A 54926-nucleotide genomic window follows, 5' to 3' on the forward strand; every position below is an offset into this window, starting at 1 on the left:
CGTGCCATCACGTACGTTCGCCCCAGTGGGTCGGACATCCGCCAGCCCCGGCGAACGCGCGATCTGCGCAGTGAGTTCTGTGGCGTTAGCCGTCAGACCCGTGATACGTATCTCGCTACCATTGACCTCAATGCGATCAAGCCAGGTATCGGAAGGGATAGCCACCGACAGCGCCTCAATCACGCTGGCCAGCGGTATATCTGAGTTGACGTTCTTGCGCAGTTCATCGGCGAGCTGCGCTTGTCGGCGCAGTTCGTCCATTTTCTGACGCAGTGGAGCCGCGTGCGGCTCAAGCGCACTGACATGTGACACGGCGCGCACTACCGCCTGTCGCTTGAGCACCAGCGGCATCAGGGCGGGCAAAGCGAATGCTGCCAATAAAATCACGAGCAATAACACGCCGCCACCATCCATCCATTGCTGGCGCTTGTCCTGCTTGCGCCAAGCTTCGCCCCGGACAGGAAAAGCAACGCCCTTGCGCATCAAGTAGACAGGAGCCTTCTCAGTGAGCCCACGCTGCTCCAGATGCTGCAACAGCGTGGCACGCCGACACATGCCCCACTGCACGCTCCAGCCGCCCTGTGCGAGAGGCTCAGCCTGCCAGGCTGCCACGATCTGATCAGGCGGCATGGGGGAGACACGCCACAAGGCTTCTTCGACACCGTTGGGCAAAGAGCGGCGGGGCATATCGGGCAGCTGCACAGTTCCCCACAGACATTCAGACTCAGGGACCAACAGGGCAACGGCTTTACTGTTGTTCTTACGGGCACGCGCGCGGGTCCCAGTAATAGACCAGCCACCACCGTCGGAAGAGACTGCAGCGCAGGACGTCGCCGGCCATGCACCATGCTCCATCAGAATCCGTTTCAAATCGCCCAAACCCCAAGCCAACCGGTCCAGCGCAGTCTGCGCGCGAAGAGATAACTGCCTCCAACCTGTCATGGTTTGAATTCCTGTTCCTGCGTGTTGAGACGGCGAGTAGGCTCTAAGGAGAGCATGGTCCAAGGCGTCAGGTTTCCCGGTCGTTCACTCAGATCGACCCACGCCTCCCGCTGCCACCAGCGCTCCCCTTCCAGTTTCATTGCGGCTTTGAGTCGCACCGTCGTTCCGCCGCCGCGCGCAGGCGAAAAGAAATCCGCCGCAGGCCCTGTCATCAGAGCACCGCCCCGAGTTTCTGGTGGAGAGTTATGAATGCGAGCCCCCAAACCCTTCTGTCCCGTCAGCGCGTCGATCAGTGCAGGAGGGGCCGAATCGATCTCGATGCGTTGCTGCCCATTGATACCCAAATGGGGCGCGATTATCTCATAGAGGCCTGAGGTCATTCCCAGGACTGAACGGAGTTCGGACAGGTCGTCCAAAGCGCCGTTGCGCGGCATGGAAGGCCACCCGGCGGCGCGGTACTGCGGTGCCTCGGCCCCTCCTACACCGCTAGGCGAATCATCGGGATCCAGGTAGTCACGCACCCGGGAAGTCAATATGACGGCTTCGCCCGCGGACAGACCTGCAGCTCTTTGAAACAAGGTTTGGAGCAACGCATCGCTGGCAACATTCACATCCACCAATCCCCCGGACGGCGTGATTTCCACCCAGACATCTCTGCCATCCAGAGGAAGTCGCTGGAGGCTATAAACATTCGCGACATTCCTGTCTGTCAACAAGCGCTGAGCGGCCAGTTCGATGGCAGCGTCCAACATGGTTTCGACGCGCATGCGCTCAAGATCCGTCGCCACCCGCTGCGATTGCTGGCGAACGCTGCGTGCGCTGGCCATGACCACCAGCGACAGCGAGGCCACTAGCCACAACACCAGAATCAAAGCGGCACCCCGGCCACGGCGCATGGACCGGACCATCATTTCACCCTCACCAAAGGAAACACAATGGATGGCCAATCTCCGAGCGCATCCCCGATCTCCAGCCGAATCCGCGCGGGGTATTGCCCCTTCGACGCATCCCAGTCCTGCGTCCACTGACCGGTTCGACCGTCCTGGTAATGCCACTGCAGAGTGCGCACGTCCGACATCAGCGTCTCGCGCAAGGCACGGCTCCAGTCCATGGACATCAAGGCGCCGTCATAAGGGATCGCCTCCACAGAAAGATCCACCCGGCCATCGGCATGGCGCAACGGCGTGGTACGAAACACGTACAGCCCCCCTGCGTCACCACGTTCTGGCAAAGGCGCCACCCAGATCGCCCCCGCACTATTGCCACTGAAAAAATTGACGAAAGTGCCCCCCTCGCGCCGACTCAAAAGACGCAGGGTGTCGAACTTGCGACCCAACCACTGGCTCACAACCAGCATGCGCTCGGCCCGTTCACCCACGCGCTGATTGCGCTCCTCTGTGCGCCCAATCAGCCCCACGGCGGCAAAGATCAGTGCCACGACAGCGGCCGTCACAGCCAGACCGATTAGCAACTCCAGCAAGGTGAAGCCCTGAGCGAATGGTCGCGATACCCGCCTCATGACGCAGACCTGTATGGTTTCCAGGTGGTCCATGTCGCGGCAGCGGCTCCCTCCTTGCTGACCTGCACTGTCACCTTGGCTGCACGCAGTGGCCCCGCCTGAGAAGGTCTGCCCGCCTCATCCAACATGAGAATCTGCTCTGGCGCTATATCGATTCGCCAACTCCATGCGCCTGCCTGACCAGAATCCTGCCGCATCAGATCTTCGGCAAAAGTGCCAGAAGCCAGCACCGATTTGGCCACCAAGGCGGCCTCGACACGTGATTGGACGCTCATGACACTGTGAGAGCCCTGCCCCACGCTGCGGTAAAGGCTTGCTAACGCAATCGAAGCGATGGCCATGGCGACCAGCGCTTCCAGCAAACTGAAGCCAGCCACCCGCCTTGAACGGAGCCGCATGGAAAGATAACCCGCGCGGGTGACGGTTGGCCGCCCCATCGATAGGCTCATGATGGAGCGGTGACCACGGACTGCTCTACAGTCCCCAGTAGCCAATTGACGCGGAAGGCCACGCCACTGCCACCCCGAAGCACAGCGATACGCCCTCCCCGAGCGCCGCCGTCCGGATTGAAGACAAAAATCAGGTCCCCCACCGGCACGGCAGCCTTGCCCGCGCGCGCGTCGCCTTGCATCGATTCCCACTGGATATTCACGGACTCGTGCACGTCCATGAATAGCTTGCCATCCACCGTCAACCTGCGGACTTCTGGCTGGTAGGTAACCGCCACAGGGCGCCCCTCCTCCACACTGAGCGCACGAGCCTTGTTGAGCTGACTGGAGATGTCGCGCACCGTTTGGGTGTATCGCGAGCGCTCCAAAAACGCTTGCCCGCCCGCACCGACGACTGCCGTGGTGATGCCGGCAAGCACCAGGACGACCAACAGCTCTAGCAAGGTAAACCCGCGCGCGCGCCATCGCACCGACACAGTAGGGTCACTCACACACGCTGCACCACCAAAAAGCACAAGGAGATTCAGGACGCGACCCCAACGTCAGTTGTATACGTCCGCGTTTTCGCCGTCTCCCCCGGGCTTTCCGTCTGCGCCGAGGGTGAATACGTCAGGACCACCATGGCGGCCTGGGACCTTGTAGAGATATGCAGCCCCCCACGGATCCGCTGGCAACCCTTTTTTCAGGTAAGGCCCGTTCCAGCCTTGCGCTGTCGCAGGGCGCTCCGCCAAGGCGCGCAGGCCTTCAGCTTCGTTCGGATATCGCCCCACATCCAGCTTGAACAAATCCAGACTCTGCTCGATTTCGGAAATTTGAATACGTGCCGTCTTGGATTTCGCACCACCCAGCTGGTCCAGAACCTTGGGTCCCACCAGCCCTGCCAGCAAGGTCAGGATCACCAAAACCACCAGCAATTCGATCAGCGTAAAACCAGCGGCACGGCGCGCTCGGGCCAACAAAGTGATTTTCATTTCTTTTGCGCTCATCTCAATATGTCTTTCTACCAACTCAAAATCAGATAGTGTCGTTAATCGACAAAACGCCGCCCAAAATCGCAATAATGATAAATGCGACCAAAGCGCCCAAAATAATGATAATTAAAGGCTCCATGGCGGCCAAAACACGGCCCATGGTACGCCGGCCTTCATCCTCGTAGCGATCCGCCAGACCCAGCAACGTGGCGTCCAGCTGCCCCGTTTCCTCCGCCACTCGGATGAGCTGAGACGTGCTGGATTTTCCCAGATAGGGCGACACAAACCCGGATGACAGTCGTTTACCAGCCTTCACGATCCCGACCAAAGGCTCAATGTCCTTGCGCAGCGCCGTGTTGGTCAGCGTGTCGACAGCGATACGTAACGCATCGACCATGGGCACCCCCCGCTGCAGCAGGATGCCAAAAGTCCTGAAATAGATGGCGAACTGCAGGTTGCGAAGGACTTTTCCGAACAATGGCAGATCCAGCAGCATGCTGTCCAGCCGCAATCGTCCTGAGGGTGTCCCACTCCAACGCGAACCCAAAAACAAAACGATGGACAGACCCAGCAAGATGGCCATCCAGTGCAAGCGGATCATGTCACTGAGGTCAACGACCAACCGGGTGGAGTATGGCAGCTTGTCACCCATGGAGTCGAAGATTTCTCGGAATTGCGGTACCACAAACGCCAGCAACAGTGCGACCGAAAGCACCGCAACCACCAGCAGGATGACCGGATACGTCATGGATGAGATGACATAGTTGCGCAGCTTGTCTTCCGCCTCAAGCTGTACGGTGAGCTCCTTGAGTACAACATGCAAAGAACCGGATGTCTCGCCCGCCCGGATCAGGACAAGGTACTGCTTGCCCAGATCGCGCTCAAAAGGCAGTAGCGATTGGTACAGCGATTTGCCGCCCCGCACGCCCTCTTCAACCTTGGTGATGAACGCCTTGAGCCTCTCAGTGTCTGCTGTTTCCTTGAGCATGGCGAGTGCCTTGTCCAAGGGCATGTTGGCCTGTTTGAGATGGGCCATCTCGCGGCTGAACAGCAGGATCTCGTTGCGCCGGAGCTTGCTGCCGCGGGCTTGCGGATCGACCTGGGCAGTCGCGGTTGAACCATCAGCGATACGCACTGGCGTCACACCCTGGCCAATCAAGCGCAAACGCGCGGCTTCCACATTCTGGGCACGCACCGTGCCTTGGCAGGGTTTTCCGTCTGACGCAATGCCGTCGTACTGAAATTCAATCATTTTGGCGTGCAACACGTAGGACTTCTTCAGCGGTCGTCAACCCCTGGACCACCTTGGTGGCCCCATCCTGCAACAAGTTCCCGCCTGCATATGAACCATCGCTTCCGCCCAGTGAAGATCCCCGCTCCAAAATGCCCTTCTTGACACCCTCCGTCATCAGCAGCAACTCGTGCACCGCAAGACGTCCTCGATAGCCCGTACCCCGACAGACGGAGCATCCCACGTGCCGGTAGATCACCTGCCCGGGCGGCAAGGTCGCCCCCAGGGAGCTTGCCGCAGCCTGCGCCTGGTCTGCGGGAAGCGCCTGCTTACACTCCTCGCACAGCTTGCGCACAAGGCGTTGCGCAAGCACCCCAATCACCGAAGCAGTGATCAAATAGGGCTCCACCCCCATGTTGATCAACCGCACGATGGCCCCCAGGGCACTATTGGTGTGCAGGGTGGACATCACCAGGTGCCCGGTCAGCGCGGCCTGAACAGCGATCTCCGCCGTTTCACCGTCGCGCATTTCACCGATCATGATGACGTCAGGATCCTGCCGCAGAAACGAGCGCAGCACCTTGGCAAAAGTCAGTCCAATCTGCGGCTGCACCTGCACCTGGTTGAGCCATTGCAGACGGTATTCGACAGGATCCTCCACGGTGAGGATCTTGAGGTTCTCGCCCTCGAGCTCCTGCATGGATGCGTACAGCGTGGTGGACTTGCCCGACCCAGTAGGACCTGTGACCAGAAAAATACCGTGCGGCACGCTCAGCAGTTGGCGCATCGCCTTCAACGTCGGGGGCGTGAAGTGCAGGCTTTCGAGCGAAAGCAGATCAAAGTTCTTCTCCAACAAACGCATGACCACGGACTCACCAAACATGGTGGGAATGGTGGATACGCGAGAGTCCATTTCCTTGCCATGCACCCGCAGCTTGGTCCGCCCGTCTTGGGGCATGCGGCGCTCGGCGATGTCGAGCTGGGACAAAATCTTGATGCGCGAAACAACGGCGGGCGCATCCTTGTTGTCGATCTCGTCAATCGGGTAGAGCTCGCCATCGACGCGGATGCGCACGACCGACTTCTCTTCGTACGTCTCGATGTGAATGTCCGATGCCTGTGCGGCCACCGCTTGCGAAAGGATTTGGCTCACCCGCTGGATGATGGGCGCCTCCGACGCCATATCCCTCAGGTGTTCAATGAATTCGGATGCCTCGAACTGGTCGGCGACTGTGTCGTCCTGGGCCTCTGGGTCTTGCACATACCAAGCGTTGAGCTGGGCAGCAATTTCGGACTCCAGCCCAAACGAAATCCGGGGAACTTCGCCGAACACCAAGCGCAGCGCATCTCGCAATGCCGTGCTTTGTGGATCCACGGAGACAAATTCCGGCACGGACTCCGTATCTTCGGCGCCTCGCATGGGCAACAGATTGTTGACCAGCAAAAAACTGGTGTTCATCTGCGAAGTGACCGGTTTTTCCTTGGGAAACGCGTCTTGACGCACCAAAGGCAGACCCGCCTGCCGCGCCAGAGCAGCGTACACATCGACCTCAGAAACCAACCCCAGGCTGATCAACAAACGCCCCAGCCTGCCGCCCATGGAACGCTGAACTTCCAGGGCTCGCTCGAGGTCGTTGCGCGACAGTTTCTGCTCGGCAAGGAGCATTTCTCCCAGCCTGGGCGTAGCGATGTCAACGCTTTGCACTTCACCTACTTCCGCCGAGAGCTTCATGACCTACGCCTTTGAACAATTTCCCACCTATCCGCGCCGGGGCGCACCCTGCGTCCACCGACACCACCATCACCTGCACCACATCAGGCATCGGCTCAATCGATCCAACTCGGGACCCACGTAATAACGGCGGTATTCCAGAAGCCTGCGCCACCATGGCCTGCTCCGCCAAGCGAGGTATTCTGACACGTAGCCCCCCGCATGGCCCCACCGTTCCAGGCGGGTTTGCAGGGCCTGGGCCTGAGATTTGGTGGCCCGTCCCAGGCTGAGTACACGCTGGAGCACGCCACGCCCGTTCGTGACAAGGCGTAAAAGACGCATCCTCAAGCTGCGATCCTTGGCACCCAGCTGGTTGGAGCCGTGCTGCCGGTACAGAATCAACGCCTCGGCAATGAAAACACGGCGCCCGCTGCTGCTCACCACGGCACACCACCAATCGTGCATGATGGTCTGCTCAGGCAGGGGCAGAGCGAGTTCCAGCAGCGCACGGTTGACCATCATCGTGCAGCCCGTCACTTGGTTGATGCTCAAAAGCGCGAGTGCCGAGCAGGCCGCCGGGTCCATGCGCTGGTGCTGAACAAACGAAGGGGCGAGCACCTGCAAGGCCTCGCCCACCACGGTCAGGTCAGAATGCACCAGGCATGGCGTCGCCGCACCCGCGCTGTGCTCCGCGGCCTGCAACACCTGGAGGCAACGTTCGATTTTGTGCGGCAACCACACGTCGTCCTGGTCGCAAAAAGCCACACTGTGCGCGAGCCCGTCTTGTAGGCTGGTGCGCATCAGATTTTCGAAGTTCTTAACAACTCCCTGGCCTCGGTGGGGATGGGGTACGACCACCATACGCCCTCCAAAGCGGAAGCGGTAAGTCTCCAGCAGCGCCAGGGTGTTGTCGGTCGAGCCATCGTCGCTCACCAGAAGCCGGAAGTTCTGATGGGTCTGCGCCAGCAGGGAGTCCAACTGCTGCGACAGGTATTTGGTGCCGTTGTAGGTCGCCATCAGAATATCAACCAAGGGCTGTGCTTCGTGACGCAGCGCACCATCACTTGGCCGCGCTGTTTTGTGCATGGCTGCCATGGTATTCACCGCCCATCCGCCGGTCGATGCGGAGCCACTGGCGGACGGCATTGCGCATACATCAGTGCTTCGTAGGCATCTGTGATGCCGTCCCAGGTGTAGTGGGTTGCCACAATGTCACGGGCTCGCTGACTGCGCTGGGTGTGCCATTGATGCCACTGCCCGGCCACTTGGTCCAGACGGTTCGCCAGCTCCTGCGGCGTGCCAAAGTAGTCTGCCGCATCGCGCGCCACTTCGCGGTTGAATGGGTTGTCGTGGGCCACCACCCAATTGCCACAGGCCATGGCCTCCAGCAACGAAGGGTTGGTACCCCCGACTGAATGCCCATGCAGGTAACAGGCTGCAAACGAGCGGATGCAAGCCAGTTGCTCGGGGTCGTAAATCCCACCAACAAAACGCACCCGGTCACTGGCGTGCCGAAGCAAGCGCTGCTGGTAAGGAGTCGCGCCAGAAACATCCCCCACGATCACGAGGGGCCATACCCCGCCATGCAGCCTGTAGCCTTCGATGATCTCCAACAGGTGATTCTCTGGCTCTGGGCGCGCCACCACGACCATGTACTGGTAAGCCTGCAAGCCCCAGGTTGCCAAGCCCGACGAATCCAACACCTCTTCGGTCATGGGCTCGGCACCGTAGGCGATGAAGCTGGATGGCGCCCCCCCTGGATAAACACGCCGTAGCCTCTGGGCAATGGCCTCTGCATCGGCAATGAGGCGCGTGGCAGTGAAGGTAGCCACCCATTCCATGCAGCGCAGATAAGCCCGCGCCAATCGACCCCATTTGCTGCGGGCCCATTCGAGACCGTCCATGTTGATCCACACGGGTGTACCCCGCACACGAGGCCACCAGCAGGCCCATGCAGCACCATAGCCCAGCATGTACACCAAGTCGTATCCTTGGCGGGCGTCCCAAAGGCAGGCGCAATCGTAGGCCAGCACAGAGGCCGGGCCCCAAGACGGACGGCGGCGGTAACGCACACGCACACCTTGGTAGACAGTATCTGGTACGGCGGCCTGGTCAGATTCGGCGTATACGGTGACTGCGTGTCCGCGCTGCGCCAGACGAATGGAAAGCTTCTCGGCAAAAGTCTCGAACCCCCCGTAGCTCGCCGGGATTCCTTTGGCCCCCAGCACGGCAATGCGCAAAGGGGTGGGGCGGGGTGCTAGAGTGATCTCGGACACCCGCCTCAAAGGTCGGCCTCGGCGAACCAACGGCCCGACTGGTCCTTGGCCGACAATTGGATCGCCACCTCGAGTGTGGGCCAGGAGATCGCGAGCTGGGGATCATCCCAACGGATACAGCGTTCGTGCTCGGGGCTGTAGTAATCCGTGGTTTTGTAAAGAAAGTCCGCGGACTCGGAAAGCACCAGGAAGCCGTGGGCCAATCCTGGCGGCACCCAGAGCTGTCGATGATTGTCCTCGGTGAGCGTAGCGCCCACCCACTGGCCATAGGTGGGAGAGTCTTTGCGAATGTCCACCGCCACATCAAACACCGCGCCCCGCACAACACGCACCAGTTTGCCTTGCGCGCGGGGCGGCAATTGGTAGTGCAGACCACGCAGCACACCCTTGCTGCTGCGACTATGGTTGTCCTGCACAAAAGCAGACTGCACGCCCGTGGCCTCCCGGAAGATCTTCTCGTTAAAACTCTCGTAAAAAAAGCCGCGACTGTCACCGAACACCTTGGGTTCGATCAACACGACGTCTGGAATGCTTTGCCGTACTGCTTGCATGGCGAATCAATAAACTTTGTCGTTCAGCAGACGCTGCAGGTATTGCCCGTATCCGTTCTTGGACAAAGGCGTTGCCAGGCGCTCCAACTGGGCGCTGTCGATCCACTGGGAGCGCCAGGCAATCTCTTCCGGGCAGGCGATCTTCAGGCCTTGGCGATGTTCCAGCGTGGCGATGAACTGGCTGGCTTCGAGCAGGCTTTCGTGGGTCCCCGTGTCCAGCCATGCATAGCCGCGGCCCATGATCTCAACATTCAACTGCCCCTGCTCCAGGTACAACCGGTTCAGGTCGGTGATTTCCAACTCGCCCCTCAGAGAGGGCTTGAGGCTCTTGGCCATCTGCGTCACCTGGCTGTCGTAGAAGTACAGGCCGGTGACGGCATAGCTGCTCTTGGGCTGTGCGGGTTTTTCCTCCAGCGACAGCACCTTGCCTTGGGCATCAAACTCCGCCACGCCGTAACGCTCAGGGTCCTGCACATGGTAGGCAAACACGCTGGCGCCTTCCGTGCGCTGCTGCGCGTTGCCCAGCAGTTCGTGGAAGTCGTGGCCGTAGAAGATGTTGTCGCCCAGCACCAGCGCACTGGGCGCACCGGCCAGGAAGGACTCTCCGATGATGAACGCCTGCGCCAGGCCATCCGGGCTGGGCTGCACCGAGTACTGCAGGTTCAAACCCCACTGGCTGCCATCGCCCAGCAACTGCGCAAACCGCGGCGTGTCCTGCGGCGTGCTGATGACCAGGATGTCACGGATGCCCGCAAGCATCAGTGTGCTCAGCGGGTAATAGATCATGGGCTTGTCGTACACCGGCAGCAGTTGCTTGCTGATGGCCAGGGTGGCGGGGTGCAGCCGGGTGCCGGAGCCTCCAGCCAGGATGATGCCTTTGCGTTGCGTCATATGGGGGTGCCGTTCAAAGAATTTCAGCCAGCATGCGCGCCACACCCGTCTGCCAATGGGGTAGCTGGAGATGAAAGGTGGTCTGCAGCTTGTCGGTGTTCAGGCGCGAGTTGTGCGGACGCACGGCCGGGGTCGGGAAGGCGCTCGTCGGAACGGGCGCAATCTCATTTGCTTTTATTTTTATATCAGGCTGCGTAATCTGAGCCTGCGCAATCACGAATTTTGCGTACTCGTTCCAGTTCGTTTCACCGGCTGCGACGCAGTGGTACAGGCCTGCGTCCTGCGGACGCTGCTGCAGGTGGCGCAGTGCATGCACCGTCACGTCGGCCAGCAGGTCGGCCCCCGTGGGCGCCCCCCACTGGTCGTCGATCACGGTCAGGCGATCGCGCTCCTGCGCCAGGCGCAGCATGGTCTTGGCGAAGTTGCCGCCGCGCGCGGCGTAAACCCAGCTGGTGCGCAGGATCAAGTGCTTGGCGCCGGATTGCGCGATCAGCTGCTCGCCTTCGAGCTTGGTGCGGCCATACACGCTCAGCGGCCCGGGCGTGTCGGTCTCCACCCAAGGGCGGCTGCCGCTGCCGTCGAAGACATAGTCGGTGCTGTAGTGCACCAGCCAGGCGCCCAGCTTCGCCGCCTCTTGGGCAATGGCGCCCGGTGTGGTGGCATTCAGCGTGCGGGCCAAGTCCGCCTCGCTCTCGGCCTTGTCCACCGCGGTGTGGGCCGCGGCATTGACGATCACGTCAGGGCGCAGCGCGCGCACCGTCTCGGCCACGCCAGCGGGGTTCGAAAAATCGCCGCAATGCCCGGTACTGTCGAAGTCCAGCGCCGTGACCGTGCCCAGCACGGACAGGCTGCGCTGCAGCTCCCAGCCGACCTGGCCGCCCTTGCCGAAGAGCAGAATGTTCATGCGCGGGCGCCCGCGGGCGCAGCGGCCGCTTCATGGGCGTACTGGGTCTGCACCCAGTCGCGGTAGGCGCCGGTCTGCACGCCAGCCACCCAGTCGGCGTTTTCCAGATACCACTGCACGGTCTTGCGGATGCCGGTATCGAAGGTCTCGGCGGGCTTCCAGCCCAGCTCGCGCTCGATCTTGCGGGCGTCGATGGCGTAGCGGCGGTCGTGGCCGGGGCGGTCCTTCACATAGGTGATCTGGGCCTTGTAGCTCTGACCGTCGGCGCGGGGGCGCAGTTCGTCGAGCAGGCTGCAGACCGTGTTCACGATCTCGATGTTGGGCTTCTCGTTCCAGCCGCCTACGTTGTAGGTCTCGCCGGGCGCTCCCGCTTCGAGCACGCGGCGGATGGCGCTGCAGTGATCCTTCACGTACAGCCAGTCGCGCACCTGCATGCCGTCGCCGTACACGGGCAGGTTCTTGCCGGCCAGGGCGTTCACGATCATCAGCGGAATGAGCTTTTCGGGGAAGTGGTAGGGCCCGTAGTTGTTGCTGCAGTTGGTGGTGAGCACCGGCAGGCCATAGGTGTGGTGCCAGGCGCGCACCAAGTGGTCGCTGGCGGCCTTGCTGGCGCTGTAGGGGCTGTTGGGTTCGAAGCCGCGCGTTTCGGTGAAGGCCGGGTCCGTTGGGGCGAGCGAACCGTACACCTCGTCGGTGGACACGTGCAGGAAGCGGAACGCCCCGCGCTCGCCCTCGGGCAGCGCGCTCCAGTACGCGCGCACGGCTTCGAGCAGGCGGAACGAACCCACGATGTTGGTCTGGATGAAGTCCTCGGGGCCGTGGATGGATCGGTCCACATGCGATTCGGCCGCGAAGTTGACCACCGCGCGCGGCTTGTGTTCGGCCAGCAGGCGGGTCAGCAGCGCGGTGTCGCCGATGTCGCCCTGCACGAAGATGTGCCGGGGGTCGCCCTGGACGCTGTCCAGGTTGTGCAGGTTGCCCGCGTAGGTGAGCTTGTCGAGGTTGACCACAGGCTCGCCGGAGGCCGCGAGCCAGTCAAGAACGAAGTTGGCGCCGATGAAACCCGCGCCGCCAGTAACCAGAATCATAGGGAGGGCTGTGTGAAGTGCCTGCTCGGCAGAGCCCGCGATTATCCCACCCTGCCCGGCACCCCGGTAACAGAGTTCTACGGGGACGGAATCGCACGGGCAGGCGTGGGCTCGGTCAGAAGTGGATGCCGCGCATCATTTGCTGCAGCGCCACGGCCTCGGCGGACAGTTGCGGTTTGGCGTCCTTGCCGCCGCCCTTGGCGGCCGTCGAGTCCGGGAACATGCGAAAGCTCGTGTTCATGGTGATCTGCGCCACGCGCGGCACGAGGGCGTGCAGGATCTGCCCGGTGATGCCCAGGCGCGTGGCGATTCGCACGGGCTTGAAGATGCAGGCCTGGGCAATCATGTCGGCCGCCTCTTCCGGCGCCAAGGTGGGCACGTTGTTGTAGATCTTGGTGGGCGCGATCATGGGCGTGCGCACCAGCGGCATGTTGATGGTGGTGAAGGTGATGCCCTGGTCGGCAAACTCGCTGGAGGCGCAGCGCGTCCAGGCATCCAGCGCCGCCTTGCTGGCCACGTAGGCCGAGAAGCGCGGCGCATTGGTCAGCACCCCGATGGAGCTGATGTTGACCACGTGGCCCTTGCGCTTTTCCACCATGCCGGGCAGCAGGCCCATGGTTACCCGCAGGCACCCGAAGTAGTTCAGCTGCATGGTGCGCTCGTAGTCGTGGAAGCGGTCGTAGCTCGACTCGATGGCACGGCGGATGGAGCGGCCCGCGTTGTTGATCAAGAAGTCCACGCCGCCGTGGTTGTCGATGAGCAACTGCACGAAGCGGTCGCAGTCGGCCATGTCGGCAATGTCAGCCGAATAGGCGATGAACTGGTAACCTTTGGCTTTGGCCTCGGCACAGGCCTCATCGAGCTTGTCCTGATCCCGGCCGCAGATGATGGTGGTGGCGCCCGCTTCGGCAAACTTGTGCGCAGCAGCCAGACCGATGCCCGATGAGCCACCCGTGATCAGCACCACCTTGCCCGCCACCGTACCCTTGAGCGTGCGGTCGATGAACAGCTCGGGGTCCAGATGACGTTCCCAGTAATCCCACAGGCGCCAGGCGTAGTCCTTGAGGTTGGGGCACGAAACGCCTGAGCCCTTGAGCGCCGCCAGCGTCTCGCGGCAGTCAAAGCGCGTGGGGTAATTCACGAAGGTGAGCATGTCCTCGGGCAGGCCCAGGTCCTTCATGACCGCGTTGCGCACCCGGCGCACGGGCGCCAGCGCCATCAGGCTCTTCTTCACGCCCTTGGGGATGAAGCCCAGCAGCGCGGCGTTGACGAACAGGTTCATGCGCGGCGCATGGGCTGCGCGACTGAAGATGTCGAGCACATCGCCCACGCGGTAGCCCACCGGGTCCACCAGGTGGAAGCACTTCTTGCCGATGTCTTTCTGGTGGCTGATAACGTTGAGCGCGTTCACCACAAAATCCACGGGCACGATGTTCACGCGCCCGCCCTCCAGCCCCACGGTGGGCATCCAGGGCGGCAGCAGCTGGCGCAGGCGCTGTATGAGTTTGAAAAAGTAGTAGGGACCGTCGATCTTGTCCATTTCGCCGGTCTGGCTGTCGCCCACCACCATGGCGGGTCGGTACACGGTCCACGGCACCTTGCAATCATGGCGCACGATTTTTTCGCTCTCGTGCTTGGTCTGGAAGTACGGGTGGTCCAGGCCCTCGGCCTCGTCGAACATGTCTTCGCGGAACACGCCTTCGTACAGGCCAGCAGCCGCAATCGACGAAACATGGTGGAAGTGCCCCGCATCGATGGCCTTGGCCAGGTCCACCGTGTTGCGCGTGCCCTCGATGTTCACGGCCACCTGGGTTTCCTCATCGGCAGCCAGGTCGTAGACCGCAGCCAGGTGGTAGAAATGGTCGATCTGCCCCTTGAGCTTCTTCACATCGTCGGCCGCCACGCCCAGCTTCTTGGCAGTGAGGTCACCAAACACGGGGACGGCGCGTGCTGGGCCCACGCCCCAGAAGCTGCGCAGGTCAGCCACCTTGTCGGCACTCTCCTTGCGGATCAGGAAGTGGACCACCGCCCCCTTGCGCTCCAGCAGCTTCTTGACCAGCCGCTTGCCAATGAACCCCGTTGCCCCCGTCACGAAATACTGCATGGATAACTCCTCTGAGATAACTTCATTCTTGCCCAAGGCCTGCGCACCCCGATTCAGCAGAAACCCGCGCCGATGCTAGGCGGCCAGCGCCCTCCCCCGCTAGGTGGCACGCTCTACATTTTTAGGAGCGCGTGCCTACACCTTGCGCACCGTGCGGCGTACAGTGCGGCCATGCGTCGAAGGCACAATCGCCCCGGCAACCCCAACCAACCGCACCACGGAGGCCTCATGGTCAAGAAACTGCAGAAACTCAGCGCTGACAAGAAGAAAAGCAACGCCCAACTGTCCAGCACCGTCAAGGACTCCGCCCAGCAGATCTGGCTGGCCGGTTTGGGTGCCTTCTCCAAGGCGCAGGAAGAAGGTGGCAAGGTGTTTGAAGCCCTGGTCAAGGAAGGCCTGACCATCCAGCGCAAGACCCAGGCCGTGGCCGAAGAAAAGATCACCGAAGCCACCAGCCGCGTGACCACCATGGCCAGCGACATCGGCTCCAAGGCCCAGGGCCAGTGGGACAAGCTCGAAAACATCTTTGAAGACCGCGTGGCCAAGGCCCTGGCCAAGCTGGGCGTGCCCTCGGCCCGCGACCTGGAAGCCCTGAGCGCCCGTGTGGACGCCCTGGCCAAGGGCAGCAAGGCTGCTCCCGCCAAAGCTGCTGCCAAGGCAGCCGCCAAGCCTGTTGCCAAGGCCCCTGCCAAGAAGGCGGCTGCAAAGAAGGCCGCGCCTGCCAAGGCAGCGGCAAAGCCTGCAGCCAAGGCCCCCGCAAAGAAGGCTGTGGCCAAGAAGACCGCAACACGTGCCGCTGCCGACGCAGCGCCCAGCACGCCGTCGGCCAGCTGATCACGGCTTGCCAGCGGCAAGCACCCAGCCCGCACCAAGCGGTCCGCGCGCCACGGCGCCTGGACCGCTTTTCTTTTTTTGGTGAAACCCGTGAAGTGCGCTAAAAGCGATCTGGGAGCGACACGCGCGCCCTCTTCTCATGTCGCACTGCAGCATGACTGCGTGGGTTAGAGTAGCCATCAGAGACAACGCAACAACGACACACAACGACGCGAAGGGGCCCACACACATGGTGAAGAAAGCGCCACGCCGCACCGCAGAACGCATTCTGGAAGTGACGCTGGACCTGTTCAACCGGTTCGGTGAACCCAACGTCTCCACCACCCTGATCTCGGCCGAGTTGCGCATCAGCCCTGGCAATCTCTACTACCACTACCCCGCCAAGGACGAGCTGATCAACGCGCTGTTTGATCGCTACGAAGGCTCGCTCACCGAGCTGCTGGCCGCAGCAGATGGTGTGCGCAATGTGGAGGACGCCTGGTTCTTCATGCACTCGCTGTTCGAGCTGATCTGGCAGTACCGCTTTCTGTACCGCGATCTCAACGACCTGCTGTCCAAGAACCGGCGCCTGGAGACGCACTTCCAGGCCATCCTCAAAAACAAGACCCGCGCCGTGCGCGCCATGCTCGATGGCATGGGACGCGCAGACGCGCTGCACATCGACTCGCGCGAGCTGGAGGCCACCGCCACCAGCATGGTCGTGGTGCTCACCTACTGGCTCAGTTTTGAATACGTGCGCGACCCGCGCCGTGCGCTGGAACCCGAAAGCGCCCAGGCCGCGCTGCTGCGCGGCGCCCACCATGTGCTGAACCTGCTCATGCCGTACCTGGAAAGCGGCCAGCGCGCCCACTTGCTGGAGCTGGTCGGCGCCTACGCCGCAATGCCAGGCTGATGCAGAGACAGCCCACCACAGACACCCCACCACAAGAACTTCCGGAGACACACACCATGGCCAAATGGACCCCCTTCCCCCACGCCGGCGACTACCAGTTCGACGCTGCGAGCGTCAAGAAGCACTGGGCACGACTGCATGGCGGTGATGCAGAACCCTGCCCCAAGGACGCAGCCGTGCTGGAAGCGTGGGCGCTGTTCCACAACGGAGACTTCGAGAAGGCTGCAGCAGCAGGCCTGGCCGCCGGTGGCGCAGGCATCACTGCGGCCAACAAAGCCACTTCCATCTACGCCAACTACCTGGAGCCCAAGGAAAAGACGCGCCTGGACCTGTTCATGCAAGTGGCCGAAAGGGCCGAGGCCCAGGCCGCCGCAGAACCGAACAATGCCAACGCCTGGTACTGGCATGCGTATGCTCTGGGCCGCTACAGCCAGGGCATCAGCGTGGCCAAGGCGCTGGCGCAAGGCCTGGGCGGCAAGGTGAAGGAGTCGCTGGAAAAGGCGATTGCCCTGTCACCCAAACATGCCGATGCACGCATCGCTCTGGGCGCCTTTCATGCCGAGGTGATCGACAAGGTGGGCTCGCTGATTGGTGGCATGACCTACGGCGCCAAGAAGGACACGGGCCTCAAGCTGTTTCAGGAAGCGCTCAAGCTCAACCCGGGCTCGGCCATTGCGATGATCGAGTACGCCAACGCACTGGTCATGCTGGAAGGCGACAAGAAGATGAAGGAAGCCACCGCGCTGTACGAAAAAGCCGCCACCGCCGAGCCCCTGGATGCCATGGAGCGGCTGGATGTGGAAATGGCGCGGAGCGAACTCGAAGAAGAATAAGTTCGGAACATCCCCCTGAGGCGCTTCGCGCCTTCGCCCTTCTCTCGACTGGCTACGCCATTCGGGAAGTAGGACGACACCTTCGCTGCGGGGCGGCCCTTGCTCGGTGTCCCTGGCGTGGGCAGCGCCAGTTTTGCAGGTCGATGATCCTAGAAAACCGCTTCGCACTGGTGCAGCGACGGCGTTACAAGGCCCTCAGCCCCCAAACCGCCGCGCAGCAATCTCCAGCAGTCCATCAAAAATCAGGTTGTCCACCAGTTCGAACGGCCGTGTCATGCTGGGTGCCATCTTCCAGCCCGCGCCGCCAGTCATGATGCAGGCGGGCTCCTGGCCGCAGTGCTGCAGCAGGTGCTGGTACATGCGCTCCACGGCCCCTGCGATGGCATAGGTGCCGCCACTGGTCAGGGCATCGCTGGTGTTGGTGGGAAAGGGGCGCACTTCACCGGTGGGCACATGCAGCCCGGCCGTGCCCGATTCGAGTGCGCGCAGCATGATGCCGTGGCCGGGCAAGATCAGGCCGCCCATGAAGCGGCCTTCGGTGTCGATGCATTCCACCGTCACGGCCGTGCCCACCATCACCACCACCAGCGGCCGTGCGGGGCCGCGTGCCAGCACATGGTGGCGCGCGCCGATCATGGCCACCCAGCGGTCGGAGCCCAGGCGCGAGGGGTGGTCATAGCCGTTGGTCAGCCCCGCCTCTTGCGCTGATGACACCACCCACGAGGGGGTGACGTCCCACAGCTCCATTTGCTCCTGAACGCGGCGTTTGACGGCATCTCCTGCCACCACGCAGCCCAACATGCGCTCCGGGTGCGGCAGCGAAGCCCAACTGCCTTCGGCCAGGCGGTCGATGTGGTCGAGGAATTCGGCGCCATGCGCGATCAGCGCAGCCCCGGGGCGGGGAGCGTCGTACAACGCCCATTTGAGACGGGTGTTACCGACGTCGATGGCCAGAAAAGTCATGCGGCGGATTATCCCGAGTTTTGGCATCGGGGCTGATCCCGCCGAGACAGCCCCACAGCGGCCCGCGCGGGAATGTGAAAAATCGTTTCACACCCTTCGTCTGACACGGGCGCGCCCTCAATTGCCGCTACAGTGGCCTCTCCTTTTTCTTTCTGCAACCTCAGGAGGTACGACATGGGTCTTTTCAGTTTCATCAAGGAAGCCGGTGAAAAGCTGTTTGGTGGTAAGGACGCGCAAGCTGCCACCGCCGCCGCTCCCACGCAGGATGAACTCAACGCCAAGGCGAGCAAGGCCATCGAGACCTACATCGCCGCGCAAAACCTAGGCGCTAGCAATGTGCAGGTGGCCTTTCAGGGCCCCGAAGGCAAGGTCACGGTGAAGGGCACCGCCCCCACCCAGGCCGCCAAAGAGAAGATCACCCTGTGCTGCGGCAACGTGGCCAGCGTGACCAGCGTCGAGAACCTGATGGAGGTGACCAACCCCGAGCCCGAAGCCCAGTACCACGACGTGGTGCGCGGCGACACGCTCAGCGCCATTGCCAAGAAGTTCTACGGCGACGCCAACAAGTACCCCGTGATCTTCGAAGCCAACAAGCCCATGCTGAGCCACCCCGACAAGATCTACCCCGGCCAGAAGCTGCGCATCCCGCCCCTGGCCAAGTAAGCCTTCTCGGCCTCAAGACCAAAGAGCTGCCAGCGCTTGTAAATCAGGCGCTGGCAGCTCTTTTTTTGATAGCTATTCAGCCCTGCTTCCACGGCAGGCCATGAAAGCGCCAGCCGCCCTTCTTGCCGCGCTGGCCTTGCGCATCCGCATCGCCTTCAAACCCTTCGAGGATGTTGTACGCAGTGATGCCCAGCTCGGTGGCGCGGCGCGCGGCGGCGATGGAGCGCACGCCGCTGCGGCACAGCAGCACGGCCCGCGCGCCCTCGGGCACGGCGGCGCGCATCTGGGTATCAAAGTCGGCGTTCATCGCCATGCCCGGCCATTGTTTCCAGGCCACGGCGGCGGCGCCGGGCACGTAGCCGACCCACTCGCGTTCGGCATCGCTGCGAACGTCCACCAGCACGGCCTGCCCGGCCTGCACCCATTGCCAGGCCTGCTGGGGCGTCACGTCACCGGCATAGCCGTCGGCGGGAGAAATCTTGGCTTCGGTCATCGTCAAGGTCCTTCTTTCAGTCCCACAAAGGGGCAGGTTCGTCGCGGAGATGGCTGCGCAGCTGGGCGTAGTCGGGCACCACGGTGGCCACGGTATCCCAGAAGCGGGGGCTGTGGTCCATCACGCGCAGGTGGGCCAGTTCGTGCGCCACCACGTAGTCGATGATGGCCGGGCGGTAATGCAGCAGGCGCCAGTTCAGGCGGATGGAGCCGTCGGCCTTGGCGCTGCCCCAGCGGGTGTTGGCGCTCGACAGGCGCAGGCTGGCCCAGCGCACGCCCAGGAGCGGCGCAAAGTGGTCCAGCCGCTCGGTGAAGTGGCGGCGCGCATCGCGCATCAGCCAGGCCTGCACGGCGTCGCGGATCTGCGCGGGGCTGGCGCTGTGGGGCAGGCCGATGTGCAGGCTGGGCTGTTCCGTGGCAGCGACCAACGCCCCGCCCTTGCCCGCAAAGCCGTGGCTGGGGTCCAGCACCACCGTCAAGGGCTCGCCCAGGTAAGGCAGCACCGCGCCATGGGCCCACACGATGCGGCCACCTTCCATGCGCTGCTGGCGCTCGCGCGCTTCGCCCAGCTTGCGCAGGATCCAGTCGGATTTTTCGCGCAGTGCAGAATCCACCGCGCCCAGCGTGACCCAGCTGGGTGCCCGCACCGACAGGCCGTCGGGCCCCACCGAGAAGCCGATGCTGCGGCGGCGCGCACGCTGCAGCGCATAGGCCACCACAGCATCGCCCAATAAGACCTCGCGGTTGGCTTGCGGGTGGCGGAATTCGGCGGGGGACAGCAACGAGGGCAGCGGCACTGCGGGTGCTGCTGGGCGTTGTACTATCGTTTTAGGAGCTACTGACGCATGATCCACTAGCGCTTGCGGCTGATTTGGCTTCAGACCCGCAGCCATGGGGCTGGGGGCTGCTGCAGGCGCGCCCGGCGGGTCGAACAGGTCCAGCGCCAGTTGCACAAGCCGCTGCATCACGGTCGGTTCACTTCCCGCTGTGGGCCGTCGTGTTGGACGCTGTGTTGGCCGCTGGGGCCGGGTAAGCATCGGGGTCCAGGCGGCGCATCTCGGCCTCGATCCAGGCCTCCACCTCGCGCATCAGTTCGTCGGGCTGGCGCCCCACGCTGGAGATGGGCTTGCCGATCGACACATCCACCACGCCGGGGCGCTTGATGAACGCCTTGCGCGGCCACACTTTGGCGGAGGTCACGGCGATCGGGATCACGGGCGCGCCCGTGTCGATGGCCAGGCGCGTGCCGCCGGTCTTGTAGTTGCCCTTCTGCCCCCGCTCAATGCGCGTGCCCTCGGGGAACATAATGATCCAGATGCCCTTGGCGAGCAGGTCCTTGCCCTGCTGCACCACCTTGTTGAAGGCCTGGGTGCGCTGGTTGCGGTCTATGTGGATCATGTCCAGCCGCCCGATGGCCCAGCCGAAGAAGGGCACGTGCAGCAGCTCCTTCTTGAACACGTAGGCCAGGGGGTGCGGCATGATCACCGGCATCAGGAAGGTCTCGTACGTGGACTGGTGTTTGACCAGCAGGATCGCGCCTTCGTTGGCGCCCTGCGGCAGGTTCTCCATGCCGGTCACCTCGGCGCGAATGCCCAGAACCACCCGCGCGCCGCTGATGCACAGCGACAGCCAGGCCCGCGCGATGCGGTACAGGGGCACACCGCGCACGCCCAGCAGCGTGCCCAGCATGATGGCCAGCGCGTAGGGCACCACGGTGATGCCCATCCAGAGAAGGTGAATGACGGAACGGATAAGAGCCATTGGAAAGTCTTTTAGGCCGCAAGCGCTAGTGGAATATGCGCTAACAGCTATCAATTAAATAGCATCAGGATGTTGCCACGCCTGTGATGCCCTGTCACGACAGCGGCAAGGGCGCTGCGCCCAAAGCGCCCACAGCACCTGTAGCACCAGGCACCACCGGCAGCAGCTGGTCCACAAAATCTGCGAGGCTGGCGTGCACTTGCGTGCCCGCTGGCAACCCCACAGGCAATGCCCCGCCCGGCCGCAAGGCGGCCGACTGGCCGGTGCACACCAGGTGCAACTGGGCCCCCAGGGCGGCACCCGCCTGCAAGTGGGCCTCGCAGCTGCCAACCACGCGGACCTCGTTGCGCTCCACGCCGTAGCGGTCGCAGATCTGCTCCAGCAGGCCCGGAGCGGGCTTGCGGCAGCTGCAGTCCTCGTCGGCCGCGTGGGGGCAATAGAACACCGCATCGATGCGCCCGCCCACCGCTGCCACCTGCCGATGCAGCTTGGCGTGGATGGCATTGAGCGCCATCACGTCAAACAGGCCCCGGCCCAGGCCCGGCTGGTTGGTGGCCACCACCACATGCCAGCCCGCATGGTTGAGGCGGGCAATGGCTTCGAGCGCGCCGGGCACTGCCGTCCATTCGTCGGCCGAGGTGATGTATTCGTCCCCCATCGGGTTGAGGGTGCCGTCGCGGTCGAGGATGGCGAGTTTCATAGGAGGGGTTTGCCTTGTGAGAACCACCAGCCTACCAGCACCCGGGGTCAGACCGCCAGACGGGACAGATCGGCCACGCGGTTCATGGCTTCGTGCAGCGTCTTGAGCAGGCCCTGGCGGTTCAAGCGCAGGTCCAGTTGCTCGGCGTTCACCATCACATCGTCAAAGAAAGCGTCCACGGGCGCGCGCAACACGGCCAGGGTCTGCAGGCTGGCGGTGTAGTCACCGGCATCGAACTGGGCGTTGGCTTCGGGCACAAAACGCTGCAGCGCGGCAAACAGATCCTGCTCGGCCTTTTCCTGCAGCAGCTGGGGATTGACGTGGGCATCCACCGGGCCTTCGACCTCGGCCTTTTTCAGGATGTTGCCCACACGCTTGTTGGCGGCAGCCAGGGCCGGGCTTTCGGGCAAGGCGGCGAAGGCGCGGACTGCCGCCAACTGCTTCTCAACCAGGGCCAAGCGCTGCGGGCGCAGGGCCAGCACGGCGTCCACCTCTTGCGCGCTGTAGCCTTGCTCGCGGAGGCTGCCGGCGAGGCGGTCGTAGATGAAGTCGGCGAGCTGCGCCGAGGCGTCGGTGATCTTGTCGCCAAAGGCGGGCACGGCACCGGCCAGCAGCGCGTTCAAATCGAGCGGCAGATCTTTTTCGACCAGCATGCGGATCACGCCCAGCGCGTGGCGGCGCAGCGCGAAGGGGTCACGGTCGCCCGTGGGCAGGTTGCCGATGCCGAACATGCCGACCAGGGTTTCGAGCTTGTCGGCCAGGGCCACCACCACACCTGCCGTGTTGCGGGGCAGCGCGTCGCCCGCAAAGCGCGGCTTGTAGTGGTCTTCAATCGCGTGCGCCACGGTCTCGCCCAGGCCGTCGTTGAGCGCGTAGTAGCCGCCCATGATGCCCTGCAGCTCGGGGAACTCGCCCACCATGTCGGTCACGAGGTCGGTCTTGGCCAGCAAAGCGGCTTGGTCAGCATCTGCCACCAATTGAGCGTCGCCCAGTTGTTGAGCGATGGCCTTGGCGATGGCGCGCACGCGCTCCACGCGCTCGCCCTGTGTGCCCAGCTTGTTGTGGTACACGACCTTGCCCAGACCTTCGACGCGCGAAGCCAGCGTCTTCTTACGGTCCTGGTCAAAGAAGAACTTGGCGTCGGCCAGGCGTGGGCGCACCACGCGCTCGTTGCCGCCGGTCACAAAGCTCGTGTCTTCGGGGCTGATGTTGCTGACCACCAGGAACTTGTTGGTGAGCTTGCCTGCGGCGTCCAGCAGCGGGAAGTACTTCTGGTTGGCCTTCATCGTGAGGATGAGGCACTCTTGCGGCACGCCCAGGAACTGCTCTTCAAACTGGCAGATGACCACATTGGGCCGCTCGACCAGCGCGGTCACTTCATCCAGCAGGGCTTCGTCTTCGATGGGACGGGCGCCGTTGCCGACCTTGGCAGCGGCAGCGGCCAGCTGGCGGGCGATCTCGGCCTTGCGCTCGGCAAACGAGGCAATCACGGCGCCGTCTTTTCGCAGCGTGGCGGCGTAGCTGTCGGCGTCCTGCAGCACCACGGGCGACACGGCAGCTTCAAAACGGTGGCCGGTGGTGCTGTTGCCGGCCGTCAGGCCCAGCGCCTTCACGGGCACCACCGTGCTGCCATGCAGCGCCACCAGGCCGTGCGCGGGGCGCACAAAGTTCACGCTGGTCCAGCCGGGCAGCTCGCAGTCGGTTTCAAGCTGGTAGCTCATCACCTTGGGGATGGGCAGCTTGGCAATGGCTTCATCGAGTGCCTTTTGCAAGCCAACTGTCAATGTCGCGCCGGGCACCACGCTGTCGTAGAACAGGGCTTCGGCCTTGCCGTCCTGAGCGCGCTTGAGCGCGGCCACGGCGGCTGCGGGGTTGGACACATCGGCGCCCAGCGCCTGCAGCTTTTTCAGCAGCGCGGGCGTGGCGTTGCCGTCCTTGTCCAAGCCGACGGTCACGGGCATGAGCTTTTGCTGCACGGCCTTGTCAGCGGCCTTGTCGGCCACGGCGGTCACGTGCGCAGCCAGGCGGCGGGGCGAGGCAAAGGGCGTGACCACCGAAGCAGCGCTGGCCAGGCCCAAGGCCTTGAGCTGGTCGCCCAGCACGGTGGCAAAGGCATCGCCCAGCTTCTGCAGCGCCTTGGGGGGCAGTTCTTCAACAAACAGTTCAACGAGGAGGTTTTGGGTCGTCATGTTCTTGTTCTTTCGCTCGTTCACGCGGCCTTTTTGACCATCTGTTCCACCCACTCGCGCGGCGCCATGGGGAAGCCCAGGCGCTCACGGCTGTCGTAGTAGCTCTGTGCCACGCTGCGGGCCAGGTTCCGGATGCGGCCGATGTAGGCGGCGCGCTCGGTCACGCTGATGGCGCCGCGTGCATCCAGCAGGTTGAAGCTGTGTGCGGCCTTGAGCACCTGCTCGTACGCGGGCAGCGCCAGCTGCTGCTCCATCAGGTACTTGGCCTGCTTTTCGTGCGCATTGAAGGCGGTGAACAAAAAGTCTGCGTCGCTGTGCTCGAAGTTGTAGGTGGACTGCTCCACCTCGTTTTGCTTGTACACGTCGCCGTAGCTCAGCGTGTCGGTCCACTTGAGGTTGTAGACGTTGTCCACCCCCTGCAGGTACATGGCCAGGCGCTCCAGGCCGTAGGTGATTTCGCCGGTGGCGGGCTTGCAGTCGATGCCGCCCACTTGCTGGAAGTAGGTGAACTGCGTGACTTCCATGCCGTTGAGCCACACCTCCCAGCCCAGGCCCCAGGCGCCAAGCGTGGGGTTTTCCCAGTCGTCTTCCACAAAGCGGATGTCGTTCTTCTTGAGGTCGAAGCCCAGGGCTTCGAGGCTGCCCAGGTAAAGCTCCAGGATGTTGGCCGGTGCGGGCTTGAGCACCACCTGGTACTGGTAGTAGTGCTGCAGGCGGTTAGGGTTCTCGCCGTAGCGGCCGTCCTTGGGGCGGCGGCTGGGCTGCACGTAGGCGGCCTTCCAGGGCTCGGGGCCGATGGCGCGCAGGAAGGTGGCGGTGTGCGAGGTGCCGGCGCCCACTTCCATGTCATAGGGTTGCAAAAGGGCGCAACCCTGCGCGTCCCAGTAGGACTGCAGCTTCAAAATGATTTGCTGGAATGTCAACATGGCGTCTGTGGCTGAGGCACTGGCAAGCCAGGGCCGGGCAAGTAAGGGGAAAGGAAGAAAACGCGGTGCGTGAGCAAACCCCAGGCCTGTCGCCCCACAAGGCAATCAGGGCGGGCATCGCGCGCGCAAACCGGTGATTTTACGGCGCCCCGCCGCGTGTGCTGCGGCAGCGCCCGCAACATCGGCCTGCGCCCATGAAAAAAGGCCGGAGCCCTTTTGGAGCCCCAGCCTTCCCAACCAGTCACGCGAGCTATAAGCCGGTGCGTACCGGTGGCCACACGGGTGTGGCCGTCAACGCATGCATCGCGTCAAAGCATGGCGTTCAAACCTCAGAACCGGGATCAATACTCCCAGAAAATGCGTTGCAGTTCCTTGCTGTCGTTGGTCTTGGTCAAAGCGACCATGGCCAGGATGCGGGCCTTTTGGGGGCGCAGGTCATGGGCCACCACCCAGTCATACTTGTCGTCAGGCTGCTCGGCATTGCGCAGCACAAAGCCATCGGGCACGCGGGCCGAGCGGATGATCTGCACGCCCGAAGCGCGCAGGGCCTTGAGCGAATCGACCGCCTGGGCAGCCACCGAGCCGTTGCCGGTGCCGGCGTGGATCAGCGCCTTGACGCCCGCCTTGCCGTAGGCGTCGATGCCGGTGGTGTTCATGTTGCCGTAGCCGTACACGATGTCCACAGCAGGCAGGGCCTTGATGTCGTCGATGTTGAACTCGGAGTTGGTGGTGTGGCGCTTGACCGGGGCACGGAACCAGTAGTTCTTGCCTTCCACCACCATGCCCAGCGGGCCCCACTGGCTCTTGAAGGCCTCGGTCTTGATGTTGATGGTCTTGCTCACGTCGCGACCGCTCTGGATCTCGTCGTTCATCGTGACCAGCACGCCCTTGCCGGCAGCGTCCTTGCTGGCGGCCACGGTCACGGCGTCGTACAGGTTCAGCGCGCCGTCGGCCGACAGGGCCGTGCCGGGGCGCATGGAGCCGACCACCACGATGGGCTTGTTGGTGCGCACGGTGAGGTTCAGGAAGTACGCGGTTTCTTCCAGCGTGTCCGTGCCGTGGGTGATGACGATGCCGTCCACATCGGCCTGCTTGGCCAGGGCCGACACGCGCTGGCCGAGGCGCAGCAGGTGCTCGTTGGTGAAGCTCTCGGAGGCGATCTGGAACACCTGTTCACCCGACACCTTGGCCACGTTGGCCAGCTCGGGCAGGCCCGCCAGCAGCTTGTCCACCGGCACCTTGGCGGCAGCATAGGTCGCGCTGTTGGCGGCCGAGGCGCCCGCACCGGCAATGGTGCCGCCCGTGGCCAGCACCACCACATTGGGCTTGGCCGCCTGCGCCATGGCGACGGCAGAGGCAGCGGACAACAGCAAACCCGCGAGCCAGCGGCTGGCGGTGGGGGAGGAAGCAATGCGCATGAAGAGGTCTCCAGATTTTTTTGGGGTCGCAGCGCGTGTTGCGCCGCTTTGTTCAAAACCGCCGGTCAAGCGGTGCCGCATCCTATGAGAAACCAGAACACAGTCATGCGGAATAATTGACCCACCCTTATGAATTGGGCTCACACCCCTGAATGGCCGTTTGACGACCGTCAAGAGCCCATCGGCCCACGCCACGAAACGAATCCGCCATGAACTTGCGACAGCTGGAAGTTTTTCAGGCCGTGCTGCAAACCGGCAACATGAGTGCTGCCGCACGCCTGCTGTGCATCACCCCTTCGGCCGTCAGCAAGGCCGTGGCACACACCGAGCTGCAGCTGGGCTACCGGCTGTTCAACCGCTCGCCGGCAGGCCTGACCCCGACCCCCGAGGCCCAGGTGCTGGCCACCGAGTCCACCGGCATCTACCGGCAGCTGGACGCCCTCAAACGCACTGCGCGCAACCTGGCGACCAGTGATTCGGACGATGTGCGGCTGGGCGCCATCCCTTCCATCACCCACGAGTTTCTGCCGCGCCTGCTGCAGCACCATGCCGAGCAGCATCCGCAGGTGGGTGTGGAGGTGCGCACCATCCACCAGGACCAGATGACGCAGGCCCTGCTCACGCGCAGCGTGGACTTTTGCCTGGGTTTCTACAAACACCCTCACCCACAAATTGCGAGCGACCTGTTGGTCAGTGGTCGCCTGTACCTGGCGGTCGCGACCAGCGTGTGGGCGCGTGCACCCCGTGCCGCCAGCCCCGGTGCGCGGCTGGCGCAGGTGCCCGTGATCCGCCTGGTGGGCGACGACCCCATGCGCCAGGCGATTGACGACATCGCACACCGCCTCGGTTCCCCCGCCGGGCCCGGCATCCAGGTGCAGACATCGCGCCTGGCACTGGAGCTGGTGCGCCGGGGCATGGGCTGGACGGTGGTGGACTTTCTCACCGCCAAAGGGCTGGACCCGGCGCAGATGGTGGCGCAGGAGCTGCACGAACTGGCGCCCATGTCGCTGTACAGCTACCACGCGCGCGCCTTTCCGCCCGGGCTGCAGGCCACGCGCATGCTGGGCATGCTGCCCGCCTTGCTGCACGAGGCCCTGCAGCCCAACCCCAAGGCCACCAGGCGCTGAGCGTGGTCGTTCACGCCATGAAAAACGGCCTGCCCGTCCGAAGACAGGCAGGCCGTGGCGCAAGCCAAACCATCGCTCCGCGAGGGAGCGAGGCGGTCAGTCGTTCCAGCGTCGCAGCACCAGGCTGGCGTTGGTGCCGCCAAAGCCGAAGCTGTTGGACAGCACGGTGGTCAGCTGGGCATCGCGCGTCTGGGTGACCAGGGGCATGTCACCCAGGGCCGGGTCAGGTGTCTCGACATTGGCCGAGCCAGCGATGAAGCCCTTGTTCAGCATGATCATGCAGTAGATGGCCTCTTGCACGCCCGTGGCACCCAGCGAGTGGCCGGTGAGCGACTTGGTGGACGAGAACGGAGGCACCTTGTCGCCAAACAGGGCACGCATGGCGCGCACTTCCTGCATGTCGCCCACCGGGGTGGAGGTGCCATGGGTGTTGATGTAGTCGATGGGCGCGTCGAGCCCCTCCATGGCCTGCTGCATGCAGGCAATGGCACCGTCACCGGAAGGGGCCACCATGTCTTCGCCATCGCTGGTAGCGCCAAAGCCCACCACCTCGGCCAGGATGTTGGCACCACGGGCCAGGGCGTGGTCCAGGCTCTCCAGCACCACAGCGCCGCCGCCGCCGGCGATCACGAAGCCGTCGCGGTTCGCGTCGTAGGCGCGTGAGGCCTTCTCGGGGGTTTCGTTGTACTTGCTGGACATGGCACCCATGCCGTCGAAAAGCAGCGACATGCCCCAGCTCAGCTCTTCACCGCCGCCCGCAAACATCACGTCCTGCACGCCCCAGGCGATCTGCTGCGCCGCAGCGCCGATGCAGTGCGCCGAGGTGGAGCACGCCGAGGTGATGGAGTAGTTGATACCCTTGACCTTGAAGTTGGTGGCCAGGCAGGCGGACACGGTGGAGCTCATGCAGCGCGTGACCTGGTAAGGCCCCACGCGGCGGATGCCCTTCTCGCGCAACGTATCGGCTGCTTCGATCTGGTTGGCGGGCGAGCCGCCGCCCGAGCCCATGATGAGGCCGGTGCGCGGGTGGCTGACCTGCGCGGGCGTCAAACCCGCCTGCTGGATGGCGTCTTCCAGGGCGATCTGCGCATAGGCCGCCGCGTCGCCCATGAAGCGCAGCTGCTTGCGGTCGATGCGCGCTTCAATGTCGATCTCGGGAGCGCCACCCACCTGGCTGCGCAGGCCCAGCTCCTTGAACTTCTCCACGGCCTTGATGCCGCTGGTGCCTGCACGCAGCGAGGCCTCCACGGTGGCCAGGTCGTTGCCAATGCACGAGACGATGCCCGCGCCAGTGATGACTACACGCTTCTTGGTGGTCATGCTGCGTCCTTGTCGTCGCCCTCGCGCTTGAACAGACCCACGCGCAGGTCGTTGGCTACATAGATTTCCTTGCCGTCGGCCAGCAGGCGGGCGTCGCCGATGGCCATGACCAGCTTGCGCTTGATGACGCGCTTGATGTCTATTTCGTAGGTGACCAGCTTCACGTCCGGCCCCACTTCGCCGGTGAACTTGACCTCACCCGCGCCCAGCGCGCGGCCCCGGCCTGGCAGTTGCAGCCAGGTCAGGTAAAAGCCGATGAGCTGCCACATGGCATCCAGGCCCAGGCAGCCGGGCATGACCGGATCACCCTGGAAGTGGCAGGCAAAGAACCACAGGTCGGGCTTGACGTCGAGTTCGGCACGGATCTTTCCCAGCCCGTGCGCGCCACCATCGCCGTCGATGTGCGTGATGCGGTCAAACATCAGCATGGGTGGCAGCGGCAGTCGCCCGCTGTCAGCGCCGAACAGCCGGCCTTCGCCCGAGGCGATCAGTTGTTCGTAGGAAAAGGAATCTGCCATGTTCAGTCGTGCTCCAGAACGGCGGGAGGCCCGCCTCAAATCATCGTTTTACGCAACACCAGCCCCCGGTTGCGGGGCTCTATTATCAAGGCATAGGGAGCCGCCTCTAAACACCGGCCTGCGCGGGCCCCTGCGCAAGCAGGCGCAATGCCTGACCTGGATCAATCGCCAAGCGCCCTTCGGCCCCTGGCGGCGACCATGGCAACCAGCAGCGCCAGAGCCCCCAGGCCCCACAGCGGCCACAGCCCCCAGCGGGACACCCACCATGCATAAGGTGTGATGGACCAGCCACTCTGTGCGTCCAGCCCCCGGCCCTGCACCTCGCCTTTGAGCACGCCGCGCGTGTAGCGGGCCAGCTGGTGCGTGACCACGCCCCGGTGGTCGATGATGACCGTGGCGCCCGTGTTGGTGGCGCGCACCATGGGGCGCTCGAACTCCAGCGCTCGCATGCGGCTGATGTGCAGGTGCTGGTCAATCGCCAGGGTGTCGCCAAACCAGCCAATGTTGCTGAAGTTGACGAACACCGTGGGCGCCTGGGCCGGGTCGATGAACCGTGCACCCAGCTCCTCGCCAAACAGGTCTTCGTAGCAGATGTTGGGCGCAATGCGCTGCCCCGCCACAGCAAAAGAGGCCTGGCCCACCGTGCCCCGGTTGAAGTCGCCCAGCGGGATGTTCATCATCTCCGTGAACCACTTGAAGAACGGCGGGATGAACTCGCCAAACGGCACCAGGTGGTGTTTGTCGTAGCGGTACGGCTCGGCCTGCGTGGCAGCACTCATGCCCAGTACGGAGTTGGTATAGCCCTGGGCCTCATCCCCCAGCGGGATGCCCACCATCGCGGCCTGGCTGCCTTGTGCATAGCGTTGCTGGATGCCCTCCAGATACCCGGGAATGAGCTGTTGCGGTAACAACGGAATAGCAGTCTCGGGCGCCACCACCAGGTCGGCCTGGGCGTTGCGCAAGGCCTCGGCATACCACTGCAGGGCCACGGGCACGCCGCTGCCGGGCTGGAATTTTTCGTCCTGGGGGATATTGCCCTGGAGCAGCTCCAGGCTCAGGGGCGCCGGGCGGCGATGCGCCGGGGTGTGGCACAGGTCCACGGCGCAATGCCGGTCTACCGTGGCCCAGGCCTGCAGCCCCCCCATTGCCAGCAGCAGCGCCCACCAGCGCACGCTGCGCAGGTCGGCCGCGCGCACTTGCACCAGGCCCATTGCCAACGCAGCGGCCACGGCACTGATGCCATACACCCCCGTGTAGCGGGCCAGCACCGCCAGGGGCCCGTCCACATGCGCATAGCCGCCTGCGCCCCACGGGAACCCCGTCCACCAGATGCCCCGCGCCAGCTCAGCCAGCAACCAGAGCGCTCCGAAAAAGAGAGCGCCTCCGCCACGATGTACCGGCGCATAGCGGCAAAAGAGTGCCAAAGCGGCTGCGTAGTAGCTGGCCAGAAACGCTGCCAGGCCCAGCACCGCAGCCACCGCCAGCGGCGCGGGCAGGCCGCCATACGAATGCATGGAGATGAACAGCCACCAGAAGGTACCCGCCAGCCAGGCGGTGCCAAAAACCCCGCCGAGGATTGCGCCCCGCTGCCAGCGCACTGTGTAGGCCCCTAGATACGCGCCTGCGGCAGGCCGCACCAGCCAGGCCAGCACCGCCATCGACACCAGTTGCAGCCACCACAGGGGTTGACCGTTACCCGGCCAAGCCAGTGAGGCGGCCTGGGCCAGGCCCGCGACCAGCGCGAGCAGCAGTTGCGGCAGCAGCGGCCAGTTCGCCGTCTGAGAGTGCCGCGACATCAGTCGGCGGCGTCGGTGGCTTCGACCCGGGACACCTTGAACCAGCGCACCGCACCGCCCTTGGTGTGCAGCACCACAAAGTGCAGGCCGCTGAGCTGAAGGTGCTCGCCGCGCTTGGGCACATGGCCCATCTCGTGGGCGATCAGGCCGCCGATGGTGTCGAAATGCTTGTCCGGGTCGCTGCCTGCAATGGCCACCTCGAAGGCTTCGGCCACGCGTTCAATCGGCGTGTCGCCGCTCACCCGGTAGGTGCGGTCGGCCAGGCCAAAGATGTCGCCCTGGTCTTCGGGGATGTCGAACTCATCCTCGATCTCCCCCACGATCTGCTCCAGCACATCTTCGATGGTGATGAGCCCGGCCATGCGCCCAAACTCATCGATCACGATGGCCAGGTGGTTGCGGTTGCCCCGGAACTCGCGCAGCAGGTCGTTCAAGCCCTTGCTCTCGGGCACAAAGGCTGCGGGGCGCAGCAGCGCGCGGATGTTGAGCTCTGGTGCGCGCTGTAGCTTGAGCAGGTCCTTGGCCATCAGGATGCCGATGATGTTCTCGCGCTCGCCCTGGTACACCGGAAACCGTGAATGCGCGGTGCTGATCACGAGGTGCAGCAGCTCGTCAAAGGGCGCATCGATGTTGACGAGATCCATGCGCGGAGCGGCCACCATCACGTCGCCCGCAGTCATGTCGGCCATGCGGATCACGCGCTCCAGCATCACGCGCGATTCGGCGCCGATGACCTCGTTGTCCTCGGCCTCGGCCAGGGTTTCGATGAGTTCTTCCGTCGAATCCGGTCCAGGGTGGATGAACTCGGCCACTTTCTGCAGGAAGCTGCGCTTGTCTTCCCTCTCGGGCGGTCGCCCGGGGTGCGCGGGGTGCGGGTCAGACACTGTTTGAGAGCGTGTTATGCACTTTTGCGTGCCCACGAAAGCCGGGGAAAGGCCCGGCAACTAGGCGCAGGACGTGCAGCGGTATGAATACCGCAAACGTGCTGCAACAACGTGGCCGGGCCTTTCCCCGGCTTTCCCAAAGGGTTGGGCCCTGAGGCCAGCGCTCGCATCGTTGCGGACCTCGCCAAGGCGACCAGCCTTGGCAGTGGCCCGCGCCTCACGATCACTGGCCTCAGGGCCCAACGTGGGTACGAAAAAGTGCGTAACACGCTCTTTGGTGCAGGACGTGCGGTAGTGAATCAGGCCCCTAGGATAGCGGATTGCCGTGACAGCCGGCCACCACCGGCGTCACGGCCGGGGGCGTGACCGCCATGGCTCACTCGGCCGACTGGTGGCGCGCGTGCTGCACGCCGCTGCGCACTTCCTGCACGCTGGCCAGGAAATCCCAGAACTGCTTGGCCTGCTTCTTGAGCTGGTAGTCCACCTCGGCGAACTGCTGCTCGACCATTTCGGTCATGCGCGTGTCGAGGCTGGCGGGCGGAATCTGCAGGTAAGCCTCGGACTCGGACCCATCGCGGCGCACCGTGGCACCGGCGTTGCGCGCGATCTTGAGCATGGCGGTGTTTTCAGACAGCGCATGGATGAACACCATGTTCACGCCCTCATTGCGCGCATGCATCACGGCGCGCTCGAACAGGCGCGCACCAAAGCCACGGCCCCGCGCCTGCTTGAGCACGGACACGCCAAACTCGGCACACGGCTTGTGTTCGGGGTTTTCCGAGAACGCCAGGTGCGCCATGGCGATGAGCTCCAGGCGGCGGTTGTAAATGCCAAAGATTTCGTCGCGCTCGAAGTTGAGCTGCTCGGCGTAGCGGCGGATCTGCTCGTCGTTGGCGGCATAGCCAAAGCGCAGGTAGCGGTCTGCAGGCTCCAGTTGCAGCAGGTGCTGGGTGATCCGCTCCCGATAGGAGGGGCCCAGGGAGCGGATAGGAACCATCACGGGCGTCTCCTGCTGGTGGATGTGAATGTCAGAGGCAGAAGAGCCGCCGGTTACCGGGCGCAGCATGTCCCGGCCTGCGTACCAGGATGCCTTGAGCCAGTCTTTGGTTGCGAACATGTCGCCAAATATAAGGGTTTTCCCTCATCTTTTCCAGTCCAAATTGCTGCGCCGCAACAAAATAGTGATCCGACTCAAAATACCGTTAAATCGGCCCTAAGCGCTAGAAGCTCATGCCTCAATAGCTATCAATTTAAGAGTATCTGTACCCCAAATCTCCTCTGCAGGGGTCGCAGACGCGACGGCTGGAGCGGCTGCACTCCACTCTGCGCCAGGCCGTCTTTACACAGGGCAGAGCGTAAAGCGCGGACCGTCCTACGGCAACCTCCGCCACATCAATAGACGCCACAGCGAGTCACGCCTGTGACCTGCCCGGGTGCATCCCAGGGCCAAGGCCCGCGCCGGGTTACACCGGCACGGCCGTGGTCGCCTTCACGCGGTCGAGCACAAAGCTGGTCTTGCAGTCCTGCACGCTGGGGTGCTTGAGCAGGGTGTCCATGATGAAGCGGCTGTAGTGCGCCATGTCGGCCACCACCACGCGCAACAGGTAGTCCATTTCGCCGGTCAGCGATGCGCACTCCACCACCTCGGGCCAGGTCTGCACGCTGGCGCGGAACAGGTCCATGGGGTTGCGTTTGTGGCTTTCGGTGTGTTTTTCTAGCCGTACGTTCAGGTACGCCGTGAGTCCCAGCCCCACCGCCTCGGGCTGCACCAGGGCCACGTAGCGGTGAATCACGCCGCTGTCCTCCAGCCGCTTGACGCGGCGCAGCACCGCGCTGGGCGACAGACCCACCTGCTCTCCGATGACGTCGTACGTCTCGCGGCCGTTGTCCTGCAGGCGGCGCAGGATGGCGCGGTCCAGCTTGTCGAGTGCGTCAAAGGCTTTCATGGCGCAGGATTTTACGAACAACTGCACAGTTTCTGCATGCTGCGGCGCACACGCGGGTATGTCCCGATAGTGACTCCGGGGGCTGAATACAAGAATTGATCTCGCAAAAAAGAACGGTCGTTCGTTTTTGCAAGCATAAGAAACCATACCAACGGAGACAAACACATGACCGGATTTTTCAGCAGCTTTTTGCGGCGACTGGTGCTGGCAGCCACAGCGGGGTTGCTGCTGCTGGGCGTGGGCGCGCAGGCGCAAACAGGCTATACCCAGACGCGCTACCCCATCGTGCTGGTGCACGGCCTGTTCGGCTTTGACTCGGCCCTGGGCATCGACTACTTCTACGGCATCCCCGATGCGTTGCGCCAGGGCGGCGCCAAGGTCTACGTGGCCCAGGTGTCGGCCGCCAACAGCACCGAGGTGCGCGGCGAGCAGCTGCTGGCGCAGGTCAAGACCATCCTCGCGCTGACCGGGGCGTCCAAGGTCAACCTCGTGGGTCACTCGCACGGTGGCCCCACCACCCGCTATGTGGCCGGTGTGGCGCCACAGCTGGTGGCATCGGTCACGTCGATCGGCGGCGTGAACCGGGGTTCGCGCGTGGCTGACATCCTGCGCGGCGTGGCGCCCGCAGGTTCGGTGTCCGAAGCCGTGGCCAGCGCCGCCGCCAAGGCGCTGGTGGGTCTGATCAACCTGACCTCCGGCGGCACGGGCCTGCCCCAGATGCCCACGGCGGCGCTGGACTCGCTGACCACCGCTGGCTCGGCCAAGTTCAACAGCCGCTTCCCCCAAGGCGTGCCCACCTCTGGCTGCGGCAGCGGCGCCGAGCTGGTTAACGGCGTGCGCTACTACTCCTGGACCGGCACCCTGCCCCTGACCAACGTGCTCGACGCCAGCGACGCCCTGCTGGCCACGCTGAGCCTGACCTTTGGCGAAGCCAACGACGGCCTGGTGTCGGCCTGCTCGTCGCGCCTGGGCAAACACCTGGGCGACTACCGCCAGAACCACCTCGACGAAGTCAACCAGCTGCTGGGCCTGCGCGACTGGTTCTCCACCGACCCGGTGACGCTGTACCGCCAACACGCCAACCGCCTCAAGCAACAAGGCCTGTAAGCCATGGCCCAGCCCTCGCGCACCTGGGCGGTTGCCGCCGCAGTCCTGGCCCTCACCACGGTCGCCGTGGTGTGGTGGCTGGGGGGCCCTGCCGGGTTGGGCGCGGGGGATACACATCAGCCACCCGGGGGGGCGGTCGCCGCCTCCGCCGGTGCCCAGGTACAACCCTCGCCAGCACAGGGCGCGGACCACAGTTTTTTTGCACGCCGCCGCGCCATCACCACCAACGGCCCGGCCGACCCCCTGCTGGTGCACGGCCTGCGCGATACGCTGGAAGCCCTGCTGATGGAAGCGGGCGACGCCAGCGACCCAGCCACGCTCAAACAGCGCCTGGCCGCGCTGGTCAACCGGCATTTCCCCGCCGCCCTGGCCACGCGAGCCCTGGCACTGGCCGAGCGCTACGTGGACTACCGTGTGGCCCTGGGCAGCTTGCGTGCGCCGCAGGACCTGTCCGACCCACGCGCACTGCGCGACGCGCTGGAGGCGCGCCACAAGGTGCGCCTGCAGTTTTTTGACGACGCCGAATACGACGCCCTGTTTGCCCGCGAGGCCGACCTGGATCGCTACACCCTGGCACGCCTGGAGATTGAGCGCAACACCCAGCTCAGCCCCGAGCAGCGCGCCCAGGCGCTGCAGGCGGCAGACAACGAACTCTCCGCCGAGCGCCGCGCCGAACGCAGCACCGCCACCGAACACATGGCCGCCGCCGCGCAGACGGCCGCGTTCAACGCGAGCAATGCCGACGAACGCACCCGCTACGCCGCCCGCAGCGCGCAATACGGCCAGGCCGCCGCGCAGGCCATGGCCCAGCTGGACCGGGAGGAGCAGCACTGGAACCAGCGCCTGAACCAGTACAGCCAAGCCCGCGCGCAACAGGGCGAGGGCCCTGGCCTGCAGCAATTGCGCCAGCAGCTTTTCTCGCCCGAGGAGCAGCAACGCATCGACGCCGCGCTGGCGCTGCGCCGGCTCAACGCGGGTAGTTCGGGCTCCTAGCTCTTATGGCACCGACGCAGCCCGGGGCGGCAATCCAGCGGCAGCGCGCCGCCAGACTGCGCGAAATTTTGACCATTCACAAGATTCCTGCAAATCAAGCGGCCAAGCCTCTTGATTTCGCCAGAAACATGAGGCAGGCCGCGCCTACAGTCCATGACATTCATCAACGAATGCCGGAGACACCCCATGAACGCCGCCCTGCCGCAAGAAACCGCCGCCCAGCTTCAAGCCTGGGACAACCCCATGGGCCTGATGGGCTTCGAGTTCGTCGAATTCACCTCGCCCCAGCCCGGCGTGCTGGAGGCGGTGTTTGAAAAGCTCGGTTTCACCCTGGTCGCCAAGCACCGCTCCAAGGATGTGGTGCTGTACCGCCAGAACGGCATCAACTTCATCCTGAACCGCGAGCCCCACAGCCAGGCCGCGTACTTTGGCGCCGAGCACGGCCCCTCGGCCTGCGGCCTCGCCTTCCGTGTGAAGGATGCGCACAAGGCCTACAACCGCGCGCTGGAACTGGGCGCCCAGCCCATCGAGATCCCCACCGGTCCCATGGAGCTGCGCCTGCCCGCCATCAAGGGCATTGGCGGCGCGCCGCTGTATTTGATCGACCGCTTTGAAGACGGCAAGTCCATCTACGACATCGACTTCGAATTTATCGAAGGCGTGGACCGCCGCCCCGTGGGCCATGGGCTGAACGAGATCGATCACCTCACGCACAACGTGTACCGCGGCCGCATGGGCTTCTGGGCCAACTTCTACGAGAAGCTGTTCAACTTCCGCGAGATCCGCTACTTCGACATCCAGGGCGAATACACGGGCCTGACCTCCAAAGCCATGACCGCGCCCGACGGCAAGATCCGTATCCCGCTGAACGAAGAGTCCAAGCAGGGTGGCGGCCAGATCGAAGAATTCTTGATGCAGTTCAACGGCGAAGGCATCCAGCACATCGCGCTGATCTGCGACGACATCCTGGCCACCGTGGACAAGCTGCAGATGGCCGGCGTGCCCATGGCCCCGGCCCCCAACGACATCTACTACCAGATGCTCGAAGGCCGCTTGCCCGGCCATGGCCAGCCCGTCGGCGACCTGCAGTCGCGCGGCATTTTGCTTGACGGCACCACCGCCGACGGCACGCCGCGCCTGCTGCTGCAGATTTTCTCGACTCCCATGCTGGGCCCCGTGTTCTTCGAGTTCATCCAGCGCAAGGGCGACTACCGCGACGGCTTTGGCGAAGGCAACTTCAAGGCCCTGTTTGAATCGCTGGAGCGCGACCAGATCGCCCGTGGCGTGCTAGAGGCCAAGAAGGCCTGAACGGGAGCGAACGCCATGGCCACCGAGTCGGTTGTCAAACCCGTCGTGTACGGCGCCAGCGAGCGCCCCCCGCGTGGCAACTACAGCCGCGCCAATGCCGACTACACCTGCACCCAGGATTACGCGAGCTATACCGCCGCCGACCACGACACCTACCGCCGCCTGTACGAGCGCCAGCGCGCCCTGCTGCCGGGACTGGCCAGCCAGGCGTTCATCGACGCCCTGCCCTCGCTGGGCGCGAGCGACCGCATTCCGCGTTTTGAAGAGGTGAACGAGCGCCTCTACAAAGCCACAGGCTGGGAGCTGGTGGGCGTGCCGGGGCTGATCCCCGAGGTGCCGTTTTTCACCTTGCTGGCCAACCGCAAATTCCCGGTGACGGACTGGATCCGCAAGCCCGAGGAGTTCGAGTACATCGTCGAGCCCGACATTTTTCATGACCTGTTCGGCCATGTGCCGCTGCTGTTCAACCCGGTGTTTGCCGACTATGTGCAGCGCTACGGCCAGGGCGGGCTGAAGGCGCAGGGGCTGGGGTCGTGCGAGATGCTCTCGCGTTTGTACTGGTACACGATCGAGTTCGGGCTGATCCGCGAGGCCGGGCAGTTGCGGGCGTATGGCGCGGGGATTTTGAGTTCGTCGGGGGAGCTGGCGTATTCGGTGCAGAGCCCGGAGCCGCAGCGCATTCCGCTGCAACTGGAGCGCACCATGCGCACGCGCTACAAGATCGATACGTACCAGCAGACGTATTTTGTGATCGATAGTTTTGAGCAGCTGTTTGAGATGACGGCAGCGGACTTTGCGCCGATCTATGAGCGGCTGCGGGGGTTGCCGGAGTTTGCCGCGGATGAGCGGGAGGCTGTGGCGGCTTGATTTTTGGTGGTATTGGCTGCTAGCGCTAGTGATTCATGCCTTGGCAGCAACTTTTTTAATAGCATTTCTTCTGCATCCGGCAATACCTGGCTGAGGTTGTTGGAGCTTGTGGATGAATTGGGCTCTGTGCCTGGGTTAAGGGCGGAGGCCGGGAGTCGCCCGGCGTGCGAGTAACTTTCTTTCGCGTCGCCGAAAGAAAGTCACCAAAGAAAGGGCGACCCTACTGCGCGCGTCCCTTCGCTGCGCTACGGGCAACCTGCGATGCTCGGACAGGGGGTGCGCCGCAGAACTCACTGCGCGCTACGCGCTCCGTTCAAACAACTGCGGCAAGTCAGTGCACGAAGTGCGTGTGTCCTTCGGCACACGCACGCACCCCCTGCCCTGCGCTTCTCGGCACGCGCAGAAGGGAACCCCAAAACGGACATCCACACGGGCCATTGCTTCGCTGCACGGCGCTCGGCCCCGTCTGGCGGGCGCACGCGCCACGCGCTGCGCAAACTGGGCCGAGCGCAGCGATGGCCCGAATGGATGTCCGGCTGTTTGGATGTTCGGCTGCCCACCCCCTGCTGGCTGCGCCTGCGGCGGGGCGGTTGTGGGGTGAGCATGGGCGTCGGAGCGCCCATGCTTTGTGAACTGACTCGCCGTGGATGTCCGAGCGGCGCGCGGAGCGCAAAGCGAGTTCCACGGCGCACCCCGCAACCGACTCGACGCAGGTTTGCCCCTTCGCTCCGCGAAGGGGTCGCAGACTGGGGGTCGCCTTTTCTTTGGTGACTTTCTTTTGGCGAAGCAAAAGAAAGTTACTCGCACGCCGGGCGACTCCCGGCCTCCGCCCTCAACAAAGGCACACCACCCAATCAGCACACTCAACCAAACACTACAAAATCAATAGCTACCAACGCTTTATAGACAGGCGCTAGCAGCCCAAAATTCCAAAGAATCACCCTCGACTTATCTCCTCCAGACAAGCCTCCATCACCCCAGGGTCAAACGCCATCTGCACATGCGCAACCCCTTCCACCAACCGGTGCTCCGCCCCCGCTAACGCCGCCGTAGTTGCCGGAAACACGATGTTGTCGCAGTTCGAATACCAGCAGGTAAACAACGCCGCCCGCCCCGCAGGCTCCGCCCGCTGCAACGCCACCACCCAGTCCCCCGCCAGGCTCATCTGCCGCCCATTCACCGCCCGGCTGAACCGCCCCAGCCACGTCCCTCCATGCGGCGTGCCCAACGTCAACACCCGGTGCACCCGCCCGTCCGCCTGGTGCGCCCGCAGCCACGCCCGCGCCGCCAACCCGCCCATGCTGTGGCACAACAACACCGGTGCCTGCCCCGTGGCCGCCGTCACCTTGCGCACAGCGTCTTCAATGATGTCCGCATACTCGTCAATCGAGCCCATCACCGGCTCCAGATTGACCGCCACATAGGCATGCCCCCGCACCTGCAACTGCGCCAACCACGGCAGCCACAGCCCCCGGTTGCACATGAACCCATGCACCAGCACCACGCCGCGTTTTCCGGTCGGCTGCGCAGGCAGCCAGTCGGGTACGGACTGGTGGCGAAACGGCTGGCGCCAGCAAAACACCATCAACGCCACCCACACCTCGGCCCACCAGGCACCCCCCACCTGCGACAGGCGGGCACGCGGCGCGGCGTCGGTGCGGTTGGTGATGTGCATCAGTACAAACTCCACCGCCATCACCACCAGGTACAGACACAGCGGTATCAAAGCCCCCAGCACGGCACGCCAGGGTGAATGGGGCCATTGCCACACCAGCCAGGCGGCCATCGCCAGCAGGATGCACAGAAGAAGGATTCGTTGCCAGCGCGCGATCATCATGATGGTGGTGATGGGCAAATGTTGTAATGGACCAGCCGCATTGTGCGGTCTGACCACAGCCCGACACCGCACCCCGCAGAACGCTGAAAGGACCCCGCCCCATGGATGCCGCCCAGACCATCCGCGATGCCATTGCCGACGTGACCGCCCTGCGCCTGCACCGCACGGGCGACCCGGCGCTGGGGGCGGCGGTGGGCAGCGTCAAAAGCCTGCAGGCGCGGCGCTTTCGGGGCACCTATGCGGACCTGATGGACTCGCCTGCGTTCGGTCCCGCAGCGCGGTTTTTTCTGGAAGAGCTGTACAGCGACACCGACTACACCGACCGCGACCAGCAGTTTGGCCGCATCGCGGGCACGCTGCAGACCATGTTCCCCCAGCCGGTCGTCAACACGGCCGTGGCCCTGGCAGTGCTGCACGCGCAGACCGAGGAGCTGGACCAGGACATGGGCCGCGCCTGGCTTGCGCATGAGGGTGCCGATGCGGCCAGCGACGCCGCCCGCTACGCCGCCGCCTGGCGCGCCGTGGGCCAGCGCCATGCGCGCCAGCAGCAGCTGCAGCGCGTGCTGGCCATGGGCAATGACCTGACGCGCCTCACGCGCACGCCCGGGCTGCGGATGATGCTGCGCATGATGCGCGGCCCGGCCAACGCGGCGGGCATGGGCGCGCTGCAGAAGTTTCTGGAGGCCGGGTTTGACACCTTCGGCCAGCTTGCGCGCCAACGCGGCGGGGTGGAGCAGTTTCTGGCCACCATCGAGCAGCGTGAGCGGGCGCTGATGGATTTGCTCTTCGACGCCGATCCTGTCACCTGCGGGACCCAGCTTAACCACACACTAGGACAAGCCCGATAGCCCGTTGCGCCCCCGCCTTCCACAATCTGTGCCCACCTATCAATGGCATTTGGCGAGCACAAGGAAACACGCGCATGGAAAAGATCTGGCTCAAGAGCTACCCCCCGGGCGTCCCGCATGACGTGAAGCCCGAGCAATACCGCTCTGTGGCCCACCTGCTGGAAGAGTCGTTCCGCAAACACGCATCGAGCCCGTTCTCGGTCTGCATGGACCAGTGGATGACCTATGGCGAGCTGGAACGCCGCTCGGCCGCGCTGGGCGCCTATCTGCAGAGCCTGGGGCTGGAGCCCGGCGCGCGCGTGGCCATCATGCTGCCCAACATCCCGCAGTTTGGCGTGACCATGGCCGCCGTGCTGCGCGCTGGCTACACCTGCGTGAACGTGAACCCGCTGTACACCGCCCGCGAGCTGGAGCACCAGCTCAAGGACTCGGGCGCTGCGGCCATCGTGATCCTGGAGAATTTTGCCCACACGCTGGCCGAGGTCGTGGACCACACCGCCGTCAAGCATGTGGTGATGGCGTCCATGGGCGACCTGCTGGGCTTCTGGTTTGGCAAATGGATCACCTTTGCCGTGCGCCACCTGGCCAAGATGGTGCCTGCGTATGACCTGCCGCTGTCCAATGGGCGCAAGGTGGTTACGTTCAAGAAGGCGCTGTCGCTGGGCGAGCACAAGTCGCTCGCACCCAGCCAGGCCACGCTGGATTCGATTGCCTTCCTGCAGTACACCGGTGGCACCACGGGCCTGTCGAAAGGCGCGGTGCTCACCCACCGCAACATCGTGGCCGCCACGCTGCAGGCCGAGGCGTGGTTCACGCCCGCGCTGTCCAAGGTGGGCGACCTCTCCAAGGCCAACAGCATTGCCGCGCTGCCGCTGTACCACATCTTCGCGCTCACGCTGTGCCTGCTGGCCATCCGCCAGGGCTCCAGCCTCACGCTGATCCCGAACCCGCGCGACATTCCCAAGTTCATCGCCGAACTCAAGAAGCGCCCCTTCCACATGCTGCCTGCGGTGAACACGCTGTTCAACGCGCTGCTGCAAAACCCGCAGTTCAGGACGCTGGACTTCTCGCACCTGTGCGTGTCGCAGGCCGGGGGCATGGCGGCCAGCGAGGGCACGGCCAAGCAGTGGCAGAAGGTGACCGGCAGCACCATGATCGAAGGCTGGGGCATGAGCGAGACCTGCGCCATCGGCACCAACAACCCGGTGATCAGCACCACCTTCAGCGGCAACATCGGCCTGCCGCTGCCGGGTATCGACATTGCCATCAAGGACGACGAAGGCAACAGCCTGCCCCAGGGCGAGTCGGGCGAGATCTGCATCCGCGGCCCCAATGTGATGGTGGGCTACTACAACCAGCCCGAAGAGAACGCCAAGGCCTTCACGCCCGACGGCTTCATGCGCACGGGCGACATCGGCATCATGGACCCGCAGGGCTACACCCGCATCATCGACCGCAAGAAGGACATGATCCTGGTGAGCGGCTTCAACGTGTTCCCCAACGAGCTGGAGCAGGTCATCAGCCTGTGCCCCGGCGTGGTCGAATGCGCGGCCATCGGCGTGCCCGACGAGAAACAGGGCGAGGCCATCAAGGTGTTCATCATCAAGAGCGACCCGGCCCTGACCGAGGACGAAGTGGCCAACTACTGCCACCAGAACCTCACCGGCTACAAGCGCCCCAAGTACATCGAGTTCCGCGACGAGCTGCCCAAGAGCAATGTGGGCAAGATCCTGCGCAGGGAATTGCGCAAGGCTTGACCTTGTTAATGGGCGCGGCGGCCCGAACGCCGCACCCGGCAACCTCCCCCAGGGCGCTTCGGCGCCCTTTTTCTTGGGCGCAAAAACTGCAAACCGCTCGCGCGCACCAGGTGCTCCGATGTCGGCATCTCCGGGTTATTACTGATTAGCAAACGTTTGCGCAAACGTTTGCTTTCGTTATCATCCCGATCACGACAAGGCACCGGGCCTCCGCAGCCGCTCCTTTTTGCGGGGTCTGCCGGGGGTTTCTCTCCGCGCTGTCGGTCGCCTGAGGGCGACGCTGAATAAGCGTCCGCGATGCAGCGGGCCCTGGATCGGGATGGGCTGCAAGGCGCAAACCACAGCGATAGCCGTAGCTATCGCGAGGATTTGCAACGCTGCAGACCGTGCTGAGCCAGGGATGCGCCGGGCGCGAGAGGCTTGTTCAGCCTTGCCTTTATCCACATTCCAACCTGGAGACAACACCCATGAAGTTCACCCGCCGTTCCGTTCAGACCGCCGCCGCCCTCGCCGTTGTGGGCAGCCTGCTGGCCAGCCCTGCGTTTGCGCAGGACAAGCCCAAGATCGCGCTCATCATGAAGTCGCTGGCCAACGAATTCTTCCGCACCATGGAAGACGGCGCCAAGGCGCACCAGAAGGCCCACGCCAAGGAATACACGCTGGTGGCCAACGGCATCAAGAACGAGACCGACACGGCAGCCCAGATCAAGATGATCGAGCAGGCCGTGGCGCAGAAGGTCAGCGCCATCGTGCTGGCCCCGGCCGATTCCAAGGCACTGGTGCCCGTGGTCAAGACGGCCATCGACAAGGGCATCATCGTGGTCAACATCGACAACCAGCTCGATGCCGATGCGCTGAAGGAAAAGAACATCACCGTGCCCTTCGTGGGCCCCGACAACCGCGCGGGCGCCAAGCTGGTGGGCGACTACCTGGCCAAGAGCCTGAAGGCCGGCGACAAGGTCGGCATCATCGAAGGCGTGTCCACCACCTTCAATGCGCAGCAGCGCACCTTGGGCTTCCAGGACGCCATGAAGGCTGCCAACATCACCGTGGTGGGCGTGCAGTCTGGCCAGTGGGAGATCGAAAAGGGCAACACCGTGGCCGCCGGCATGCTGCGCGAGCACCCTGACCTCGTGGCCCTCCTGGCCGGCAACGACAGCATGGCCCTGGGCGCCGTGGCCGCCGTGAAGGCCGCGGGCAAGACCGGCAAGGTGCAGGTGGTGGGCTACGACAACATCAACGCCATCAAGCCCATGCTCAAGGACGGCCGCGTGCTGGCCACCGCCGACCAGTACGCCGCCAAGCAGGCCGTGTTCGGCATCGAGCTGGCGCAGAAGGCCCTGGCCGACAAGACGCCGCAGAACCAGCTGCCCGCCACGGTGAAGACCGACGTGGTGCTGGTGACGAAAGACAGCAAGTAAACCCCTGGCAACTTAGAACGCGTCGCAACACCCCCAGCCGTTCACCCTGAGCCTGTCGAAGGGCCGCGCTACCGTAGCGCCCTGGCTTCGACAAGCTCAGCCCGAACGGTGATGGGTGTAGCGACCCGACCAACGCATCTCAAGCCCATGCCCCACACCACCAACGCCACCGCGTCCCCGCCCCTGCTCGCCATCCAGGCCGTGGGCAAGGACTACACCGCCACCGTGCTCGATGGCGTGAACGTGGAGCTGTTTGCGGGCGAGGTGCTGGCGCTGACCGGGGAGAACGGCGCGGGCAAGAGCACGCTGTCCAAGATTCTCTGCGGGCTGGAGCAGCCCACGCGCGGCGGCATGTTGCTGGCGGGGCAGGCCTACGCCCCCACGTCGCGCCGCGATGCCGAACGCCACGGCGTGCGCATAGTGATGCAGGAGCTGGGCCTGGTGCCCACGCTCACCGTGGCCGAGAACTTGTTGATGGGCCGCCTGCCGCACCGGCTGGGCTGGCTGCAGCGCGATGTGCTGCACGCCGCCGCCCGGGCACAGTTGGCCAAGATCGGGCTCGACAGCATCGACCCCGGCACACCCGTCTCGCAGCTGGGCATCGGCCAGCAGCAGATGGTCGAGATTGCGCGCAACCTGCAGGACGACACGCGCATCCTGGTGCTCGACGAGCCCACGGCCATGCTCACGCCGCGCGAGACCAACTACCTGTTCGAGCAGATCGCCCACCTCACCGCACGTGGCGTGGCCATCATCTACGTGTCGCACCGGCTCGAAGAACTGCGCCGCATTGCCGACCGCGTGGCCGTGCTGCGCGATGGCCGCCTGGTGGACGTGCGCCCCATGGCGGGCATGAGCGAAGACGACCTGGTGCAGCGCATGGTGGGCCGCGTGGTGAGCGACCTGGACCACCGCCCGCGCCGCCCGGTAGGCCCTGTGGTGATGAGCGCCGACAAGCTGGGATGTGGCACCGCCGTGCAGGACGTGAGCCTGGAGCTGCGGGCCGGTGAAATTTTTGGCATTGCCGGGCTGGTCGGATCGGGCCGCACCGAGCTGGTTCGCCTGCTGTTTGGCGCCGACCGTGCGGACCGGGGCAGCGTCACATTGCACCCGGATTTTGAACAAAAACAGGCTCCAGCGCTTGATGGACAAGCGCCAACAGCTACACAAAACATAGCAAAAGCACCCACGACCACGGCGCCCCGCACCTGGCACCGGGGCTTTGCGTCGCCGCTGCAGGCCATCGCCGCCGGCGTGGGCCTGGTCACCGAAGACCGCAAATCCCAGGGCCTGCTGCTCTCGCAGCCCATCCGCATCAACGCCACGCTGTCCGACCTATCGGCCGTGTCGCGCGGCGGCTGGCTGCAGCGCGGGCTCGAAAGCCGCCTGGTGCAGGGCTTCATCCGCACCCTGCGCGTGCGCTGCCACGGCCCCGAGCAACCCGTGGGGCAGCTCTCGGGCGGCAACCAGCAGAAGGTGGTGTTCGCCCGCTGGTTGCACCGCCAGGTGCGCGTGCTGCTCCTGGACGAACCCACGCGCGGCGTGGACGTGGGCGCGCGCGCCGAGCTGTATGGCGAGCTGGACCGCATGGCCGCCGAGGGCCGCGCGCTGCTCATGGTGTCGTCCGACCTGCGCGAACTCATGGCCATGGCCGACCGCATCGGCGTGATGAGCGCAGGCCGCCTGGTGGCCGTGTTCGAGCGCGGCGAGTGGTCCGAGCAATCGCTGCTGGCAGCGGCATTCTCCGAGCCCGGCGGGCGCACCAGCACCACCCCTTCAACCCCTTCTCCTCTCAACGCATGAACGCCCCCACCGCATCTGCCGCGCCCGCTGCGGCGCCTTCCTCCGCATCGGCCTGGCGCAGCCAGCTGGGCACCTACCTGGGCCTGATGGCCGTGCTGGCGGGCATGGTGGCGCTGTTCTCGTCGCTGTCCGAATATTTCTGGAGCGCCGAGACCTTCATCACCATCGCCAACGAAATCCCGGCCCTGGCCGTGATGGCCGTGGGCATGACCTTTGTGCTCATCATTGCGGGCATCGATTTGTCGGTGGGCTCGGTGATGGCGCTGGCCGCCGCCACCTCGGCCGCCGCCATCCTGCAATGGGGCTGGACGGTGCCCGCCGCCGCCGTGCTGGCACTGGCCACGGGCCTGGTGTGCGGCACCATCACCGGCATGATTTCCGTCGCATGGCGGCTGCCCTCGTTCATCGTGTCGCTGGGCATGCTCGAAGCCGTGCGCGGCAGCGCCTATGTGGTCACCGATTCACGCACGCAGTACGTGGGCGATGCGATCTCGTGGCTGTCGGCGCCGTTCTTTGGCGGCATCTCGTTCGCCTTCTTGCTGGCCGTGGTGCTGGTGGTGGTGGCGCAGCTGGTGCTGTCGCGCACCGTGTTTGGCCGCTGCGTGGTGGGCATTGGCACCAATGAAGAAGCCATGCGCCTGGCCGGCGTGGACCCGCGCCCCATCCGCGTGATCGTGTTTGCCATGACCGGCCTGCTCGCAGGTCTGGCGGGCCTGATGCAGTCGGCCCGGCTGGAAGCCGCCGACCCCAACGCGGGCACCGGCATGGAGCTGCAGGTGATTGCTGCCGTGGTGATTGGCGGCACCAGCCTCATGGGCGGGCGCGGCTCGGTGGTGAACACCGCGTTTGGCGTGCTCATCATCGCGGTGCTGGAAGCAGGCCTGGCCCAGGTGGGCGCCAGCGAGCCCAGCAAGCGCATCATCACGGGTTTTGTGATCGTGGCGGCTGTGATCGTGGACACGCTGCGCCAGCGCCGCGCCAAGGTCTGAGAGACTGATACCGCAACCGGCTGCTGCCCCACCAACAACGACCTCATTCTTCTTCTCGCATGGCTACTATCAAGGACGTTGCGCGCCACGCCGAGGTGTCGGTCACCACGGTGTCGCACGTGGTCAACGGCACGCGCCGCGTGAGCCCCGAGGGGCGCGAGCGGGTCGAGGCCGCCATCCGCGCACTGGGCTATGTGCCCAGCGCCATTGCGCGCAGCCTCAAGAGCAACAACACGCGCACGCTGGGCATGCTGATCCCCAACAGCTCCAACCCCTACTTCGCCGAGATCGTGCACAGCGTGGAAGACCGCTGCTTTGGCGCAGGCTACAACGTCATCCTGTGCAACACCAACGACGAGGCGCACCGCCAGGGCACCTACCTGCAGGTGCTGGCCGAGCGGCGCATCGACGGGCTGATCGTGGTCTCTACCGGACATGACGCCACACTGGCCACGCAGCTCGCAGGCCTGTCCATCCCCACCGTGCTGGTGGACCGCGAAATCGACATCGCCGAACAGCAGCCCTGCGACCTGGTGGAAACCGCCCACATGCAGGGCGGCCTGCTGGCCACGCGCCACCTGCTGTCGCTGGGCCACCGTCGCATTGCCTGCATTGGCGGCCCCGAAGGCATTGCTCCCAGCGAGCAGCGCATTGCTGGCTGGCGCACGGCCCTGGCCGACGCAGGCTGCGGCACAGGTGACGGCCTACTGTGGCACGGCCACTTCACCAGCCAGGGCGGCTACGAAGCCATGCACGCGGTGCTGCGCGCGCCCGAGCCGCCCACTGCCGTTTTCGTGTGTAACGACCTCATGGCCATGGGCGCGCTGTGCGCCGCGCACGAGCGCGACCTGCGCGTGCCCGAGGCACTGTCCATCGTCGGCTTTGACGACATCGAACTCACCGCCTTCACCAGCCCGCCGCTCACCACCGTGGCACAGCCCAAGCAGCGCATCGGCGCGCTGGCGGTGGACATGCTGCTGGAGCGCATCGACGGCAAACGCCAGGACGCACGCAAGGTGATGCTGCAGCCCGAGCTGCGCGTGCGCGCGTCCACCGCTCATGCACCCGGAGGTGCGGCATGAGCACGCCCCAAACACCCCACACGCCCCGCATCGCCGTCGTCGGCAGCCTGAACATGGACCTGGTACTGCAGGTGCAACACGCCCCCGGCCCCGGCGAAACCGTGCTGGCCGACGCCCTGCACCTGGTGCCCGGCGGCAAGGGCGGCAACCAGGCCGTGGCCTGCGCGCGCCAGGGCGCCCGGGTGGCCCTGTTTGGCCGCGTGGGCGATGACGGCTACGGCCACACGCTGCGCGCCGGGCTCGATGCCGACGGCATAGACCACAGCGGCGTGCAGACCGACACCGACACCACCACCGGCGTGGCCGCCATCACGGTGGAAGCGACAGGGCAGAACCGCATCGTGGTCGTGCCCGGCGCCAATGGCCGCTTCGTGCTGGACGCTGCCGCACTGGGCGCCGCCCTGCAACGCGCTGACGGCGTGGTGCTGCAGTTTGAAACGCCCCTGCCCCAGGTGCTGGCCGCCGCCGAGATGGCCCATGCGGCGGGTTGCCCGGTGGTGCTCAACCCCTCCCCCATCCAGCCCCTGCCCGATGCGATGTGGCCGCTGGTGCACACGCTGGTCGTGAACGAGGTGGAAGCCGCTGCGCTGGCGGGCCAGAACGTGACCACGCCCGCCGATGCCGCGCAGGCCGCACAGGCCCTGCGCGCCAAGGGCCCCGCCCAGGTGGTGGTGACCCTGGGCGCAGCGGGCGCGGTGGCCGCTGATGCCGCAGGCAACCGCTACCACCCCGGCCTCGTCGTGCAGGCGGTGGACACCACCGCTGCGGGTGACACCTTCCTGGGCGCGCTGGCCGTGACCCTGGCACGCGGCGAGCCGCTGGATGCCGCCGTGCGCGAGGGCATCCGCGCATCGGCGCTGTGCGTCACCCAGCCGGGCGCCCAGCCCTCCATCCCCACCCGCGCCGCCGTGGCGCAAAGCCCCCAACCGCCCGCCTGGAGCCCCTTGTGAAACGCACCGCCCTGCTGCACGCCGAACTCTCTCACGCCATCGCCACCCTGGGCCATGGCGACATGCTGGTGATTGGCGACGTGGGCCTGCCCATCCCCCACGGGCCGCGCCGCATCGACCTGGCGCTCACACCCGGCATCCCCGCCGTGGCCGATGTGCTGCGGGTGGTGCTGGAAGAAATGCAGGTCGAAAAGGCCGTGATCGCCACCGAGGCGGTGGAGCGCAACGACGGCCAGTTGCCCACCTGGTGCCAGTTGCCAGTCAGACCGCAAGCGGTGTCGCACGAAGACTTCAAGCGCCTGACCCAGCAAGCCCGCGTGATGGTGCGCACGGGCGAGTGCACGCCGTACGCCAACGTGATCCTGGTGGCGGGCGTGACGTTCTGAGGTTCTGACGTTGTGAAACGCGCCAGGCCCGCCACGGGCCAGGCGTTGCGGGTTTTGGAGAACGTCTGGCAAGGCACACCTGGGGTACGCTGGGGCATCACCTATTGCCTGCCCCCATGCCCAGCTCCGAGCCCCACGACCTCCTGCCCCCCGAAATCACCGTCCTCGAACGCGGCTGGCTGTCGGCCAACAACATCCTCTTCATCGGCCAGCACGATACGGCCATCGTGGACACCGGCTACTGCAGCCATGCCGATCAGACCGTGGACCTGGTGCGCGGCACGCTGCAGGGCCGCGCGCTGGACCGCATCCTCAACACCCACCTGCACAGCGACCACTGCGGCGGCAACGCCGCGCTGCAAAAGACCTGGCCCAGCGTGCTCACCGCCATCCCGCCCGGCCAGGCCGACCATGTGCGCCAGTGGGATGCCTACGCGCTGAGCTACACGCCCACCGGGCAGGAGTGCCCGCCCTTTCGGGCCGACACGCTGCTGGTGCCGGGCTCGTGTGTGCTGCTGGGCGACAAGCCCTGGCAGGTGCATGCCGCGCCCGGGCACGACCCGCATTCGGTGGTGCTGTTCGAGCCCCAGGGCCGCGTGCTGATTTCGGCCGACGCGCTGTGGGAAAACGGCTTTGGCGTGGTGTTCCCGGAGCTGGAGGGCGACGATGCCTTCGCCCAGGTGGGGGCCACGCTGGACCTGATTGAGACGCTGTCGCCGCAGGTCGTGATCCCGGGGCACGGCCCCGTGTTTGCCGATGCGCCCCGCGCCATCGACGGCGCCCGCCGCCGCCTGGACAGCTTTGTGCGCAACCCGGGCAAACACGCGCTCTACGCGGCCAAGGTGCTGCTGAAGTACAAGCTGCTCGAATGGCAGCAGATCGGCATCCCCGACCTCACGGCCTGGGCGCAGGCTACGCCGTATTTCGGCATGCTGCGCGCGCGCCACTTTGCAGCCCAGACCGAGGCCGAATGGCTGCAGAGCCTGGCGGATGAACTGGTGCGGTCAGGCGCTGCGGTACGCCAGGGCGAGGTGCTGCACAACGTGTGAGGCGTGGTGCCTGCACCTGCGCACCTGCGGGGTTGAACACACTGCCACAGGCTCAAGCCGACCGAGAAGGTCGGCCCAACGCCCTCAATGTTTGTATTGCTTGTCGCAGCCCGTCACGTGGTTCTTGCTGCTGGACATGCACTGGTAAAAAGACTTCTTGTTACCCGACGCGCCCTGGCAGTCGGACACGCTGTACTTGCCCTTGGCTTCGCGGATCTTGGGGGCCGTGGCATCGAAAGCCGCCTGGGTCATGTAGCCGTCCCGCACGTTCTTCTGGCCCACCTCCAGCATCAGGTCGGCCTGGTAGTGGATGTTGTCCACGGCCACGGTGCAGTTCAGGGGGACCTGCTTGCTGTCCACTGTGCCCAGCGATTTTTTGAGCCCCTCGCCAAACTCTTCGACGTCCTTGGAGACCTTTTTGGTGCCGTCAGGGTTGTACTGCTGGCCCGCCTTGGCGCTGGCGCCCTTGCCGCTGGAGGAACCACTGCCCCCGCTGGTGCCGTTGTTGCTCTGCAGCTTCAGCGGCTCGGCGTCCTGCTTGGCGGGCGGGGGCTGCGATCCGTAGTGGGTCTTGCCATCGGCATCCACCCATTTGTACACGGGCTGCGCCTGCGCGCCCGCGCTCCACGCCACGGCCGCGCCGATTGTGGCCACACAGGCCATCCATGCCAGTTTGCCCATCACACCCTCTCTTTTTTGAATAAAAACCCGCTGAGGCGCTCATTGAATATGCGCCTTCAGCTCCTCCATTGATAGCAAATCGAATACTACCAGCCCCCGCGTGGCGAGCACCTGGGTGTCAAGGCAGGTCTTTGTTCACCTCAGGCAGGTTCGCGTCGCGCGGGCCAATGGTGCCCAGGCGGCTCTTGAGCGACTGGGGCAGGCCGGTGAGGATGGCCGCGTAGTTGGTGGTGTTGGACAGCACCTTCTTCACGTAGTCGCGCGTCTCGGCAAAGGGCACGTTTTCGGCCCAGATGGCAGCATCCAGCACCGGGCCGTTGCGCCAGCTGCGTGGGCGGCCAGGGCCCGCGTTGTAGGCAGCCGCGGCCATGGGCATGGAGCCTGCAAAGTCGTCCAGCGCCAGCTTGAGGTAGGCAGTGCCAATGGTGATGTTGGTGTCGCGGTCGGTGATCTGGTCGGGCGTGAAGTTGGTAAGGCCGATCTTCTTGGCCGTCCAGCGGGCGGTGGCGGGCATCACCTGCATGAGGCCCGAGGCGCCCACATGCGAGCGCGCATCCATCACAAAGCGGCTTTCCTGGCGGATCAGGCCGTACACATAGGCCGGGTCGATGCCGATGCCCTGCGCGCGCTCCACCACGGTGCTGCGGAACGGCATGGGGAAGCGCTGGTTCACCTCGATCACGCCCTTGGTGCGCTCGCTGGTGTTGATGCACCGGTCCCACACCTCTCGCTGGCAGGCAAAGTCGGCAGCGGCCAGCAGTTCGCGGTCCGGCATGCCGCCGGGCTGGTGCAGGTTGGTGGTGTAGTTCCACTCCCGCACGCCTTCGCTGCGCAGCCCCAGCAAAATGGCGTAGAGCGCGCGATTGAGCCCCGGGTTGGCGCGTGCAGCCGCCTTCTCTTCGGCGGTTAGGGGGGCCGGCGCAGGCGGCACGCTGATGCGCTGGCCCAGTTCCTCCAGCGCCAGCTGCTCATAGAACCCGCGCGTGCCCGCAATGCTTTCGAACAGCTGGCGCGCCTCGGCACGGTCCGCGTCGCTGGGCTTGCCGGCCAGCAGCGCACGCGCCTTCCAGTACACCCAGGTGCTGTCCTGGCGGCCTTCGGGGCCCATGGCGTCCACAGCCTTGGCCACGGCTTTCCACTGACCGGCGCGCAGCGCGGCGCGCACCTTCCAGCCCAGCAGATCGTCGTTGAGGTCGCTGTCCTTGGTGATGTTGCCAAAGTAGCCCATGGCATCGCTGGACAGCTTTTGTGCAGCCGCCTTGCCGATCACGCCCCAGGCCCAGTTGCGCTCCTCGGGCGAGAGGTGCACGCTCCATTTGCTGTCGAGCTGGCGAGCAGCGCCGTCCGGGTCGCTGCCTGCAAGCTTGATCAGTGCCAGCACGATCAGCTCCTGGCGCACCTTGCCCCGCGCCGTGGCCCGGCCGAGCAGGTATTTGCTGGGCGTGTCGAGCGCTTCCTTGAGCTGGGGCAGCGCATCGGGCGCCACGATTTCGACGGCATTGCGCACCACACGGGGCCGGTTGGCGTCCACACCCAGCCGCGCCTTGCGCCAGATGTCCAGCGCAGAGAGCTTCTTGGCGGTGTACAGCTCGCCCGCCGCATGGTTGCAGCCGTCGTCAGCGTCGCGGATGGCGTACCAGTTGCTGCGCACATCGTCCGCCACCGTGGCGGGTGCCGTGCCCTTGATGTGGTCGATGAGCAGCGCGTAGCAGCGCACCTCGCGGTCGTCCGACATGCGGTAGCTGGGGTGCTGCTCGGCAAACTGGCTCCAGTCGCGCCGCTGACCCAGCAGCAGCAGCCAGTCGTTGCGCAGGCGGTCTTCCTGGTAGGTGCCGGCGTAGCGCTGCATGAAGGACTGGATCTCCTGCGGCGACGCCTCGCCCAGGCGCACCCGCAGCTCCCAATAGGCTGCCCAGGGCTCCAGCGCATGGCCGCGCGCAGCGGGCAGCAACTGCGCGAGTTTGTTGCGGTCGCCCTTGCGGAACGCCTGCTGCATCTCCAGCAGGGTATCGTCACCACGGTTTTGCGCCATGACAAGCGGCGCGGTGGCGGCCAGCAGGGTGGCGGCCACAAGGGGTGTCAGAATCGCTCTGAGAAATTGCATGGGGGAATTATCTGATGGACAAAGCAGCCCTTCGGCGCACATTGATAGAAGAACGCCTCAACCTGCCCGACCGCCTACAGCGGGCCGACCTGTTACAGCAGGTGATGCGCATCTGGCTGGTGAACCGGCCGGACACGGTGATCGGCGCCTACTGGCCCATCAAGGGCGAGTTCGACCCCCTGCCCGCCCTGCACCGCTGGAAGGAAGACGGCGAGCTGCTGGACGAGCCCCTGCGCCGCCGCATCGGCCTGCCCGTGGTCAACAAGCAGCACAAGACCCTGACCTTCCACGCGTGGTACCCAGGCTGCCCCATGGAAGAAGACGCCTACGGCATCCCCAAGCCCAAGGACACCGAGGTCATCGTGCCCACGCTGCTGTTTGTGCCCTGTGTGGGCTACGCCGCCGGAGGCTACCGGCTGGGCTACGGCGGCGGTTTTTACGACCGCACGCTGGCCACGCTGCAGCCCAAGCCCTTCACGGTGGGCCTGGGCTTCACCAATGGCTACCTGGACGAGTTCGAGCCCGAAGAGTTCGACCTGCCACTCGATGCCATCCTGAACGACAACGGCGTGGTCTGGCCGGTCTGACCCTTCGGAGCCTGTGGGCGACCGCGCAGCAGGTCGCCCCCGGGCACTTGCCGGTCGGCACGAAGGCCTGTGATGCCTGCCGCGCATCATTCGGGCCGGTTTTTCGCATCGCTGGCGCGCGCCGCAGCGGCTAGCATGGCGGGCTGACCTCTTCATTTCAGGTGCTCACCATGCTCAAGCTCTACATCGGCAACAAGAACTACTCGTCCTGGTCCATGCGCCCCTGGGTGCTGCTCAAGCAGGCGGGTATCGTCTTTGAAGAAGTGCGCGTGCGCTTTGACAGCTTTGACGCGCAATCGGAGTTCAAGCGCACCATCGGCGCCGTGAGCCCCACCGCCAAGGTGCCAGTGCTGATTGATGGCGACCTGGTGGTGTGGGACACGCTGGCGATTGCCGAATACGTGGCCGAAACCCATCCCGACAAAAAGCTCTGGCCCCAGGACGCCAAGGCCCGCGCGCGCGCGCGCAGCGTCTGCGCCGAAATGCACAGCGGCTTCACCGCCCTGCGCAGCCACTGCCCCATGAACATCGAGGCCCAGCTGGCCGACACCGGCGCCCTGATCTGGCGCGACCAGGCGGGCGTGCGCGCCGACGTGCAGCGCCTGGTGGAGATGTGGAGTGCGCTGCTGCAGGAGCACGGCGGCCCCCTGCTGTTTGGCGACTTCACCGTGGCCGACGCCTACTTCGCCCCCGTGTGCATGCGCCTTCACACCTATGCCCTGCCCGTGCCTGCGCCCATCCAGGCCTATGTGGACCGCGTGCGCGCCCTGCCCGGCGTCAAAGCCTGGATCGACGAGGCACTGGCCGAGAAGGACTTTCTGGACTTTGAAGAGCCCTACCGCCTGCGCCATACGGAAGGCTGAGCAACACCATGGCCGTCACCATCTACCTGCGCTATGTGCTCAACACCAGCAAGCTGAAAGAGTTTGAACACTACGGAAAACTGTGGATTCCGCTGGTCGAGAAATTCGGCGGCCAGCACCACGGCTACTTCATGCCCAGCGAGGGCGCAAACAACATTGCGCTGGCGCTGTTCACGTTCGAGAGCCTTGCAGCCTACGAGCGCTACCGCGAAGCCTCGATGCAGGATGCGGACTGCCAGGCGGCTTTCCGCTATGCCGAGGAGACGGGGTGCATCGTGAGCTACGAGCGGAGCTTCTTCAGGCCTGTATTCGCCTGAATGAAGCCGCGCACAGGCAGTCCTTTAACGGAACTGCTTGCGCAAAAACGCCTTGTGCCGCGCGATGTGTGCCAGCTG

54 protein-coding genes (2 of these 54 cut by a window edge) are annotated in these 54926 nt (G+C 64.8%); 21 read left to right on the forward strand and 33 right to left on the reverse strand.

Annotated features, from left to right (window positions below; translation table 11 throughout):
- The 15 genes from ACODSU_RS12480 to ACODSU_RS12550 form a co-directional block, all read right to left on the reverse strand.
- Positions 1-942: the 5' portion of a PilN domain-containing protein gene (locus ACODSU_RS12480; protein WP_488842535.1), read on the reverse strand. 60 nt of this gene lie to the left of the window's left edge; 942 of the gene's 1002 nt are visible here — the first part of the coding sequence; the start codon lies at positions 940-942; the stop codon falls past the left edge of the window.
- On the reverse strand, positions 939-1853 hold the full coding sequence (locus tag ACODSU_RS12485; RefSeq protein ID WP_488842536.1) for a type II secretion system minor pseudopilin: 915 nt from the start codon (positions 1851-1853) through the stop codon (positions 939-941). The genes ACODSU_RS12480 and ACODSU_RS12485 overlap by 4 nt, the downstream gene beginning before the upstream one ends.
- Positions 1850-2494 (reverse strand): prepilin-type N-terminal cleavage/methylation domain-containing protein, encoded by a 645-nt coding sequence (locus ACODSU_RS12490; RefSeq protein WP_488842537.1) that lies wholly within the window; start codon positions 2492-2494, stop codon positions 1850-1852. Before ACODSU_RS12490 ends, ACODSU_RS12485 begins: the two co-directional genes overlap by 4 nt.
- Complete coding sequence (locus ACODSU_RS12495) at positions 2458-2910, reverse strand: PulJ/GspJ family protein (RefSeq protein WP_488842538.1); 453 nt, start codon at positions 2908-2910, stop codon at positions 2458-2460. Before ACODSU_RS12495 ends, ACODSU_RS12490 begins: the two co-directional genes overlap by 37 nt.
- Complete coding sequence (locus ACODSU_RS12500; protein WP_488842539.1) at positions 2907-3401, reverse strand: pilus assembly FimT family protein; 495 nt, start codon at positions 3399-3401, stop codon at positions 2907-2909. The genes ACODSU_RS12495 and ACODSU_RS12500 overlap by 4 nt, the downstream gene beginning before the upstream one ends.
- Before the next feature lie 51 nt (positions 3402-3452).
- The gene (gene gspG, locus ACODSU_RS12505) at positions 3453-3896 is read right to left on the reverse strand and encodes a type II secretion system major pseudopilin GspG (RefSeq protein ID WP_488842540.1); all 444 of its coding nucleotides are present in this window, start codon (positions 3894-3896) and stop codon (positions 3453-3455) included.
- A 28-nt stretch (positions 3897-3924) separates the two neighbouring features.
- Positions 3925-5148, reverse strand: coding sequence for a type II secretion system F family protein (locus ACODSU_RS12510; RefSeq protein ID WP_488842541.1), 1224 nt, complete (start codon positions 5146-5148; stop codon positions 3925-3927).
- Positions 5126-6844 carry a GspE/PulE family protein gene (locus ACODSU_RS12515; protein ID WP_488842542.1) on the reverse strand — a complete coding sequence of 573 codons (1719 nt, stop codon included), beginning with the start codon at positions 6842-6844 and terminating at the stop codon, positions 5126-5128. Before ACODSU_RS12515 ends, ACODSU_RS12510 begins: the two co-directional genes overlap by 23 nt.
- A gap of 69 nt (positions 6845-6913) precedes the next feature.
- Positions 6914-7918: a glycosyltransferase family 2 protein gene (locus ACODSU_RS12520; protein ID WP_488842543.1), complete on the reverse strand. Its 1005-nt coding sequence runs from the start codon at positions 7916-7918 to the stop codon at positions 6914-6916.
- Positions 7919-7923: 5 nt separating this feature from the next.
- Positions 7924-9063, reverse strand: a complete 1140-nt coding sequence (locus ACODSU_RS12525; RefSeq protein ID WP_488842544.1) for a DUF1972 domain-containing protein — start codon at positions 9061-9063, stop codon at positions 7924-7926.
- 41 nt (positions 9064-9104) lie between these two features.
- A complete protein-coding gene (rfbC, locus tag ACODSU_RS12530) occupies positions 9105-9650 on the reverse strand; it encodes a dTDP-4-dehydrorhamnose 3,5-epimerase (RefSeq protein ID WP_488842545.1) in 546 nt (181 codons plus the stop codon).
- A 6-nt stretch (positions 9651-9656) separates the two neighbouring features.
- Complete coding sequence (gene rfbA, locus ACODSU_RS12535; RefSeq protein ID WP_488842546.1) at positions 9657-10541, reverse strand: glucose-1-phosphate thymidylyltransferase RfbA; 885 nt, start codon at positions 10539-10541, stop codon at positions 9657-9659.
- A gap of 13 nt (positions 10542-10554) precedes the next feature.
- Entirely contained in the window at positions 10555-11445 is an 891-nt protein-coding gene (gene rfbD / locus ACODSU_RS12540; RefSeq protein ID WP_488842547.1) for a dTDP-4-dehydrorhamnose reductase, read from the reverse strand.
- A complete protein-coding gene (rfbB, locus tag ACODSU_RS12545) occupies positions 11442-12533 on the reverse strand; it encodes a dTDP-glucose 4,6-dehydratase (protein ID WP_488842548.1) in 1092 nt (363 codons plus the stop codon). Before rfbB ends, rfbD begins: the two co-directional genes overlap by 4 nt.
- 115 nt (positions 12534-12648) lie before the next feature.
- A complete protein-coding gene (locus ACODSU_RS12550) occupies positions 12649-14637 on the reverse strand; it encodes an SDR family oxidoreductase (RefSeq protein WP_488842549.1) in 1989 nt (662 codons plus the stop codon).
- 228 nt (positions 14638-14865) lie between these two features.
- On the opposite strand from ACODSU_RS12550, the gene ACODSU_RS12555 reads away from it, so the two are divergent.
- From ACODSU_RS12555 to ACODSU_RS12565, 3 genes are all read left to right on the forward strand, one after another.
- A complete protein-coding gene (locus tag ACODSU_RS12555) occupies positions 14866-15471 on the forward strand; it encodes a phasin family protein (RefSeq protein ID WP_121941910.1) in 606 nt (201 codons plus the stop codon).
- A 229-nt stretch (positions 15472-15700) separates the two neighbouring features.
- Positions 15701-16363 carry a TetR/AcrR family transcriptional regulator gene (locus ACODSU_RS12560; RefSeq protein WP_488842550.1) on the forward strand — a complete coding sequence of 221 codons (663 nt, stop codon included), beginning with the start codon at positions 15701-15703 and terminating at the stop codon, positions 16361-16363.
- A 56-nt stretch (positions 16364-16419) separates the two neighbouring features.
- Complete coding sequence (locus ACODSU_RS12565) at positions 16420-17196, forward strand: hypothetical protein (RefSeq protein WP_476016167.1); 777 nt, start codon at positions 16420-16422, stop codon at positions 17194-17196.
- Positions 17197-17391: 195 nt separating this feature from the next.
- Here ACODSU_RS12565 and ACODSU_RS12570 read toward each other — a convergent pair whose 3' ends face one another.
- Positions 17392-18159 carry a type III pantothenate kinase gene (locus ACODSU_RS12570; protein WP_110961509.1) on the reverse strand — a complete coding sequence of 256 codons (768 nt, stop codon included), beginning with the start codon at positions 18157-18159 and terminating at the stop codon, positions 17392-17394.
- Positions 18160-18333: 174 nt separating this feature from the next.
- Between ACODSU_RS12570 and lysM the strand changes: the two genes are divergently transcribed.
- Entirely contained in the window at positions 18334-18822 is a 489-nt protein-coding gene (gene lysM, locus ACODSU_RS12575; RefSeq protein ID WP_015012417.1) for a peptidoglycan-binding protein LysM, read from the forward strand.
- A gap of 76 nt (positions 18823-18898) precedes the next feature.
- Here lysM and ACODSU_RS12580 read toward each other — a convergent pair whose 3' ends face one another.
- From ACODSU_RS12580 to ACODSU_RS12610, 7 genes are all read right to left on the reverse strand, one after another.
- Positions 18899-19315: a rhodanese-like domain-containing protein gene (locus ACODSU_RS12580; protein ID WP_209816275.1), complete on the reverse strand. Its 417-nt coding sequence runs from the start codon at positions 19313-19315 to the stop codon at positions 18899-18901.
- 16 nt (positions 19316-19331) lie between these two features.
- Positions 19332-20279: a M48 family metallopeptidase gene (locus ACODSU_RS12585; protein WP_488842551.1), complete on the reverse strand. Its 948-nt coding sequence runs from the start codon at positions 20277-20279 to the stop codon at positions 19332-19334.
- 10 nt (positions 20280-20289) lie between these two features.
- Entirely contained in the window at positions 20290-21075 is a 786-nt protein-coding gene (locus tag ACODSU_RS12590) for a lysophospholipid acyltransferase family protein (protein ID WP_488842552.1), read from the reverse strand.
- Positions 21076-21169: 94 nt separating this feature from the next.
- Positions 21170-21775, reverse strand: coding sequence for a D-glycero-beta-D-manno-heptose 1,7-bisphosphate 7-phosphatase (gene gmhB / locus ACODSU_RS12595; RefSeq protein ID WP_209816278.1), 606 nt, complete (start codon positions 21773-21775; stop codon positions 21170-21172).
- A 47-nt stretch (positions 21776-21822) separates the two neighbouring features.
- A complete protein-coding gene (gene glyS, locus ACODSU_RS12600; protein ID WP_488842553.1) occupies positions 21823-23964 on the reverse strand; it encodes a glycine--tRNA ligase subunit beta in 2142 nt (713 codons plus the stop codon).
- A gap of 20 nt (positions 23965-23984) precedes the next feature.
- Positions 23985-24890 carry a glycine--tRNA ligase subunit alpha gene (gene glyQ, locus ACODSU_RS12605; protein ID WP_060985268.1) on the reverse strand — a complete coding sequence of 302 codons (906 nt, stop codon included), beginning with the start codon at positions 24888-24890 and terminating at the stop codon, positions 23985-23987.
- A 341-nt stretch (positions 24891-25231) separates the two neighbouring features.
- Positions 25232-26308, reverse strand: coding sequence for a type II asparaginase (locus ACODSU_RS12610; RefSeq protein ID WP_056647122.1), 1077 nt, complete (start codon positions 26306-26308; stop codon positions 25232-25234).
- Positions 26309-26517: 209 nt separating this feature from the next.
- Between ACODSU_RS12610 and ACODSU_RS12615 the strand changes: the two genes are divergently transcribed.
- The gene (locus ACODSU_RS12615; RefSeq protein WP_488842554.1) at positions 26518-27435 is read left to right on the forward strand and encodes a LysR family transcriptional regulator; all 918 of its coding nucleotides are present in this window, start codon (positions 26518-26520) and stop codon (positions 27433-27435) included.
- A gap of 96 nt (positions 27436-27531) precedes the next feature.
- Here the strand turns inward: ACODSU_RS12615 and fabB are convergent, their stop codons facing one another.
- The 6 genes from fabB to ACODSU_RS12645 all read right to left on the reverse strand — a co-directional run bounded on the left by fabB (position 27532) and on the right by ACODSU_RS12645 (position 33899).
- Positions 27532-28755 (reverse strand): beta-ketoacyl-ACP synthase I, encoded by a 1224-nt coding sequence (fabB, locus tag ACODSU_RS12620; RefSeq protein ID WP_488842555.1) that lies wholly within the window; start codon positions 28753-28755, stop codon positions 27532-27534.
- Positions 28752-29273, reverse strand: a complete 522-nt coding sequence (gene fabA / locus ACODSU_RS12625; RefSeq protein ID WP_015012407.1) for a 3-hydroxyacyl-[acyl-carrier-protein] dehydratase FabA — start codon at positions 29271-29273, stop codon at positions 28752-28754. The genes fabB and fabA overlap by 4 nt, the downstream gene beginning before the upstream one ends.
- 161 nt (positions 29274-29434) lie before the next feature.
- A complete protein-coding gene (gene lnt / locus ACODSU_RS12630; RefSeq protein WP_488842556.1) occupies positions 29435-31069 on the reverse strand; it encodes an apolipoprotein N-acyltransferase in 1635 nt (544 codons plus the stop codon).
- Complete coding sequence (locus ACODSU_RS12635; RefSeq protein ID WP_422848638.1) at positions 31069-31953, reverse strand: CorC family transporter; 885 nt, start codon at positions 31951-31953, stop codon at positions 31069-31071. The genes lnt and ACODSU_RS12635 overlap by 1 nt, the downstream gene beginning before the upstream one ends.
- Positions 31954-32329: 376 nt before the next feature.
- On the reverse strand, positions 32330-33070 hold the full coding sequence (locus ACODSU_RS12640; RefSeq protein ID WP_015012404.1) for a GNAT family N-acetyltransferase: 741 nt from the start codon (positions 33068-33070) through the stop codon (positions 32330-32332).
- A gap of 346 nt (positions 33071-33416) precedes the next feature.
- Complete coding sequence (locus ACODSU_RS12645; RefSeq protein WP_015012403.1) at positions 33417-33899, reverse strand: Lrp/AsnC family transcriptional regulator; 483 nt, start codon at positions 33897-33899, stop codon at positions 33417-33419.
- 165 nt (positions 33900-34064) lie between these two features.
- On the opposite strand from ACODSU_RS12645, the gene ACODSU_RS12650 reads away from it, so the two are divergent.
- The 4 genes from ACODSU_RS12650 to phhA all read left to right on the forward strand — a co-directional run bounded on the left by ACODSU_RS12650 (position 34065) and on the right by phhA (position 38174).
- Entirely contained in the window at positions 34065-35006 is a 942-nt protein-coding gene (locus tag ACODSU_RS12650; protein WP_488842557.1) for an esterase/lipase family protein, read from the forward strand.
- Between the two features lie 3 nt (positions 35007-35009).
- Positions 35010-35999 (forward strand): lipase secretion chaperone, encoded by a 990-nt coding sequence (locus ACODSU_RS12655; protein ID WP_488842558.1) that lies wholly within the window; start codon positions 35010-35012, stop codon positions 35997-35999.
- A 186-nt stretch (positions 36000-36185) separates the two neighbouring features.
- Positions 36186-37307, forward strand: a complete 1122-nt coding sequence (gene hppD, locus ACODSU_RS12660; protein ID WP_488842559.1) for a 4-hydroxyphenylpyruvate dioxygenase — start codon at positions 36186-36188, stop codon at positions 37305-37307.
- A gap of 15 nt (positions 37308-37322) precedes the next feature.
- The gene (gene phhA / locus ACODSU_RS12665) at positions 37323-38174 is read left to right on the forward strand and encodes a phenylalanine 4-monooxygenase (RefSeq protein ID WP_060986841.1); all 852 of its coding nucleotides are present in this window, start codon (positions 37323-37325) and stop codon (positions 38172-38174) included.
- 937 nt (positions 38175-39111) lie between these two features.
- Here the strand turns inward: phhA and ACODSU_RS12670 are convergent.
- Positions 39112-40008 carry an esterase/lipase family protein gene (locus ACODSU_RS12670; RefSeq protein ID WP_488842610.1) on the reverse strand — a complete coding sequence of 299 codons (897 nt, stop codon included), beginning with the start codon at positions 40006-40008 and terminating at the stop codon, positions 39112-39114.
- Between the two features lie 104 nt (positions 40009-40112).
- Between ACODSU_RS12670 and ACODSU_RS12675 the strand changes: the two genes are divergently transcribed.
- The 9 genes from ACODSU_RS12675 to ACODSU_RS12715 all read left to right on the forward strand — a co-directional run bounded on the left by ACODSU_RS12675 (position 40113) and on the right by ACODSU_RS12715 (position 50296).
- Positions 40113-40859 carry an FFLEELY motif protein gene (locus ACODSU_RS12675; RefSeq protein ID WP_488842560.1) on the forward strand — a complete coding sequence of 249 codons (747 nt, stop codon included), beginning with the start codon at positions 40113-40115 and terminating at the stop codon, positions 40857-40859.
- A 74-nt stretch (positions 40860-40933) separates the two neighbouring features.
- The gene (locus ACODSU_RS12680) at positions 40934-42616 is read left to right on the forward strand and encodes an AMP-binding protein (protein ID WP_488842561.1); all 1683 of its coding nucleotides are present in this window, start codon (positions 40934-40936) and stop codon (positions 42614-42616) included.
- A gap of 467 nt (positions 42617-43083) precedes the next feature.
- Positions 43084-44037 (forward strand): sugar ABC transporter substrate-binding protein, encoded by a 954-nt coding sequence (locus ACODSU_RS12685; RefSeq protein ID WP_488842562.1) that lies wholly within the window; start codon positions 43084-43086, stop codon positions 44035-44037.
- A gap of 147 nt (positions 44038-44184) precedes the next feature.
- A complete protein-coding gene (locus ACODSU_RS12690) occupies positions 44185-45840 on the forward strand; it encodes a sugar ABC transporter ATP-binding protein (RefSeq protein WP_488842563.1) in 1656 nt (551 codons plus the stop codon).
- The gene (locus tag ACODSU_RS12695) at positions 45837-46829 is read left to right on the forward strand and encodes an ABC transporter permease (protein WP_488842564.1); all 993 of its coding nucleotides are present in this window, start codon (positions 45837-45839) and stop codon (positions 46827-46829) included. Before ACODSU_RS12690 ends, ACODSU_RS12695 begins: the two co-directional genes overlap by 4 nt.
- 59 nt (positions 46830-46888) lie before the next feature.
- Positions 46889-47911, forward strand: a complete 1023-nt coding sequence (locus ACODSU_RS12700) for a LacI family DNA-binding transcriptional regulator (protein ID WP_488842565.1) — start codon at positions 46889-46891, stop codon at positions 47909-47911.
- Positions 47908-48861, forward strand: a complete 954-nt coding sequence (rbsK, locus tag ACODSU_RS12705) for a ribokinase (RefSeq protein WP_488842566.1) — start codon at positions 47908-47910, stop codon at positions 48859-48861. The genes ACODSU_RS12700 and rbsK overlap by 4 nt, the downstream gene beginning before the upstream one ends.
- Complete coding sequence (rbsD, locus tag ACODSU_RS12710) at positions 48858-49247, forward strand: D-ribose pyranase (protein WP_488842567.1); 390 nt, start codon at positions 48858-48860, stop codon at positions 49245-49247. The genes rbsK and rbsD overlap by 4 nt, the downstream gene beginning before the upstream one ends.
- Positions 49248-49363: 116 nt before the next feature.
- Positions 49364-50296, forward strand: coding sequence for an MBL fold metallo-hydrolase (locus tag ACODSU_RS12715; protein ID WP_060985739.1), 933 nt, complete (start codon positions 49364-49366; stop codon positions 50294-50296).
- Between the two features lie 84 nt (positions 50297-50380).
- Here ACODSU_RS12715 and ACODSU_RS12720 read toward each other — a convergent pair whose 3' ends face one another.
- Together ACODSU_RS12720 and ACODSU_RS12725 are read right to left on the reverse strand one after the other, a co-directional pair.
- Positions 50381-50977 (reverse strand): DUF4124 domain-containing protein, encoded by a 597-nt coding sequence (locus ACODSU_RS12720; protein ID WP_488842568.1) that lies wholly within the window; start codon positions 50975-50977, stop codon positions 50381-50383.
- 118 nt (positions 50978-51095) lie between these two features.
- Entirely contained in the window at positions 51096-53081 is a 1986-nt protein-coding gene (locus tag ACODSU_RS12725; protein ID WP_110961531.1) for a lytic transglycosylase domain-containing protein, read from the reverse strand.
- 14 nt (positions 53082-53095) lie between these two features.
- Here ACODSU_RS12725 and ACODSU_RS12730 point away from each other — a divergent pair, with 14 nt between their 5' ends.
- From ACODSU_RS12730 to ACODSU_RS12740, 3 genes are all read left to right on the forward strand, one after another.
- A complete protein-coding gene (locus ACODSU_RS12730) occupies positions 53096-53668 on the forward strand; it encodes a 5-formyltetrahydrofolate cyclo-ligase (RefSeq protein ID WP_060985741.1) in 573 nt (190 codons plus the stop codon).
- Between the two features lie 170 nt (positions 53669-53838).
- Entirely contained in the window at positions 53839-54531 is a 693-nt protein-coding gene (locus tag ACODSU_RS12735) for a glutathione S-transferase family protein (RefSeq protein WP_488842569.1), read from the forward strand.
- 8 nt (positions 54532-54539) lie between these two features.
- Positions 54540-54848: an NIPSNAP family protein gene (locus ACODSU_RS12740; RefSeq protein WP_060985743.1), complete on the forward strand. Its 309-nt coding sequence runs from the start codon at positions 54540-54542 to the stop codon at positions 54846-54848.
- 24 nt (positions 54849-54872) lie between these two features.
- Here the strand turns inward: ACODSU_RS12740 and ACODSU_RS12745 are convergent, their stop codons facing one another.
- Positions 54873-54926: the 3' end of a hypothetical protein gene (locus ACODSU_RS12745; RefSeq protein ID WP_488804615.1), read on the reverse strand. The gene runs 402 nt beyond the window's last position; only the last 54 of its 456 coding nucleotides appear in the window; its start codon lies beyond the right edge, outside the window — the gene reads right to left on this strand; it ends in the stop codon at positions 54873-54875.

This window comes from Acidovorax sp. FG48, from assembly GCF_057809085.1.

What these genes read in the sequence shown, in the direction of transcription:
- ACODSU_RS12725 (WP_110961531.1), bottom strand. Translation starts at nt 53,081, where the DNA reads ATGCAATTTCTCAGAGCGATTCTGACACCCCTTGTGGCCGCCACCCTG.
- ACODSU_RS12555 (WP_121941910.1), top strand. Translation starts at nt 14,866, where the DNA reads ATGGTCAAGAAACTGCAGAAACTCAGCGCTGACAAGAAGAAAAGCAAC.
- lysM (WP_015012417.1), top strand. Translation starts at nt 18,334, where the DNA reads ATGGGTCTTTTCAGTTTCATCAAGGAAGCCGGTGAAAAGCTGTTTGGT.
- lnt (WP_488842556.1), bottom strand. Translation starts at nt 31,069, where the DNA reads ATGTCGCGGCACTCTCAGACGGCGAACTGGCCGCTGCTGCCGCAACTG.
- ACODSU_RS12515 (WP_488842542.1), bottom strand. Translation starts at nt 6,844, where the DNA reads ATGAAGCTCTCGGCGGAAGTAGGTGAAGTGCAAAGCGTTGACATCGCT.
- ACODSU_RS12690 (WP_488842563.1), top strand. Translation starts at nt 44,185, where the DNA reads ATGCCCCACACCACCAACGCCACCGCGTCCCCGCCCCTGCTCGCCATC.
- rfbC (WP_488842545.1), bottom strand. Translation starts at nt 9,650, where the DNA reads ATGCAAGCAGTACGGCAAAGCATTCCAGACGTCGTGTTGATCGAACCC.
- ACODSU_RS12675 (WP_488842560.1), top strand. Translation starts at nt 40,113, where the DNA reads ATGGATGCCGCCCAGACCATCCGCGATGCCATTGCCGACGTGACCGCC.
- rfbB (WP_488842548.1), bottom strand. Translation starts at nt 12,533, where the DNA reads ATGATTCTGGTTACTGGCGGCGCGGGTTTCATCGGCGCCAACTTCGTT.
- fabA (WP_015012407.1), bottom strand. Translation starts at nt 29,273, where the DNA reads ATGGCAGATTCCTTTTCCTACGAACAACTGATCGCCTCGGGCGAAGGC.
- ACODSU_RS12645 (WP_015012403.1), bottom strand. Translation starts at nt 33,899, where the DNA reads ATGAAAGCCTTTGACGCACTCGACAAGCTGGACCGCGCCATCCTGCGC.
- ACODSU_RS12565 (WP_476016167.1), top strand. Translation starts at nt 16,420, where the DNA reads ATGGCCAAATGGACCCCCTTCCCCCACGCCGGCGACTACCAGTTCGAC.
- ACODSU_RS12520 (WP_488842543.1), bottom strand. Translation starts at nt 7,918, where the DNA reads ATGGCAGCCATGCACAAAACAGCGCGGCCAAGTGATGGTGCGCTGCGT.
- rfbD (WP_488842547.1), bottom strand. Translation starts at nt 11,445, where the DNA reads ATGAACATTCTGCTCTTCGGCAAGGGCGGCCAGGTCGGCTGGGAGCTG.
- gmhB (WP_209816278.1), bottom strand. Translation starts at nt 21,775, where the DNA reads ATGAAACTCGCCATCCTCGACCGCGACGGCACCCTCAACCCGATGGGG.
- ACODSU_RS12580 (WP_209816275.1), bottom strand. Translation starts at nt 19,315, where the DNA reads ATGACCGAAGCCAAGATTTCTCCCGCCGACGGCTATGCCGGTGACGTG.
- ACODSU_RS12685 (WP_488842562.1), top strand. Translation starts at nt 43,084, where the DNA reads ATGAAGTTCACCCGCCGTTCCGTTCAGACCGCCGCCGCCCTCGCCGTT.
- ACODSU_RS12740 (WP_060985743.1), top strand. Translation starts at nt 54,540, where the DNA reads ATGGCCGTCACCATCTACCTGCGCTATGTGCTCAACACCAGCAAGCTG.
- ACODSU_RS12715 (WP_060985739.1), top strand. Translation starts at nt 49,364, where the DNA reads ATGCCCAGCTCCGAGCCCCACGACCTCCTGCCCCCCGAAATCACCGTC.
- rfbA (WP_488842546.1), bottom strand. Translation starts at nt 10,541, where the DNA reads ATGACGCAACGCAAAGGCATCATCCTGGCTGGAGGCTCCGGCACCCGG.
- ACODSU_RS12720 (WP_488842568.1), bottom strand. Translation starts at nt 50,977, where the DNA reads ATGGGCAAACTGGCATGGATGGCCTGTGTGGCCACAATCGGCGCGGCC.
- ACODSU_RS12495 (WP_488842538.1), bottom strand. Translation starts at nt 2,910, where the DNA reads ATGAGCCTATCGATGGGGCGGCCAACCGTCACCCGCGCGGGTTATCTT.
- ACODSU_RS12590 (WP_488842552.1), bottom strand. Translation starts at nt 21,075, where the DNA reads ATGGCTCTTATCCGTTCCGTCATTCACCTTCTCTGGATGGGCATCACC.
- ACODSU_RS12560 (WP_488842550.1), top strand. Translation starts at nt 15,701, where the DNA reads ATGGTGAAGAAAGCGCCACGCCGCACCGCAGAACGCATTCTGGAAGTG.
- ACODSU_RS12730 (WP_060985741.1), top strand. Translation starts at nt 53,096, where the DNA reads ATGGACAAAGCAGCCCTTCGGCGCACATTGATAGAAGAACGCCTCAAC.
- ACODSU_RS12695 (WP_488842564.1), top strand. Translation starts at nt 45,837, where the DNA reads ATGAACGCCCCCACCGCATCTGCCGCGCCCGCTGCGGCGCCTTCCTCC.
- phhA (WP_060986841.1), top strand. Translation starts at nt 37,323, where the DNA reads ATGGCCACCGAGTCGGTTGTCAAACCCGTCGTGTACGGCGCCAGCGAG.
- glyQ (WP_060985268.1), bottom strand. Translation starts at nt 24,890, where the DNA reads ATGTTGACATTCCAGCAAATCATTTTGAAGCTGCAGTCCTACTGGGAC.
- fabB (WP_488842555.1), bottom strand. Translation starts at nt 28,755, where the DNA reads ATGACCACCAAGAAGCGTGTAGTCATCACTGGCGCGGGCATCGTCTCG.
- ACODSU_RS12670 (WP_488842610.1), bottom strand. Translation starts at nt 40,008, where the DNA reads ATGATCGCGCGCTGGCAACGAATCCTTCTTCTGTGCATCCTGCTGGCG.
- glyS (WP_488842553.1), bottom strand. Translation starts at nt 23,964, where the DNA reads ATGACGACCCAAAACCTCCTCGTTGAACTGTTTGTTGAAGAACTGCCC.
- ACODSU_RS12615 (WP_488842554.1), top strand. Translation starts at nt 26,518, where the DNA reads ATGAACTTGCGACAGCTGGAAGTTTTTCAGGCCGTGCTGCAAACCGGC.
- ACODSU_RS12655 (WP_488842558.1), top strand. Translation starts at nt 35,010, where the DNA reads ATGGCCCAGCCCTCGCGCACCTGGGCGGTTGCCGCCGCAGTCCTGGCC.
- ACODSU_RS12700 (WP_488842565.1), top strand. Translation starts at nt 46,889, where the DNA reads ATGGCTACTATCAAGGACGTTGCGCGCCACGCCGAGGTGTCGGTCACC.
- ACODSU_RS12680 (WP_488842561.1), top strand. Translation starts at nt 40,934, where the DNA reads ATGGAAAAGATCTGGCTCAAGAGCTACCCCCCGGGCGTCCCGCATGAC.
- gspG (WP_488842540.1), bottom strand. Translation starts at nt 3,896, where the DNA reads ATGAGCGCAAAAGAAATGAAAATCACTTTGTTGGCCCGAGCGCGCCGT.
- ACODSU_RS12735 (WP_488842569.1), top strand. Translation starts at nt 53,839, where the DNA reads ATGCTCAAGCTCTACATCGGCAACAAGAACTACTCGTCCTGGTCCATG.
- ACODSU_RS12650 (WP_488842557.1), top strand. Translation starts at nt 34,065, where the DNA reads ATGACCGGATTTTTCAGCAGCTTTTTGCGGCGACTGGTGCTGGCAGCC.
- hppD (WP_488842559.1), top strand. Translation starts at nt 36,186, where the DNA reads ATGAACGCCGCCCTGCCGCAAGAAACCGCCGCCCAGCTTCAAGCCTGG.
- ACODSU_RS12490 (WP_488842537.1), bottom strand. Translation starts at nt 2,494, where the DNA reads ATGGACCACCTGGAAACCATACAGGTCTGCGTCATGAGGCGGGTATCG.
- ACODSU_RS12585 (WP_488842551.1), bottom strand. Translation starts at nt 20,279, where the DNA reads ATGCAGCGGCTTGTGCAACTGGCGCTGGACCTGTTCGACCCGCCGGGC.
- ACODSU_RS12485 (WP_488842536.1), bottom strand. Translation starts at nt 1,853, where the DNA reads ATGATGGTCCGGTCCATGCGCCGTGGCCGGGGTGCCGCTTTGATTCTG.
- ACODSU_RS12570 (WP_110961509.1), bottom strand. Translation starts at nt 18,159, where the DNA reads ATGACTTTTCTGGCCATCGACGTCGGTAACACCCGTCTCAAATGGGCG.
- ACODSU_RS12640 (WP_015012404.1), bottom strand. Translation starts at nt 33,070, where the DNA reads ATGTTCGCAACCAAAGACTGGCTCAAGGCATCCTGGTACGCAGGCCGG.
- rbsK (WP_488842566.1), top strand. Translation starts at nt 47,908, where the DNA reads ATGAGCACGCCCCAAACACCCCACACGCCCCGCATCGCCGTCGTCGGC.
- ACODSU_RS12550 (WP_488842549.1), bottom strand. Translation starts at nt 14,637, where the DNA reads ATGCAGTATTTCGTGACGGGGGCAACGGGGTTCATTGGCAAGCGGCTG.
- ACODSU_RS12610 (WP_056647122.1), bottom strand. Translation starts at nt 26,308, where the DNA reads ATGCGCATTGCTTCCTCCCCCACCGCCAGCCGCTGGCTCGCGGGTTTG.